We start from the raw sequence: 55,277 nt of genomic DNA on the forward strand, positions 1-55,277 counted from the left end.
GATACTCCCTAACCTTGTATGGTGAAAGAAAAGGAAACGGGGAGGTTTCGATGCATGTGATCCTGAGCGCGATTTTGTTGGCCCTTGCGATACTCGACCTGGTGCTGGGTACCAGCTTCCTCGTCGATCCCGCCAGTGCGGCGAGCGACTTCGGCCTGACGATCGCCTCGACCCACGGCGAATCGACATTGCGGGGCGACATGACCGCCTTCTTCTATGTCACCGCGCTGTCGCTGGCGTGGGGCGCATGGAAACGGCGGGGCGAGGTGTTGCTGCCGGCGCTCGGCCTGTTCGGCATCGCCTTCATCGGACGCTTCATCAATGTCGTGGCGCAGGGGCCCTATGAAGGGTGGATGGTGCCGATGGCGGTGGAAGGGTTCCACTGCATCGTGATCATCATTGCGATACGCGCGTGGGGCTCCGGGCAAGCCGCGGCTGCCTAACCGCGCCTGCAAGGTCGGCCAGGGCGCGAGGAACCAGCGCGAGACCCACGCCGTAAGCAGGGACGAACAGCCCCATCCAGTAGAAGTTCTCCTGCCGCGCGAACAGCGCTACGGCAGTGATGAAGCCTGCGAACCACAGCGCCGCGAACATGCCCAGCCGGCCACCCGCCCCGAGCCAGCCGAGCAAGGCAAGCACTCCGAGCGTCCCTGCAAACCAGCTCGGCAATGTCTGCAGTAAGGTGGTCACATGAATGCCGTATAGCGGCAGCGCGGGTCCCAACAGGCCGCTCCATCCTATCGAGACGAGATCGCCCGGCGCGCGAACCGCATCCACCATCGCAGCGTGCACGGTGAAGCCGACCAGCAAAGCAAGCAGCGCACCCGCAATTGCCAGCGCCTTGCCTCGCTCGCCCGCAAGGCAGGCAACCACACCCCAGGCCCCCAGAAACGGCAGTGCGAGTTCGCGCAGCGCGATCGCACAGGTCGCCATGAGCAAACCTGCAAGCCAGCCGGGGCCCGCCGACAGCGCAAGCGCGAGCGACAGCATCATCCCGGCAAGCAGTTCGTGGCTGAAGGCAATGTCGGGGATAAAGCCGACCATGCCAAACGCCGCAGCCAGAGCTGCTGCTGCCAATGCGGTCGAACGGCCGCTTCTACGCAATGCACCGTACCAGGCGAGGATATTGGCTGCCCATAACAGGACAGCGATGATCCGCCAGCCATCCGCGCCCCACAGGGCGGTGGTCCATGCCAGGACGGGCGTGCGCATCGTCACGAATGGTGCGGTCGGCATGCCAAAGACGCGGTGCTCAGTCGCCGCGGCGGTGTAATAGCTTTCGCCTGCGGCAACCCGGCCGTTAATTGCACGGTAGAGATCCATATCGAGACGCTCGCCGCGTTCGAGACGCTCCGCGATGTCGCTCGTATGAGCCGCATCCCGCATCTCGAGCGCAAACCCGTTCCACACGCAGGCAAGCAGGGCGATGACAGCCAGCAACAGTGCCATCCTCGGGGACAGCCCAGCAAGCGGATGTTCGGGAAGTCTCATCAGCGCCCCCGCGCCGCTCGAAGCAGGGACGCCCCTGCCATCGGAAGAAAGGCAAGACCGACAAAAATGGCTGGCGCGACCACCGCGCCCCAGTAGAAATTGTTGGTGCGTCCGGCGAGCATGAAGGCAATCCCGTACCCGAGATAAAGCAGGGTGCCGGTGGTGCCTGCCGCGGATTTCCACCCTGCCCAGCCCAGCAATGCCAGGAGTACGATCGGCCCGGCGATACCATGCGGTAGGAACCGGAGGTTCGAGCTCAGAACCACGTTGCCGAGCCATCCAGCAAGTCCGCGCAGGGCCAGCCAGCCCGGGCCTTGCGGATCGCTCGCCAGTATCTGCGGCGACAGCAGCGCCAGATGCGCGCCTATTCCCACGAGAAACAGGAGGACGAGCCCGGCCCAGGCGGCTGCCTCCGTCCAGTCGCGCCGCCATGCCGCCATCGCTGCGAGCAGCAGCACAAAGGGCAGAACATGTTCGCGAATGGCGAGCGCCAACGCGGTCACCGCCAGTGCCCAGCCCCAACGGCCCGGCCGATGCAGGCCGAACGCCAGCGCGATCAGCATCCCCGCCCATAATTCGTGCAAGACGAAAAACCATCGGTTGAGACCGAGCGTTGCGCTTGCCGCCAGCAGCGCGATGGCGACCAACCGGTGACGCTCACCACCCGGCTCATCCCCCAAGCGGTGCCACCAGGCAGCAAGAGTGGCAGCCAGCAAAACCGCCGCCAGTGCGGTCATCCACAACTCGCCCAGTATGGCATGGAGATAAGCAAGTGTTGGCAGACGGACAGTAATCCCCGGGCGAACCGGATAATCGCGTGCGCGCTGCTCTTCGACAATGAAGTCGTAATAGGATTCGCCGCCTGCGATCCGCTCGATCACGCGATCATAGAAGGCCAGATCGTCGTCACGCGTGGGCTGGATGAGGGCGGTATGCGTATCGCGCGCCACCGGCGGTACGGTGTGTCCGCGGTCGAGCGGCGTCAGCGCAGCAAGCAGCAGCAGTGCCGCGACCAGAGCGAGGAGCGCCCGAGCCGGCCAGCGACCCCAGCGAGCGAAACGGTCCCAGCGCGGCGCATCACCCGCGCCGGTGCCGGTCAGCCGATCCACCCCTGCATTGTCGCTGCCCATGCGGCGAGCCCCCCTGCCACTGCCGCGAAGGCATAGCCCAGCATACCGCGACCGCGCGCCTTGCGGCGGCGCCTTTCCCACATCAATTCGACCTTGGGCAGCGGCGGCGCTTCGGGGGCGCCGCCCTTGGGGGGAAAGCGTTCCTCCATACGGCGGACAAGTTCGGGAATCCGCAGCAGCGTTCCGGTGTCTTCGCGGATGCGATCGGCGAGCGCGGCCTCGGGACCAAGTTCATCGCGGATCCAGCTGCGCACGTAGGGCGCACTGACATCCCACATGTTGATTGCGGGATCGAGCTGCGTGGCGATGCCTTCGACCATCACCATGGTTTTCTGCAGCAGCAGCAGGTGCGGCTGCGTCTGCATGTCGAAATCGCGGGTAATCGCGAACAGCCCATCGAGCATCTGTCCGACCGACAGCTCGCTGACCGGTTTGCCACGCATCGGTTCGCCCACAGCCCGCAGCGCTGTCGCGAACTCGTCGACATCGTGATAGCTGGGCACGTATTGCGCTTCGAAATGGATTTCGGCGACGCGTTTGTAATTGCCCGTCGTCAGCCCGTAGAGGATTTCCGCCAGCCACATACGCGCGCGGCGATCGATCCGCCCCATGATGCCGAAGTCGATCGCCGCGATCGTGCCGTCGGCTTTCACGAACAGATTGCCCTGGTGCATGTCGGCGTGGAAAAAGCCCGCCGCGATCGCCTGCTTGAGGAAAGCGAGCACGAGCCGGCTGGCCAGTTCCGCCGTGTCGTGCCCTGCTGCGCGGATCGCCTCGGTGTTGCTGATCTTGATTCCGTCGATCCAGTCGACCGTCATCACGCGGCCGTTGGTCCGGTCCCAGTCGATCCCGGGGATTTCATAGCCAGCCGTGCCGACCATGTGCTGGGCCAGTTCGGAGGCACTTGCCGCCTCGCGCCGCAAGTCGAGCTCGCGATTGGTCCAGCGCTTGAAATTGGCGATGATCAGACGGGGCCGCAACCGCGCGGCCTCGCCGCCGAAGCTCTCGAGATGCGCCGCTGCCCACTCATAGGTACTGATGTCGCGGGCGAACTGTTCGCGCACGCCGGGACGCAGCACCTTGACCGCGACCTGCCGACCTTCGGTGGTAACCGCGCGGTGGACCTGCGCGATCGACGCCGCGCCGATTGGCACCGGGTCGAATTCGGCCCACAGCGCCTCGATCGGTTGCTCGAAACTGGCTTCGATGCTGGCCCGGATCTCGGCGAAATCCACCGGCGGCAGGTTGTCCTGCAGCATGAGCAGATTGCGGGCGGCCTCTTCTCCGACCAGATCGGGGCGGGTGGCGAGTGTCTGGCCCAGCTTGATCGCGGCGGGGCCGATGTCACGGAACGCTCCGGCGTAGTCGGGGGTGTCGGGTTGCCGGGTGCCGAAACGCGCAATGCGTGCCAGCCGCTTGATCGGTGCGGGCGTGTTGGGATCGCTTTCGATCCCCCGCAGCGCTCCGTGGCGCGCCAGCGTGCGCCCCCATTTGAGCAAGCGCCAGATATGCGTCGAGGGCCGTGCCACCCCTAGACCTTCCATCCCGAATGGATCGCGACGAGCCCGCCGAGGATCGGTTCGACGCGGGTGTTTTCGAAACCCGCCTCGCGGATCATGCGTTCGAAGCCGGGCATGTCGGGGAAGCGGCGGATCGATTCGACGAGATAGCGATAGCTCTCCTCGTCATTGGCAATCGCCTTGCCGATCTGCGGCACCAGCTTGTGCGAATAGAGGTCGTAGGCTTCCTTGAAACCGGGCCATTCGACAGTGCTGAATTCGAGGCAGAAGAAGCGCCCGCCATATTTCAGCACGCGATGCGCTTCCCTCAGCGCCCGGTCGATATGCGTGACATTCCTGATCCCGAACGCAATCGTGTAGGCATCGAAGATACGGCTCGAAAAGCTCAGTTCCTCGGCATTCTGGCGCGACCATACCAGCCCGTCGATCCCGCGCTCCATCGCGCGCTCGATCCCGACATCGAGCATGTCCTGGTTGATGTCCGAGACAGTTATGCTCGCGCCTTTTTCGGCCATGCGGAAAGCGATGTCGCCGGTGCCGCCCGCCATGTCGAGAATGGCTTCGCCCGCCTGCGGTTTGACGCATTTGACGAAGCGGTCCTTCCACAAGCGGTGCATGCCCACGCTCATCGCGTCGTTCATCACGTCGTATTTGGCGGCGACATTGGAAAAAACCTCGCCCACGCGGCCGGTCTTTTCCGCAGCATCGATATCTTCGTAGCCGAAGGAAACGGTTTCGCTCATGCGGGGGCCTTAGGGGGAATTGCGGCCGCGGCAAAGGCCTTGAATTAGCCCGTCATCCCAGCGAAAGCTGGGATCGCCCTCCGACAATAACCCCAGCTTTCGCCGGGGTGACGAGATTTTCAGATGCCCGAGCTTCCCGAAGTCGAAACCACCGTCCGCGGGCTTGCCAGATTTCTCGAGGGCGAGCGGATCACCAGCGTGCGGGTGAACCGGCCCGACATGCGGCGCCCCTTCCCGCCCGATCTGGTGCAGGCGCTGACCGGGGCGACCGTCTCGGGCCTGTCGCGCCGCGCGAAATACGGCATCCTCCATACCGACCGTGACCATGCGATGGTGTTCCATCTCGGCATGAGCGGGCGCTGGCGGATCGATCCCGAAGCAGCGGACAAGCACGATCATCTGGTGCTGGAGACCGAGGACCATGTCTTCGCGCTCAACGATCCGCGTCGTTTCGGCTCGGTCGACCTGCTGCTCGCCCCCGAACTCGATCTATGGCCGCCCTTTGCCGCGCTTGGCCCCGAACCGCTGGGCGCCGATTTGACGCCCGAGCATTTGCGCGAGGCGACACGCGGCCGCAAGCAGGCGATCAAGCTGCTGCTGCTCGACCAGCGGATCGTGGCGGGCCTGGGCAATATCTATGTGTGCGAAGCGCTGTGGCAGGCGGGCATTCACCCGCGCAAGGCCGGCGGCAAGGTAACCATGCCGCAGCTCAGGCGGCTCATCCCGGCAATCAAGGATGTGCTCACGCGCTCGATCGAAGACGGCGGCTCGACGCTGCGCGATTTCGCGCAGCCCGATGGCAATCTCGGCTATTTCGCTACCCGCTTCCATGTCTATGGCCGCGAAGGCGACGCCTGCCACCGCGATGACGGCGGGACCGTGCGGCGGATCGTGCAGGGCGGGCGCAGCACGTGGTTCTGCCCCCTGTGCCAGAAATAGCCGGTCAGGCGTCGACCAGCGCGTAATGCGGGGGCGGCGGCAGCCCTTCCATCTTCTCGCTGAGCAGCGGCCGGAAGCTGGGGCGGCTCTTCATCACCGAATACCAGTGCCGCGTCTGTTCGTGGCCCTTCCAGTCGATCCCGCCGAGGTAATCCGCCACCGACAATTGTGCCGCGCAGGCGAGATCGGCGAGGCCGAGCGTCGGCCCGGCAAGCCACTGGCGGGTATCCACCAACCAGTCGATATAGTCGAGATGTGCATGCGCGTTCTTCATCGCTTCACGCAGGACGCGCGAATCGGGCGGCTGGCGCAACACGAGCCGCTTCTTCATCCGTTCGTGCAGCAAGGGCCCTGAAACATCGGCATAGAGGTTCTCGTCGAACAGCGCGACGAGCCGGCGGATCTCGGCGCGTTGCAGCGCGGAACCGTTGATCATCGGGTTGCGCTCGACCGTTTCCTCGAGAAATTCGCAGATCGCCTGGCTGTCCGACAGGCTGACGCCGCGGCCCGCATCGTGCAGCACCGGCGTGCGTCCGGCCGGGTTCAGATGCCAGAATTCGTCGCGCCCTTCCCACGGGTGTTCGCGCACCAGTTCGTAGGCAATGTTCTTCTCGCCCATCAGCAGGCGCAGCTTGCGGCTAAATGGGCACAGGGGGAATTGGTAGAGCTGCCACATGGATTGATTACCTTGCCACAAGCCCGGGGCATGCGTCCACTGGGCCGCGGTACTCTACGCATAAAATTGCGCGCATTCCGGCCGCGGCGAATGCTGTGCCGGAATGCCCGGCGAAGCGATCAGAGCCCCGCGGCGTCGAGCAGCATCAGGCAGGCAGGCATGACCTCGTCCAATTGCTCGGGAGTTTCGGCCAGCGCCGTGTGTTCGCGCATCACCAGCCCCATGATCGTCCTGCGATCCGCGCCGAGTTCGTCCATCAGCCGTGCAGTCGTGCGCACGAAGAATTCCTGTCCGCGCTCGGCCATCACGGGATAGCCGGCTGCCCCGTCCTCGCCCGCGCGCTGCGCCTTGTGGACCAGCCCGAAGACGACCGAACAGCGCAGCGCGCCCGACTGTTCGAGCGTCAGATCGGGCAACGGAGCGGCCGGGGCGGCCGAGGCAACCTGCATGAAGGAAAGGGCGAGCGGTGCGAGAAGCATGGGCATGTCCTGCTTCTAGACCTGCACGGATGAACCGCAAGCTACACCGGATGTCGATCGTCGCTTGTCTCGCCACTGCGCACGGTTAAGGTGGCGAAACGAAACTCAAAGGAGAGAGATGCGATGTTTAACCACATCATGATCGGCACCAACGATATCGAGAAATCCAAGGCGTTCTATGAAAAGGTGCTCAAGGTGATCGGTGTCGAAGGGGCGATGGACAACACGCTCGACAGCGGGATCAAGCGCGTCTTCTTCATGCATGGCGGCAATGTGCTGGCGCTGTCGCAGCCGATCGACGGCGAACCCGCCACCTGCGCCAATGGCACGACCATCGGCTTCAAATGCGATTCGCCCGAACAGGTGAAGGAACTGCACGATGCCGCGATCGCCGCGGGCGGCACCAGCATCGAAGACCCGCCGGGCCTGCGCGAAAGCGCGATGGGGGCGATGCACCTGTGCTATTTCCGCGATCTCGACGGACACAAGATCTGCGGCCTGCACCGCGCCGGGTGATCGCCGCACCGGGGGATGCACGGTCGAATCTCCGTCATCCCCCGCCTGGGCGTCCGAGCGCGCGCTAATCTCAGCGTGAAAGTTCGAACACGGCAAATTCGGCGCGCGCATTGGCGCCCGTCCGGCCGATCGGGCCACGGCTGGCGAAATACCAGTCGCGTTCGATCGTCGCTGCCTTCTCGCGCGCCAGATCGCGGAAATCGCTGATGGTGACGTGGTGGATGTTCTGCGTTTCGTACCAGCTTACCGGGATGCTGCGCGTCACTGGCATGCGCCCACCGAACATCAGTGCGGCGCGCGTGCGCCAGTGCGCGAAATTCGGGAAGCTGACGAAGGCCCGCGTGCCCACCCGCAGCAATTCGTCGAGCATGCGGTCGGGCCGCACCGCGGTCTGCAGCGTCTGGCTGAGCACCGCGTAATCGAACCCCTTGTCGGGATAGTCGCGCAGGTCGCGATCGGCGTCGCCCTGTACGACCGACAGGCCCTGTGCAACGCAGCGCTCGACACTGGCGCCATCGATTTCGATCCCGCGGACGTCGCACTGCTTTTCGCGCAGCGCCAGCATCAGCGCACCGTCACCGCAGCCGATATCGAGCACGCGGCTGCCAGGCGCGACATGGTCGGCGATCACGGCGAGGTCGGCGCGCAGGGTCATCCGAGAAAACCTTCCACGACCCGGTCGAGCGCGGGGACATCAAGGAGGAAGCTGTCATGGCCATGCGGGGCCGACAGTTCGACGAAACTGACCGCAGCACCCGCCGCATTGAGCGCATGGACCACATGCCGGCTTTCGGCCGTGGGATAGAGCCAGTCGCTGTCGAAGCTCACAAGGCAGAAGCGTGCCGTGGTGCCAGCGAAAGCATCTGCCAGCCGCCCGCCATGTTCTTCTGCCAGATCGAAATAATCCATCGCTCGGGTGATATAGAGGTAGCTGTTGGCATCGAAGCGGCGGCTGAACCCGCTGCCTTGGTAGCGCAAATAGCTTTCGACCTGGAAATCGGCGTCGAACCCGAATGTCTTGGCGCCTTTCGACCCATCGGGGCGATCCTGCAGATTGCGCCCGAACTTTGCGGTCAGCGCTTCTTCCGACAGGTATGTGATATGCGCCGCCATCCGCGCGACGGCGAGCCCGTTTTCGGGTGCCTCGCCGCCGTAGTAATCGCCGCCCTGCCAGCGCGGGTCGGCCATGATCGCCTGCCGCCCCAGTTCATGAAAGCCGATGTTCTGTGCCGAATGGCGGCTGGTCGAGGCAATCACCAGCACGCGCTCGGCGCGCTCGGGCCAGTTCGCCGCCAAGCTCAGCGCCTGCATCCCGCCCATCGATCCGCCGACCACCGCATGCAGCCGCGCAATCCCCAGCGTGTCGAGCAGGCCGACATGCGCGCGCACCATGTCGCGGATCGTGATGACCGGGAAGCGCATCGCATGCGGGTTGCCATCGCCCGCGTCGCTGGCCGGCCCGGTCGAGCCCATGCAGCTGCCGATCACATTGGCGCAGATGACGTGGAAGCGGTCGGTATCGATCGGCTTGCCCGGTCCCACCATGCGCTGCCACCAGCCGGGCTTGCCGGTCACCGGATGCGGCGAGGCGACATGCTGGTCGCCGGTCAGCGCGTGACACAGCAGAATGGCGTTCGATCGGTCCGCATCGAGCGTGCCATAGGTTTCGTAGGCAATCTCGACACGCGCCAGTTCGCCGCCGCCATCGAGCGGCAGGGCATGAGGCAGGACAAGGGTTTGCGAGGCGGTGGACACAATCGGACCTTGGACGGAAACAATCAAAGCCTGCCTCTAACCACAAGCCTGCCGCTTGTCGAAGGGCCGATATTCTTCCATGCGACAAAGCCGCTATGGCAGAGAACGATACACGCGCGGGAAAACCCGTGATGAAGCCCTGGATTGCGGGCATCCACGCCTATGTTCCGGGCAAGTCCACCGGCGCGGACGGGCGCAGGCTGACCAAGCTGTCCGCCAACGAAAACCCGCTGGGTTGCAGCGCCGCAGCGCTGGCGGCGCTGGCGCGCGATCACGCCCCCGCAGAATATCCCGATCCGGACGCCATCGCATTGCGCGGGGCGCTGGGCCGCGAACACGGCATCGATCCGGCGCGGATCGTCTGCGGCACCGGATCGGACGAATTGCTCAACCTTGCCGCGCAGGGATTCGCCGGGCCGGGCGACGAAGTGCTATTCAGCCGGTACAGCTTCGCGGTCTACGATATTGCCGCACGCCGTTGCGGTGCGACACCGGTCGAAGTCGGGGATGCCGATTTCGGCGCCGATGTCGATGAGATGCTGGCTGCGGTGACCGATCGCACGCGGGTGGTCTTCCTCGCTAATCCGAACAATCCCACGGGCACGTACCTGCCTCGTAGCGAAATCGGGCGCCTGCACGCCGGCCTGCCCACCGACGTCCTGTTCGTGCTCGATCAGGCCTATGCCGAATATCTCGAACCTGAGGAGGCCGATGGCGGGTTCGCGCTTGCTGCTAATGCCGCAAACGTGCTGGTCACGCGGACCTTCTCCAAGATCTATGGCCTGGCAGGAGAGCGGATCGGCTGGGCGACGGGCGCCCCCGAGCTGATCGACGTTCTCAACCGCATCCGAGGCCCCTTCAATGTCACCGCAGGCGGACAGCGCGCTGCGATCGCCGCGGTAAACGACCACGGATTTGTTACCCGTTCGCGCGAGGCCAACCGCGAAGAGCGCAAGCGCTTTACACAGGTGATCGAAGCGCTCGGCAATCACGGGCTGCGTGCGGTCCCCAGCAAGGCGAATTTCGTGCTGGTCCTGTTCGAAGGCGCGCTGCAGGCGGAAACCGCGCTGAAGGCGATTGCCGAAGCGGGCTATGCGGTGCGTCATCTGCCGGGCCAGGGTCTGCCGCAGGCGCTGCGCATCACCATCGGCACAGCCAGCCAGATGGACGATATCGCCGGCGTGTTGCAGCGCCTGTGCGGGAACGCGGCATGACCATCCGCCGTGTCGCGATCATCGGCCTGGGACTGATCGGCGGGTCGATCGGCCTCGCAGTACGCGAAAACCTGCCCGACCTGACCACCACGGGCTGGGATGCCGATGGCGACGTCCGCGCGCAGGCGGCGGCGCGGGGCCTGGTCGATACGGTCGGGCAAACGCCGGCCGACGCCGTTCGCGATGCGGATCTCGTCATCCTGTGCGTGCCGGTGGGCGCGATGGCAGCCGCCGCGCAGGCGATTGCGGCGCATATCACGCCCGGCACCATCGTCAGCGACGTGGGCTCGTCGAAGCGCAGCGTGTGCGAAGCGCTGGGCGCAGCCCTCCCCGAGGCCATCGTCATTCCCGCACATCCGGTTGCCGGGACCGAGAACAGCGGTCCGGATGCAGGCTTTGCCACGCTGTTCCGGCAGCGCTGGTGCATCGTGACGCCGGCCGAGGATACGCCGCAGACCGCGGTCGATGCGCTGGCGGATTTCTGGGTCGGGCTCGGCGCCACGGTCGAGGTCATGGATGCGCGGCACCATGATCTCGTGCTGGCGGTGACCAGCCACATTCCGCATCTGATTGCCTATACCATCGTCGGGACCGCATCCGACCTGGAAGAGGTCACCCGCGGCGAAGTGATCAAGTATTCAGCGGGCGGGTTTCGCGATTTCACGCGTATCGCGGCCAGCAATCCGACGATGTGGCGCGATGTCTTCCTGTCGAACCGCGATGCCGTGCTCGAGGTGCTAGGACGGTTCACCGAGGATCTCAGCCTGCTCCAGCGGGCAATTCGCAACGGCGATGGGGATACGCTCTTCGAACTGTTCGACCGTACCCGCACCATCCGCCGGTCGATCATCGACGAAGGCCAGGATGATGCGCGCCCCGATTTCGGGCGCAAGGACCACTAAGCGCCGAAGCTCAGACGGCTGGATCCAGATCAGGCCGGCAGCAGCGCTGCTTCGGAAATCACCATGGCGCTGATCGCACTGGCGGAGACGGGGCGACTGATAAGATAGCCCTGAAGATGGCTGCAGCCGAGGTCTTCGAGCATCTGGCGCTGCAACGGCGTTTCCACCCCTTCGGCCACTACGGACATCGAGAGCTGCGTGGCCAATCCGACCACCGCCTGGACGATTGCCTTCGCGGCCTTGGAATGGTCGAGTTCGGACACGAACGATTTGTCGATCTTCACCTTGTTGAAGCTGAACGACTGGAAGTAGCTCAGCGAGGAATAGCCGATGCCGAAGTCGTCGATCGAGATCCCGATCGCGTGGCTCTTGAGCTCCTCCAGCTGCGAGAACGCTTCCGCCGCGTTCTGGATGACGAGGTTCTCGGTAATCTCGAACTGTAGCCGGTGGGCGGGGAAACCCGTTTCCTCGACCACGCGCAGTACGGTATCGGTCAGCATTCCCGAATAGAACTGGCGCGGCGAGAGATTGACCGCGACCTTGAGCTTCTCCGGCCAGGCCAGACCGTCGATGCAGGCGCGGCGAAGGATCTGTTCGCCCAGTTCGTCGATCAGCCCGCAGTCCTCCGCAAGCGCGATGAAAATGTCGGGCGGGATTGCGCCGCGATCGGGTTCGCTCCACCGCGCGAGCGCCTCGACGCTGGTTATCTCGCCGGTCGCAACGCAGACGATCGGCTGGTAGGCGATGTCGATCCGGCCTTCTTCGATCGCCGTGCGCATGTCGCGCTCGAGCGTGCGGCGATCGCGCTCCGCGGCATCCATCTCGTCATCGAAGAAACACGGTTCGCCCTTCGCCTCGTTCTTGGCGCGGTACATGGCGAGGTCGGAGTTCTGCCGCAGCGATTCGACGCAGCGGCCATCATCGGGATAGAGGACCACTCCGATCGAAGCCCCGAGATGCGCGGTGATGCCCCGCGTCTTGATCGGTTGCCGGAGCCCGGCGATGATCATCTCCGCGCACCGCGCCGCGCGTTCCCGCAGCCGCTCGCCGGTCATCAGGCAGACGAATTCGTCGCCGCCGATGCGGGCGATCTGGGTGTTCTCGTCGGACAGGTCGGCAAGGCGGGCGCCGACCACCTTGAGCACTTCGTCCCCGGTCACATGGCCGAACTGGTCGTTCACCGATTTGAACCGGTCGAGGTCGATGTTCAAAATGGCGAAGCGGTGCTCCGCCTCGATGAGGCGTTCGATCTGGGCGAGCATGCTGCCGCGGTTCAGCAAGCCGGTCAGCGTATCGTAATTGGCCAGCCGCCAGCGGGCGGCCTCGGTCTTGCGCATGCTGGTGATGTCTTCGGACAATCCCAGCAGATACTGGTTGGGCCGGTCGGGACCATCGATCAGCACCCGCGTCGTCCTGATATGGACGCGCGTGGCATCATCGCGTTCGAATTCGGCTTCGGTCTGGCTCGTTCCCCCCTGGGTGATCACTTTCAGATCATTGTGTTCGAAGGTCTGGCCCGCTCCCGGGAACAGTTCCGCATCCGATTTTCCCTTCATCGACTCGGCGGAACGACCAATGACCTCTTCGGCCTTGCGATTGACCAGCAGGTAGCGGCGCGTGTCGGTGTCCTTGACGAACAGCATCGACGGCAGATTGGACACCACCGCGTCGAGGAACTGCTTGTTGCGGTCGCGTTCGGCGCGCAGTTTCATCTGGTCGGTCGTATCGCGAATGACTGCGGCGAACCCGCCCATGTCCTGGCTGCCCCATGGTGCCAAGGACAGTTCCACCGGGAAAACCGTGCCGTCGGCATGACGCGCTTCGAGTTCGACGAATGTCCCTACCAGGCGCGTCGGCCCCCCTTCTGCGGCTGCTTCGAAGCGTTCCTGGTGACCATGGTGAAACTTCTTCGGGATGATGGTCATGACATTGCGCCCGATGGCCTTGGCCGCGGGCAGTCCGAACATCTTCTCGGCGGCAGTATTCCAGTAGACGATCTCGGCGCGGTGGTTGGCGGCCATGACCGCATGCGGCGTGGCCGAAACGATCTTGGCGGCGATCTCGCCGCGCAATCGGCGCCCCCTGGCCTCGAGCAACTCGGATGCCAGTGTCGCGAGATCGCGCAACCTGTCGAGTTTCTCGATGGGGAAATCGGGATGCGGCACCGTATCGAGCGCACACAGGCTGCCGACACACTCGCCCGAGTCGAGCATCAGCGGCGCGCCGGCGTAGAACCGGAGCCTGGGATGTCCGGTGACCAGCGGGTTGGCGGCGAACTCTTCGGACTCGAGCGTATCCGCGATCAGCAGCGCCTCGCCGCGAGCCACCACCTGATCGCAAAAGGCGATATCGCGCGGCGTTTCCCCGATCTCGATCCCGTGCGAGGCCTTGAACCACTGGCGATCGGCATCGACCAGGCTGATCCCGGCATTGGGTACGCCCATGATTGAGGCCGTAACCCGCGCGAGTGCGTCGAACTCGCGCTCGGCCTCGGTGTCGAGCACGCCCAGCTCGCCCAGCGCAGCCAGGCGCAGTTGTTCCGGTTTCGGATTGGGGACGGACGGCGAATCCATCCGCTCGCGATAGACAGGAGAAGGTTATCGACCCGTTTACAATAAGGCCGGATAGACGCGTATGCGCAATTTAGTGTTACAGAGACCACTCAATACCGTCATAAACGGCTGCACGGCATAGCCTTTTTCGCAAGATCGATAACGTTGCGCCGGGTGGCGTCCTCAGGGATTCAGCGTGTTGATCGCCTCGCGCACCCTGGTTTCCACCTCGGCCCGCGGCAAGCCCGGCGGGATCGGTTCGGCGAAGCGATAAGTGATCCGTCCGGGCTGCTTGTAGAGCCGGTGATAGACCGGCCCGCTGTCCACTGCGACCGGGACCACCGGCAGGCCGAGCATCTTGTACAGGCCGGCAAAGCCGGATTGCAGTTCACGCTTTTCGCCATGCGGCACCCGCGTCCCTTCGGGGAAAATCACCAGGGGGCGTCCATCCGCCGCGAGCGCCTTGGCCGAACGGATCATGGTCATCAGCGCGCGGGCCCCGGCATTGCGTTCCACCGGCACCAGCCCGAACGCCGCTGCCGCGCGCCCCCACAACGGGATGCTGAACAATTCCTGCTTGGCGAAGACGCTGGGGCAATCGAACAGTGCGGGCGTATCGATCGCCTCGAAAAAGCTTTCGTGCTTCATCGCATAGAGCACCGGTTCGGCCAGCGGCGCGCCTTCGAGCACGATCTCGCAGCCGAGCAGATGCGTGAGGCACCAGCGTTGCCACTGCGACCAGTTGCGCACCTGCCGGCGGAACGCTTCCACGCTGAACGGTAGAACCGCCAGCGATGCCGAGGTAATCAGCAGGCTCCCAAGATAGAAAGCGAAGTAGAAGGCAAGGTTACGCAACAATCGCATAGGCGGATCAGTCTGGCAGACCTTGCGAAATCGCCGCGGCGAGCAGCTTGTTGTATTCGAGGAACAGCGTCGGCAGGTTCGGATGCGAGGGCACTGCGTCCTTCAGCACATCGATCTGCGGCGGCAGCGTGCCGGCGAATTCGGAGGCCGCCCGCGCCATGTGCCAGTCGGTGGTTACCAGGCGCACGCTCGTATAATCGTGTTCCTTGAGCCACTGCGCGGCCTCGCCCGCATTGCTGCGCGTATCGACGGCGAGATAGCCGAGCTTGACGCAGCATTCCATTGTCCGGCGCGGAACGTCGAATTCGCTGGCGAATTCGGCCGGGGTCACTTCGGGATCGACGCCGGAAACGAACATCTGCTCGGCCAGCCCCTCGTCGACCACTTCCAGCCCGCGCGCGATGCGGCCCGGACCGCCGGTCAGCACGATAACGGCATCGGTGCGCTGCCCACTCACCGGCTTGGGCAGCGAGACGGCAAAGGCAAGGAAGCCGAACGCATAGACCAGCACAGCTGCAGCGAAGAGGCGGAGGATCACAGCATTTTCCTGAGCGAAGCGAGCACGGTAAACCGTGCTGTCAGCACCGCTAGAGCAACCGCCCCCACGGGGACAAGGGCCAAGACCAGCCAATCGCTGCCCTGCAGCCCCCCGCTGGATACGAGGCCCGAATCGAGCGCGGCGAACTGCGCCCCCATCAGCCACACGGCGGCCATCCCGATTACCAGACCCAGCGCGCCGCCGATCACGGCATCGGCCAGGATCGAACGTTGGAATATCCGCGCGATCTGCGCGTCGCTGCCGCCCAGCAGGTGCACGATCTCGATCGTGTCGCGATTGCCCCCCAGCGCATTGCGGGCGGCCAGCCACACGGCCGCCGCGCTGGTGAAGGCAAGCAGGCCGATCAGTCCGAACGCCATCCATCCTAGCGCCGACAGGGCATCGAGGACCGGCGCCAGCCACTGCGCCTGCGCATCGATCCGGGCAGCGGGTGCCGCATCCGCCAGCAGGCTGCGCAGCCGGTCCAGCGTGGCGGCATCGGCGCCGTCCCGCAGCCGCAGGTCGATCAGGGCGGGCAGCGGCACCGCCTGTTCCGGATCGTCAGTGCCCAGCCACGGTTCGAGCAAATCCGCAACGCTTTCGGGCGGGACGATCGCCAGCCCGGCGACCGCGGGGTCCTGGACCAGCAGGGTGGCCGCTGCATCGGCTTGCTGCGAGCGCGATTGCGGGTCGGGATCGACGATCTGCACGGTTGCGCTGCCCGCCAGTTCGCCGCGCGCCCGATCGGCGAGATTGGCGAGCGCAAGTCCCCCCCCCTGCGGCAAGCACCGTAAGGGCAACCATGATGGCGATCACCCACGGCATCGGCCCACCCAGCCGCGCCTGGGGCAAGAGATGCGCGGCGCGGCGTCCGCGAAAAGGTGACAGTCCGCGCTCAGCAGCACCGGCAAGAACGGGAGGCTTCTTCATTCCCCCGCCCCGATCCGGCGCGGGGGATAGCGTAATGCGCCAGTGGGGTCCGACAGCACCCCCTTGTCGAGACGCATGATCAGCGAATCGGGCACCTTGCTCAGCAAGTGCACGTCATGCGTTGCCACCACCACCGTGGTTCCAAGGCGGTTGAGCGCTTCGAACAGGCGGATCAGCTTGAGCGCCATTTCGGGATCGACGTTGCCGGTCGGCTCGTCCGCCACCAGCATGTCGGGCCGGCCGATGACCGCCCGCGCGATCGCCACGCGCTGCTGTTCCCCGCCCGACAGGGTTGCGGGGCGGGCATCGGCGCGATGTGCCAGGCCGACCCATTCGAGCATGTCGGCCACCGGGCCTTGCAAATCGGCCTCGCGCACGCCTGAAACGCGCAAGGGCAAGGCGACGTTGTCGAAGGCGGAAAGGTGGTCGACCAGGCGGAAGTCCTGAAAGACCACGCCCATGCGGCGGCGATAGGCGGGCAGCCGTTCGCGGGGCAGGGTGATCACATCGGTGCCGAACATGCGGATCGCCCCGCGCGAAGGCCGCTGCGCAAGATAAAGCAGCCTCAGCAAGGACGTCTTGCCCGCACCGCTTGCGCCGGTGAGGAAATAGAACCGCCCGGGAAACAGCGTGAAGGACACGTTGGACAGAATTTCGCGGTCGGTACCGTAACGCAATCCGACATTGTCGAAGCTGACGATCTCCTGCTCGGCCACGCTCATCGCGCAGCCCGGTCGATCGAGAAGAAAAAGGCGCCCATCATCGTCGGGCACAGCCTATAACCGCGCTTGCATGTGGAAAAAAGCGCCCATGGGGGTTTGCGAACAGTACAGTCGCTTGTCGGGATTCGCGCACCGGCCTAAGCCTCGGGTCACCATGATTATCGCCTGCCCAGCTTGCTCCACGCGCTATGTCGTGCCCGACAGTGCGATCGGGATCGACGGACGCACCGTCCGCTGCGCCAAATGCAAGCACAGCTGGTTCCAGGACGGGCCCGACGCGGACCGGCTGACGCCCGGCGACATGGCGCCCGTCTCGCGACCGGTACCGGCGGCTGCACCCGCTCCGCCGCCGCCCCCGCCCGCAGCGAGCGCGCCAGATACGCCGGAACAACCGGATCCGGCAGCGAAACCCGGGTTCACCTTTGCCGAAACCCCGGACCGGCCCGTGCCGGCAGATGGTCCCGATTTCGACGAAACCGCCCCGCCCTATGGCGAAGTGCAGGATGACCTGCCCCCCGCGCCTGCCGCCGAAATCGATGAAGGCCCCTCGCGGTTCGAGCACGCGCCCCCGTTCCGCCCGCGGCGCAACATCGCCAAGCTGTGGACCTGGGCAGCGGCGATCTTCGCCGCCATCGCGCTCGCCACGATTGCCGCGGTCAATTACGTCGGCCTGCCCGAATGGGTACCGGTTTCGCGCCCGCTGTTCGGTGTTGCCGAACCCGACCTGGAACTTGCCTTCCCGGTGGAGGAACAGGAACGCCGCACGCTGCCCAACGGGACCGAATTCTTCGGCGCGCGCATCATCGTCACCAATACCGCGCGCGAATCCCGCCCGATCCCGCCGATCCTGATCGTACTGCGCGACCAGCGCGAACGGCAGGTGTACAGCTGGGTGGTCCAGCCGCCGCAATCGACGCTGGCCCCGGGCGAGGAACTGACCATCAACGAAGCGGTCACCGATGCGCCGAAATCGGCGGTGTTCGCGGATATCGGCTGGGCTCCGCGCTAACCGGCGCTACCATGCGATAAAGGTGCTTGCGGCAGCGCAGCCTCGCTGCTAGTGGCGCGCTCCTACCGGCGGGGGCCGTCCTTGTGATGGGCCTCCGATGCAGACTGTGTGCGGTCGTGGCGGAACTGGTAGACGCGCAACGTTGAGGTCGTTGTGGCCGCAAGGCCGTGGAAGTTCGAGTCTTCTCGACCGCACCATTTTCAGGATTGGCGGAAAACCGACACTTCGCGGCTACCCCATTCGAGACAGTTAAGAACTTTCAACTAAGAAAAGCTCGTCAGACGTTGGTTCGAGCCCCTCATTTCGATCATCAGGGCCCACTTCTGCAAAACCTAGAGGCGGTCAAAATGGCGGTGAGGGGGCATTGACGACATAGTCGACGCGTTCCTCCTTTCGTGTCGTTAACCTGCTGCCGGTGCGTTCCAGGCTCGCGATAGCGATTCTTGATGTGACGCTTTGACCATCGCCTGCTTCTGAGGTCGGACAAACCAGCGGTCTTTCCGGACGGCGCAATGACTCCCCGAATTGGTTAGGCCGAGATCCTCACTGGTTGCAGTTTGAACTGAGGCGGTATGTAACGACGTAATCCCCGATTTCTCCATCCGCCTTTAGGCCGCCTAAAGTCAGCGTCACATGGACAGCGCCATCCCATTGGTAAATCATAGGCGTGGCCTGCGGGCCCGCAGGCAGCTCGCTGCTCCATACGACTTTCCCATCTCGCAGATCAGAAGCCCGAAGCATTCGGTCGTAGGCAGACGATTCACGGCTACGACGGCAACTCCTTCCGCCTCGACCGCAGCCATCGATCCCCAATTCACTCCGCCGGGATTGCCGGGAAAAAGGACGGTCCCTTCCAGACTCGGCGGAGTTTAGATACCTGCGTAGCGAGTGCCCTTGAGCATCTCTTCGCATTTCGTGACATGGGCATCGCTAAGAGCGAAGATCGGCGGCAGGTCTTCCCCCATTTCGTGCAAACCTATCGCTGCAAAACGCTGTGTCAGGGCAGCTGTCTCACCCGGCAGGTCGGAATGCGGAACCGGCCTTTCTTCGACCGGATGGATCGGTTCGCCTGTCTCCCGACTCAGGACGAATACGAATCCCATCTTGGTCGCCTGCGCGACGATCGGCGTCGACACTCCGTCGACTTCGATGTCGGCGACAAGCGACTGTGAGGCCAGATCATAATCCCACAAGTCATGGCGAACGATCTGGTAGGCCCAAACCAATTCACCGGTCGTCGCTTTCAGCGCAACAAGGGAATTCGCATTACGATTGTCGCCGGGGGCGATGGCCGCCGAAGAAGTCGGGCGAAGGCGAGGTGGTCGGCAAGAACACGAGATCGCGTTCCAGGTCGGCGGCCATTACGCTCCAGACATTCCCTGCGCCTGTCTGGCGATAGCTCGCGCCAGGCCAGCCATCTGCGCCATCATCGCCCGGAACTTGCGGAATCGGATTAAAGGACCAGAGCAAATCTCCGGTGAGCGCGTCGAAACCCCGGACCGTTCCATCCTCGAGGCGCGCAGAGCCGTTGTCGCCGATCGACGAGCCCACCACCACGACACCGTTGACGACGGTTGGCGGCGAAGTGACGGAATATTCCCCTTCGCGCACCCTGGCCTTAGTCTATATGGCGGGGTTTGGAGGAAGAGCTGGCTCTCTCAGCGTAATAATGTCGCACTTCGCCAATAATTTGAGTGCCCATCTTTGCTTCTATGGTGCACCAGACACGCGAATGGTGGAAACAGGCCATTCCTTCAGCAGCATCGTCGGTCAAAGATGGGGACAAGGCGGTTCGATGCAGTCCATTTGTGACCGACAGCCTCATCATCCTGCGTTTGAGACGGCAGAGCTTAGAGGCCTAGTTCGGAAAGCCCCGGGTGATCGCCCGGGCGCCTGCCGAGCGGCCAGTGCAGCTTTCTCTCCTCGGGGCCGATCGGCGTTTCGTTGATGCTGGCGTGGCGCGCGGTCATCAGGCCCATGGGGTCGAATTCCCAGTTCTCGTTGCCATAAGCCCGAAACCACTGATGGCTGTCGTCGCGATATTCGTAGGCATAGCGCACTGCGATCCGCGCACCGTCGAACGCCCACAGCTCCTTCACCAGCCGGTAAGCGTGTTCGCGTGCCCATTTGCGTGCGAGGAACGCGCGCACCTCTTCGCGTCCGACTGGAAATTCGACCCGGTTGCGCCAGCGCGTATCGGGCGAATAGGCCAGCGAAACCTTGTCGGAATCGCGGCTGTTCCAGCCGTCTTCGGCCAGCCTTACCTTCTGTGTGGCGGTTTCGAATGTGAAGGGCGGCAGCGGCGGACGCTCGGTCATCTCATGTCTCCGGCAGAGGGATGGGAGCGGCGGCAGGCCCGGCAGAACCTGCCGTCGCTCGATACTTCAGGGGTTACAGGTCTTCGACCGACACGTGCTTGATGCTGCTCCACTTCTCTTCGGCGGTACGCAGAATGTTATCCCTGTCGGCGAGATATTTCTCGAACACCGCCGCATTGACGAAGAGGTAGAGCTTGCCGTCGACGATGTCCGCGAAGTGCGGGTCGCCATCGAGCTTCCGTCCCAGCGCGACGGCATAGGCGCAGAAGCCGCCATATTGCGGCAGGCAGCGATCGGGATCGGCCTGGAACCGCTCAACCGTAATGGCCGAGGCGAAGTAATAGGCGACGCCATCGTGGACGACCGTGTGGGCAGCATCCCCTTCGGCCACTGCATTGGCGGTGCTCAGTACGACCGGATCAACGCCGTGAACGCCGAGGCCGACGCCGTCGAGCGTGTAGCCCTTGCTGACATTGTATTCGTCGTCGGCGAGCGCGGGCGCGGCTGGCGCGACGGCCAGCAGGACCGCGACGAGGATCGAATTGGGACGCAGGTTCTTGGTCATTGATGGTCTCCTTCTAGACTGTCGGTGGGACGGGGGTGACGGCAGGCGACCGCGCTGCAGGGGTCGGTGAGCGGTGCAATCGGCTGCCGCCGGGCCGGGTGCGGGCTGGGGCAGGAAGCCCGGGCCGGTTTCCGGTGAAGCGCGGCGCGCTATTCGTATGCGGCGGCGATCGCGCGCAGGGTGCTGGCGGTGTTGTCGACCTTGCTCGCAATCATGCGGAAATTGACGAGCGAGGCGGCATAGCCATCGTAATGCTCGGTGATCGCGCCAGCGGTCGCGTCGGTCACGACCATCACTTCGAAGCCCGCCTCGATCAGCGCGCGCATGTGCGATTCGGTGCACAGGTTCGACGACATGCCGCCCAGGATCACCTTGGAGATGCCCGCCTTGCGCAGTTGCAGGACGAGGTCGTTGCTGTCGGGCCCGTATACCTTGTGCGGGCTGGTCACGACGGTGCGGCCATTCTCGATGATCGGCTTGTAACGCTCCAGCCAGTCCGCGCCCGACCCTGCGAACCCTTCGAGGGTAAGCGCATGCGGGCGATCGAACATGCCGATACCGTGCATCAGCGTTTCCAGCGTGCCCTCGAACTGCCAGCGATGATCGTGTTCGAAATAATAGTGCGGCGAGATGAAGATCGGCATACCGTGGCGGTCGGCGGCAAGGAACAGATTCTCGATATTCTCGACCGTACGGTTAGCGGTGATGCTCTCGCCGACCACACCCCAGGTGACGCCGTCGGGCGAGAGAAAATCGTTCTGCGGATCGGTGATGACGAGCGCGGTCCTTCCCGGTTCGACATCGAAGCCCGGCATCGGCAGGCCATCGTCGACCGGCGGCTGGGTCGCGCTGACGGCGCGAGGCTGTGCGGTGGCCGGCACAGCGGATGCCACGGTCAGGGCTATCGTCGCTACCGAAGCGAGCGCGGCCGCGGCCAGGCGCTGTCGGGTGATCGTATCGCACGTCATCATAGGCTCCTTCTCAAGACTTGGACCCGGCAGGTCGGCGCCGATGGGGCGCTCGCCACACCGGCGGTCGGTCACCTGAATAGGTTACGAGGGCCCGAGCGTTCTTGTCCGCGGATGCCGTTTGATTGACGCCAGGTGCCAAACGCGGCGCGATGCGCTACAGGAAGGCAGGGTGTTTTAAGGGTCGCTGCGCAGAATTTCCGGGGGCACGGGTGGAAATATCGTCGCTATTCTCGGCCAAGGCGGTCGCGCAGGCCGACCCGCAGGTGGCGGATCGGGCGTTGGCGCGCTTGGGGATCACGCGTGAGGCGCTGGCCGATCCTGCCAGCACGGTCGACGTGTCGCAGCACCATGCGCTGTTCGGGGCGCTGGCCGAGCCCGAACGCCCCGATATCGGCATCCACATGCGTACATCGGCTTCGATGCGGTGCGAGGATTTCGGGACGCTGGGCCTGACTATGCGGTCCGCGCCCGACCTGCGCGGTGCGCTGACGCGGCTCGATCGCTATGTGCGGCTGTTCAACCGCTATTCGGTCTTCGCCCTGTCCGATTTCGGATCGGAATGGTGGTGGACCAATTCGCGCGGTGCGGACAGCGACGGCGCGCGCCTGTCGCACGAGGCGGGGCTGGGCACCTTCCTGACGCTGTGGCGCGACGCGAATGGAGAGGATCTGACGCCCGCGCGGGTCCAATTCATGCACCAGCCGGTCGGCTCGCTCGCCCCGCTCGAGGCGCTGTTCCGCTGTCCGGTCACCTTCGGGGCGGAAATCGACGCGATCGTGCTGCGCAGCGAGGATCTCGACCGGCCCAACCGTGTGGGCGACAGGCACATCTGGGAGTTCCTGCGGGGGCATCTGGAAGAGAGTATCGCGGGGACCGAGGAAGACCATCTCGACCGCGACGTCTTGGTCTATGTCGCCGATACCCTGAGCGAAGGCGTGCCCAGGCTCGAGGATGTGTCCCGCCATCTGGGCATCGGCAGCCGCACCTTGCAGCGTCGCCTGTCCGACCTTGGCCACAACTACCAGTCGCTGGTCGACGAGGCGCGGCGCGAAGTTGCCTTGCGGCTGGTGGCGGAAGGGCGCCAGTCGCTCGTCGAAGTAGCGTTCCTGACCGGGTTTGCCGAGCAGAGTTCGTTCACGCGCGCCTTCAGGCGCTGGTCGGGTACGACACCGCGCAAGTATCGGGAAACCTCGTCCCGCATGCCCGCGGGCGTCCTGGGGCAGGCAACGCTGGCGGGTCAGCGCCTGCGCGCCTGACCATCAGAGCTCGCTCGTCCGGCGGGAGCGCCGACGCAGGCGCAAGCCGATGATCATCGCCAGCAGCAGGATCACCGCGAGCCCCACGGCGGACCAGAACAGCGCAGTCTCCATCCCGGCGGCGAAATCGAGATTGTCGACATTGCCGGTCTTCCAGAAGACCCACTCCCCGGCCAGTTCGGTCGCAAGCGAGCCGTGACCTGTCGAGAGGATCACGATGCCGTTGCCCGTCGCGGGGTCGATCCGTGCGGCGGTGTTGATCGCCGGGCCGTTCTGCCCGTCGTGACCGATCACGAAGCTGCCGCTGGCGTTGGGCGCATAGAGCATCGCGCCGAGGCCCCAGATATCGGCGCCGAGCTGCGAGGCGTGCGAAGTGGCGATGAGGTCGAGCGTGTCGTGTGACAGCACGGGCTGCTCGCCATCCGGCCCCTGCACGGCGAGAAACCGCGCGAGATCGTCCGCGGTCGTGAACAGCGAGGTCGCGGCCAGCGCGGTGTACCAGCGGAAGGGCTCGACCGTCCCGTCGGGGCGGAAGTTCTGCGCAAGGCCCAGCTCGAGCGCGCGCTCGTGATCGAAGGTGGTGCGCTCCATACCCAGCGGGTCGAAAACTGCGCGATCCATATATTGCGCGAAAGGTTCGCCCGAAACCTCCTCGATCACCAGCTGTAGCAGCGTGTAGCCGCCACCCGAATACTGCCACTGCGAACCGGGCTCGCTTCCCAGCCCCACGGTGCCGCTCTTGCCCGGCGAGGCGTCGCGCGCGCGGGTGAGCGAGTCTTCCAGCGTCTGGCGATCCTCCTTCGCCGCGAAGCCATCATAGCCGAGGCCATCGTCGAGCCCCGCCGTATGGCTGAGCAGGCGGCGCATAGTGACGCCATCGGCATCGAATTCGCTGTCGGGCAGTTGCCAGCGCGAGAGATAGGTGGACACCGGTGCGTCGAGATCGATCCGGCCGTCCTCCACCAGCGCCATGACGCCCCATGCAGTGAGCCACTTGCCGAGCGATGCGACCTGAAACAGCGTATCGCCGTCGACCGGATCGCCCTGCGACAGAGCGAAGCTGCCGACCTCGCGGCCATCTTCGAGCATCACGAAGGCCAGATTGCCGCGATTATCCGCCATGGCACTGGCCTTCGCCGCGGCAACGAAGGCCTGCGGGTCGTCGCCTTCAACAAGTGGACTGCGCAGCCAGCCCTCGCTCAAGGTCGCGAAGACGAGCGCCGCCCACGCCACACAGGCCGCAAGCGTTCCCAAGATCAGAAGCCCATAGCGTTTCATCCCACCCTCCCTGTGGCAGCGCCGAGTTCGAGCGCGGCGAGTGCATAAAGCGTGCCGGTCACGATGCAACCGAGCGTGCGGAAATGGTTGAGGGCGGTCCAGCGGCTTACGTAATGCGCCCAGTACTCCGCGGCCTCGGCACTTGCGGGGTCGACCCGCTCGAGCCGATTGTTCATCGGCACGTTGCCCAGAATCGTCATGAAAAGCGCGCTCGGCAGGTAGACTGCCGCCGCTGCGACGATCAGCACGGCAGCCGTGCCGTCGAGGGCGAAGTACGCATAGAGCGCGAAGCCCGGCGTAATCGCGCCGAGCGCAAGGATCGCGAACACGAACTCGGTCCGCAGCACAGTGCGGTTGATCCCCTGCATCGCTGCGATCCCGCTGACCGGCTCGGCCTGCGCGAGGCCGCGCATGACGAATTCGGAGAACGCCTTGAACACCCCGCCTGTGAGCATCGCCCACAGCGCGAGGAAGACGCACAGATAGAGGCTCCAGTGATAACTCATGCCGCGATTTCCCAAGCCCCGGCGCGTGCGGCGTTTCGTGCATAGTGCGCGAAATCGCGCGGTGGGCGACCAAGCGCGCGTTCTACTCCATGGGCGAGGCTCGCGTTGCGCCTGTCGAGCACGGTCGAGAACAGATAGCCGAGCAGCCACACGATCTCTTCGGGGGCACCGGAATCGGCGAGCTGGCCGATCAATGCGTCGTGCGGCACGTCCACATAATCGATGGGTCGCCCGATCGCGTGCGCAAGGTCGCGGGCGACCTCGCGGAAGGTCATCAGGCGCGGGCCGGTGACTTCGTAGACCTCGCCAGCATGGCCTCTCTTGACTAAGGCAGCGAGCGCAACGTCCGCTACATCGTCGAGGTCAACGAAGGGTTCGGGGGTCTCGCCGCCCGGTAGCGCGATCGTGCCACTGGCGACCATGTCTGCAAAAGCGCCTTCGGAGAAGTTCTGCGCGAACCAGCTGGCGCGCACGATGGTCCATTCGAGACCGCTGTCCTGCACGATTTTCTCGCACGCCTGCGCCTCTGCCTCCCCGCGGCCCGAAAGCAGCACCAGCCGCTTCACCCCGTGCAGTTTCGCGCGCCAGACCAGCGCCGCGATCGCGTCTTTCGCCCCCGGGATTGCAAGGTCGGGCGCGTAGGAGATGTAGATGCTCGAAACGCCTGTCAGCGCATCGTCCCAGGTCTCTTCGCGCGCCCAGTCGAAGGGCGGGTTCGCCGACCGCGATCCGACGCGCACCGAAAGCCCGCGAGTGCGCAGCCGTTCCACGATGCGGCGCCCGCTATTGCCGGTCCCGCCGAGCACCAGAATGGGTTTATTGGACGTCGATACGGTCTGCATGGCTCGCTCCTTCTGTCTCGTTCGGCTGAGCGAATAGCGGCAGCAAGGGCCTGCGCTCTTGCTTCTGCGCGACAACTTCTTGGCCTGTCGCGCCAGGATGATTGGGAAGACCTCGTGTCGCGCTCAGACGGGCGCTTGCTCCTGCGCGGCAGTTGCGATCGCGGGAACCGCGAGGACCGAGTCAGCAAGCGTGGGCCCGGCCTCGGGCGACGCGCGAACCTCGGTCGCGATAAAGAGGGTGCCCAACACGAACAGCGCACACAGAAGCAAGCCGAGTAGCGTATCAAGCAGCTCAAAATTAATGAAATTCATCATCGTTTCCTGTCTTGGGTGACGGTGATGAATTTATGGGAGTTGTGCCTTTCGGCCTCGCCGCCCGGTGTCAGAGTTTTGACCCGTCATGCCAGTCTTGTCGAATGAACGGGATCACGCACGTCAACTGATGCGGGATGCTGCGCTGGTTATAGAACGATTGGCCTGACTCTATTTAGCAGGGTTTGGAGGAAGGGCGAGCTCTCTCAGGGTAATAATGTCGTAATTTGCCAATAATTCGAGTGCCCATCTTTGTCCTCTACGGGGCACCAACAGTCCCGAAAGATTTCTCTCAGACCTGTTCGATCCTGCTGAGGGGCCACCAGGGCCCTTCGGGGCGTTCGGCCTTGTGCCGGCCGAGGTCGCGAAGCCGCGCCATGAAGGCGGGCTTGAACATTTCGTCGTCCTTGAAATTCTCGCCCACGTCGCTGGGGAAAGTGTCGTAGCGGTCGGCGCTGGTCAGCATGATCCGTCCGTAGGGATTGTTCAGGCGCAGGCCCGCAATAGCCCCGATCTCGCTTTCATTGACCAGCAGATCGTACCCGCGCTGGCCGTTCTTGAGCGGACCAGAGCTTGTGTTGAAAGCGGCATCGCGTTTGCGCACGGTGGGGCCGTTGCGCACGACATAGACCGTGGGCGCAGTATCTTCGTAATCCTGCGCGATCGCAGCCTGCGTCGCACCGCCGGCGATCTTGGCCAGTGCATGGCCCTTCATCTGTTCGCGCACTTCCCGGTCGACCGCCGCCATCGCGCGGTCGAAGAAGACCGAACGGCGCACCCCGCCATCGTAAAGCGCCAGCGCTTCGCCATCGCTTCCCGCGACGCGCAGTTGCTGGTGGAACACCGGCATGGCGGAGGAGGCCATGGTCGCCGCCGCCAGCGCTTCCGCTGCCGCCGCGGCCGTGGGGGCGGCTTTCACCAATTCCTTGATATCGGCATAGCGGAACACCCCGCGCTCGGCTTCGACGAAGCCGGCGAAAGCCTCGATGCTGGATTGCCCGATCGCCTCGATCAGCCGTTCGTCGCCGCCCGGCATGAGCGCTTCGATGATGCGCTGGCGCAGCCGCCGCGTGCCTGCCGCCGAACCGAACAGCGGAACGCCGATCAGCCCGGTGCGCCTAACCACATCGCTTTCCCGCTCCGGCGCGTAACCCCAGACGAGCCGGTCGAGCGCGAAGCTGCGCATATCCGGGGTCTGCTTCGGATCGAGCGCGACCATCAGCATCAGCGCCTGTAACGAGCCGGTGGAAATGCCGGTGATGACGCCCACGCCACCAAGGGCGAGTTCGTTGCCGCTGTTGCGACTGAGCGTGTCGAATAGCCCCGCACCGAAGGCGCCCCACTGGCCGCCGCCCGACAGCAGCAGCACGTCGCAATCGGGGCGGCCGGCTTCATTGTGGCATTGCACCGCGTCGCGGATCGAACAGGACATGCGGTCGTCGAGCCTGCACACCGCGGCATCGGGGACGTCCGCCTGCACGTCGCGGATCAGGGGGCCGACATCGCCATCGGCAACGTGGGTGTAAAACCCGTCGATCTGGAACGTCAGCGGCCCACGCCGAAACATCGTGAACGCGAAAAAGGCGAGCGCCGCAACGCCCAGCACCCCGGCGGCCACACCCCACAGGAAATTGTCCATCGATTCGTCCTCCCCCCAGCTGACAGGGCAGGACAATGCGCGCGAACCGCAGCGAATTCAATCAGCCGTGCGCGCCGAACTCGTTCGCGATGGCAGTCGAAATTCGCAGGCACAGTTCGTAGGCCTGTTCGATCGGATCGATGTGATCGCGCCGGATCGCGGCATAACCTTCGCCCTCGCCGCGTGGATATTCGCCCGGCTCGTTGAGCGCGAAATCGTCCTTGCGCGGGAAGCTGGTCGGAAAGGCGCGGCGCAGTTGGGCAAGCGCATCGTCGATGCGCAGGGTGAAAACCATTTCCAGCACATCGGTGCGGCTGATGTCGTTGGCGCGGCTGAATGCCGGAACCGAGATCGCCTTGAGGAACATGTGCTGCAACAGCGCCAGGCGCACGGCCTGGAGCACGCCGATTGCCCGGCGCACGCTTTCGCGTTCGGGATGCGGATCGTCGTCGGGCACCAGGTCGAACAATCGGTGCAGCTTCAACGCGTCGACGCGCAGGCGCGATGCCAGCCGGCGAAACACGCCATTGCGATCGTCCTTGATAAGATATTCGGCCAAGGCCTCGCAGGCCGCGCCCAGATGCTGTTCGGTCCCGCGATAGGGGCGGCTGGCCCAATAGGCGGAGTTGAACAGTTCGCCGAAGGCCGCAACCGTCTTGATGCTGGCCAGTGCATTCGACGCGCGCACCAGCCGCATGATCTGCCGGCCGCGCGGGCTTTCGGACAGGAGCGTACCGATCTCCTCGATATTGCTTTCCGCCGCGCTGCCGACCCCGGCGATGATGTTCACCGGATAGCCAAGCTGCTGCAGGATGGCGTTGTGCGGGATCGCCCGGATCTGCCGCAGGCTCATCTCGCGATCGGCAGACAGATCGCTTTGCCGGCGCGACTTGCGGCTGCCGGTCTGGTTGAGCAAGCCGAGGCCGAAGGCGGTGATCGCGCGGCTGTAGGTCCGGCTTTCCAGGTGATCGCGCTGGTGATCCTTGATCGCGCGATAGAAATCGAGACTGAGGTCGGTCCGCCGGTAGAAGGGATCGGTGGGGACATCGGCGTCGGTATGCGCCGGGCTGTTCGCGGCGATCTGCGTCAGCGTCGCCAGCGCGATATCGGGGGTGGCGAACAGCAGGTAGCCGTCGCCGCCCTGAAAGCTCGCTTCGGGTTCGAGCGTGATCCCCGCGCGGGCGAAGCGGCGCTGCGTCCAGGCGCTGAGGGCCCATTCGATGCGGTCTTCGAAGCCGGAAGGGTGCGCGCCGCGCCCCATCCCTTCGCCATGCGTGTTGAAAATCAGCGCGGCGACATCGCCGAGACCGTTGGCATCCATTGCCTCGGCCAGCCGGCCCTGCAGCCGCTCGATCGCGAGGCTGGCAGGGATTTGGCCGACGAAGCGCCCGGCGTCGGAGAACCCGGTCTGGATCGCAATCCGGCCGCGGGTCTTGGCATAGGCGCGGTAGTCGGGCTCGGCCAGCAGCAGGTCGAGGAACCGCCCGCCGTGTTCAAGCGCGGTCTCGGTCTCGAACAGCGGGGAGACATCGACCTTGTCGGCAATCCCGAACAGCTTGGCGAAATAGAGCGCGGCGAGCACGGTCGAGGGCTGTTCGCATTCGGCCACCAGCATGCGGATCGGCGCATCGGCATCCACATGCTTGAGGATCTGAGTCATCACCAGGAACTGCCGCACCGCGGTCGAGCTTTCGACTGCGAGGCTGGCGAAATTGGCGCTTTGCGGTTCGACCCCGGCCAGCAGTTCGCGCAAGGCGGCGATTGCGCCGCGGCTCGACAAGTCGATATCCGCCGCATCACCCAGCCTGGTGCGGATCGCATTGTGGAGCTGCTTGGCATTCACACGGAAGTGAATCCAGCTCATCCCCAGCCCGTCGGCGCGCATCGCGGAAACGAGCGTGCGCAGCGCAACCGCCCGTTCGGCCGCACAATCGCGCGCTTCGGTTTCCAGCCGGTCGATCAGCGGTTCGAGCGAAAGCAGCTTGTCGGCATGGTCTGCGGTCAGCCGGTTGGCCGCTGCCGAAAGATCGGCGGGATCGGACAGATCGCCGGCAAATTCGTCGGCACTGGCGGCAGCATGTTCAGCGGCTCCGCGCAAACTGGCGATAAGCGGATGCGCTTCGTCGATCGCCGCGAGCGAGGCGGCATAGCGTTCGAGCCGCTGCGCTTTTTCCGACAGACGAAATGCAATCGAGGTGTACCACTTGATGTCGGTCCGCCCGTCCATGTCATAGCCGACCCAGCTGGCGAAACGGAACGGAAGGGGTTGCAATTCGCACCAGCGCCCGGGAAATTCGGCCTGCGCCCGGTCGAGCACCGCACTCACCATCCGGTCACGCGCGTCCTGCGCATGGGCGAGCGCGGCCATCGCGCATTGGTGTTCGTAACGCAGCGTGATTTCCGGCGCCTCACCTGCGGCCTCGGGCCGAGCGTCACCTCCGTTTGCGACTGCCTGCGCGACCGCTTCGCTTTGCTGCGGGGACAGCAGGAAAGTCGGATGCGCGGTGAAAACCACATGCATGTGCGGCTGTTCCCAGAACGCGCGATAGCTATCGAACGCCGCGCCGCTCGACGCGAGCGATGCGAGACGCTCGCCCGCGTCGGCCGGTGCCAGCAGGTTGCGCAGCCGATTGGCCCGCGCATCGAGCGATTGCGCTTCCAGCTCGTCGACCAGACCGCCCAGGTCCGCGATCCCCAAATCGCCGCTTTCGAGCTTGCGCGAAATATCCAGGGACAACTGGAACACCGGATTGAACAGCGGCGTCTCGCGCGTCTGCCGGTGCAGGACGCGCAGGCGTTCGCTCAGGCTTGCCAGTGTCGGTTCGATATTCGTTTCGGCCATCATCTTTCCCTATGCCCCGCCTAGGCGGTGTTTGCGCGGTAAACGCGGCGGGCTGTCAAGCGCACCGCCGCGCCCCGCACGATGAATACGGATGCGGGCGCCACGAGTGCCCGATTGCAACTCCCCTCTGGACTTGCCGCTTGCCACACGCCACCGCTCAGGCACAAATTAACCGCAAGCGGCAAGCTCCCGTAGGGGAGAAGCTGCGACAAGCGATCGGCCGGCGACGCAGAGGGGATATATGAGCGACTGGACCATCGGCATCATCGGCGGGTCGGGGCTTTATGCCATCGATGCGCTGGAGGATCCGCAATGGATTGCGGTACAGTCGCCCTGGGGCGATCCCTCCGACGAGATCCTGTGCGGCACCATCGGGCACGTTCGCGTGCGGTTCCTGCCGCGCCATGGACGCGGTCATCGCATCGCCCCCTCGACGCTCGATTCACGCGCCAATATCGATGCGCTCAAGCGCGCTGGCTGCACCGATATCCTCGCGGTCAGCGCGGTCGGTTCGCTGTCGGAAGAGCTGGCACCCGGCAGGTTCGTCACCGTCGACCAGTTCATCGACAACACCAAGGGTCGCCCATCGAGCTTTTTCGGGGACGGGTTCGTTGCGCATGTCTCCATGGCCGATCCGGTGTGCGACCGCCTGTCGAGGCACGCTGCGAAAGCCGTCGCCGCAGCAGGGGGCGAATGCACCGAGGGCGCGACCTATCTCGCCATGGAGGGGCCGCAGTTTTCCACCCGCGCCGAAAGCCGGCTCTATCGCCATTGGGGCGCCGAAGTGATCGGCATGACCGGAATGCCCGAGGCCCGGCTGGCCCGCGAAGCGGAGCTGCCCTATGCTCTGCTGGCGATGGTGACCGATTACGATTGCTGGCGTGACGAGACCGAAGCGGTCGATGTCGGTCAGGTCCTCGACCGGATGCAGGACAATGCCCGGCTGGCGCGCGAAACGATCGAAGCGTTCTGCAAGGCCCTGCCGCGAAAACGCACGCCATCGCCCATCGACCATGCGCTGGACAATGCCGTGGTGACCGCGCCCGAGGCCCGCGACAAGGCGCTGATGACCCGGCTTGATGCCGTCGCCGGCCGCGTGATCCGCCAGCAATGAACGAAGCCTACGACCTCCTTGTTATCGGCGGCGGGATCAACGGCGCAGGCACTGCCCGCGATGCCGCGGGCCGCGGCCTGCGGGTCCTCCTGGTCGAGAAGAACGATCTGGCCTCGCATACCTCCTCGGCCAGCACCAAGCTGGTCCATGGCGGGCTGCGCTATCTTGAGAATTACGAATTTCGCCTCGTTGCCGAAAGCCTCCGCGAACGCGAAGTGCTGCTGCGCAACGCCCCGCACATCATCTGGCCGCTGCGCTTCGTCATGCCGCATGAACCGAGCATGCGGCCCAAGTGGATGCTATGGCTGGGCCTCGCGCTATACGACCGCATCGGCGGACGAATGAGCCTGCCCAAGAGCAAGCGCGTCAAGCTGCGCGTGGCCCCGCACCGCACGATCCTGCAGGACCGGCTGACCAGCGGTTTCGAATATTCGGACTGCTGGGTCGAAGACGCGCGGTTGGTCGTGCTGACCGCACGCGACGCCGAGGAACGCGGCGCAGAGATATGCGTGCGTACCGAATGCACCGCGCTGGAGCGAAGCGCGGATGGCTGGAGCGCGACGCTGCGGAGTGCTGCTGGCGAACGATCCGTGACGGCGCGCGCGGTGATCAATGCAGCGGGTCCGTTCGTCGACGGGGTGGCCAAGATCGCACTGGGGGCCGGCACACCGGCGCATCTGCGGCTGGTCAAGGGCAGCCACATCATCGTGTCGCGGCGGTTTTCGGGCGAGCATGCCTATATCTTCCAGCAACCCGACGGGCGCATCATTTTCGCGATCCCCTATGAGCGCGACTACACGCTGATCGGCACGACCGACCTGCTATATGAGGGCGATCTCGACGCCGTGACGATCGCCCCCGAGGAGACCCGCTATCTGTGCGAAGCGGCCTCGCGCTATTTCACCAGCGCGGTGACGGAAGAGGAAATCGTGTCCTCCTATGCTGGCGTGCGCCCGCTGTACGAAGACGATGCCGCAAGCAATTCGACCGTGACCCGCGACTACGTGTTCGAACTCGACACGCAGGACGGCGCGCCCATCCTGTCGGTCTATGGCGGCAAGATCACCACCTACCGCAAGCTGGCCGAACATGCGCTGGAAAAGCTGGGCGAGGTGATGCCGCTGCCGGGGCGCGACTGGACCGCCCATGCGCCGCTTCCGGGCGGCGACATGCCCGATGCCGATTTCGCCGGTTTCCTGTGGGAGGCGGGTGAACGCTATGCCTGGATACCGCCCGAAATGCTGCTGCGGCTGGCGCGCGCCTATGGCACGCGGATCGACCGTGTGCTGGGCGGGGCAACTGCGCTGGCCGATCTCGGCCGGCACTTCGGCGGTACGCTGTACGAGGCTGAGCTGCGCTACCTCGTCGATCACGAATATGCGCGCACCGCGCAGGATGTGCTGTGGCGGCGCAGCAAGCTGGGTCTGCACCTGCCTGACGAAGCACAGCAGGCGGTCGCCGACTGGTTTGCCGCGCGCGACTGACACGACGCTACGGAACCAGCGCGCTCCGCAAAGCTTGAAAGGGATACACCGCAGGTCCAATGGGCCTGCTTTATCCCTCCTTCTGTCCGGAGTCGTATGGCCCTGCACGATCCTGCCCGCCTGTCCCCCATTTCCCGCCAAGCGCTCCGCGAGGCCTACCGCGCGGAAGAGAACGCCTGCGTCGCCGAGCGCATGGCACAAGCCAGCGGGGCGAGCGCCAAGCACGAAGAAGCCGCCGAGATCGCCACCCGGCTGATCGAGGAGGCGCGCAAGCGCAAGGCCAGCGGGATCGATGCCTTCCTGCATCAGTATGGCCTCGCCACCGAGGAAGGCGTGGCGCTGATGTGTCTCGCCGAAGCGCTGCTGCGGGTGCCCGATGCGGCGACAGCCGACGCGCTGATCCGCGACAAGATCGGCGATATCGACTGGGCCGAACACATGGGCGAAAGCTCATCCACCTTCGTCAACGCCGCGACCTTCTCGCTGATGCTGACGGGCGAAGTGCTCGAACGTCCCGAGGAAGCGCAGAAGGGCATGGGCAAGACGCTCAAGCGCGCGGTCAACCGACTGGGCGAACCCGTGATCCGCACCGCGACGCTGCAGGCCATGCGCATCCTCGGCGGACAGTTCGTCTATGGCCGCACGATCAATGAATCGCTCAAGCGCGCGGCCCCCGAACGCGCGCGCGGGCTGACGCACAGCTTCGACATGCTTGGCGAAGCCGCGATGAGCTTCGCCGATGCCGAACGCTACCGGGTGAATTACCACGAAGCGATCGAACGCCTGGTGCGCGAATCGACCGGCGACGTGCGGACCGCCCCGGGCATCTCGGTGAAGCTGTCCGCGCTGCATCCGAAATACACTTTCCTGCATGCCGATCTGGCGATCGCCGACCTGTTGCCGATCGTGCGCGATCTCGCGACCGCTGCGCGCGATGCGAATATCCATTTCACCATCGATGCCGAAGAAGCCGACCGGCTCGAGCTGTCGATGGATCTGATCGAGGCCCTCGCGCGCGACGACAGCCTGTTCACACGGCCCGACGGCAGCCGCTGGGAAGGGTTCGGGCTGGCCATCCAGGCCTATCAGAAACGCGGCGTGCCGATGGTCGAATGGACCGCGCGGCTGGCCCGCAAATACGACCGCAAGTTCTTCGTCCGGCTGGTCAAGGGCGCCTATTGGGATACCGAGATCAAGCTCAGCCATGTTGGCGGGTTCAAGGATTTCCCCGTCTTCACCCGCAAGCTGGCCACCGACGTGAGCTATCTCGCCTGCGCGGAGAAGATGCTGGCCGCAGACGATGCCATCTATCCCGCCTTTGCCACGCATAACGCCTACACCATCGGCGCGATCAAGGCGCTGGCGGGCGGCAAGCCACTCGAATTCCAGCGCCTTCATGGCATGGGCGAGGACATCTACGGCGCGCTCGCGCAGATGGAAGGCAACGACCGCACCAATGTGCGGATCTATGCCCCCACCGGCACGCACAAGGACTTGCTGGCCTATCTGGTCCGGCGGCTGCTCGAAAACGGCGCGAATAGTTCTTTCGTCAACCGCATGGCGGATGCCGAAGTGCCCGCTTCCGATCTGGCGACCGATCCGGTGGCCGACATGGCGCAGCTCGATCCCTATCGCAATCCAACCATTCCGCTGCCGGAAGACATCTTCCCGGGCCGCAAGAATTCAGCCGGGATCGACCTGTCCGATCCGCTGGTGCTCGAACCGCTGCAGGAACGCCTCGCCGCGCTCGAGAGCCGGCACTGGACGGCGGAGCCGACCTTCATGTCGGGTGCCGATGCCGAAATCGCCCCGATCAACAAGCCGCACGACCTGTCGGCCGAAGTCGGCACGCGGCGCGACACACTCGATTTCGAAGTCGAGGAAGCGATTACGCGCGCCGAAGCGATCCAGCCGGGCTGGGACCGGCTCGGCGGCGAGAAACGCGCGGTGCTGCTCGAAGCGGCGGCCGATCTGTTCGAGGAACATACCGACGAATTCCTCAGCCTGTGCCAGCGCGAGGCGGGCAAGACGCTGATGGACGCAGTGCTCGAGCTGCGCGAAGCGGTCGATTTCCTGCGCTTCTACGCCAATGAGGCGCGGCGCCAGTTTACCGGCCCGATCCCGCTGCCCGGGCCAACGGGCGAAGAAAACCGGCTCAGCCTGCATGGCCGCGGCGTGTTCGCCTGCATCAGCCCGTGGAATTTCCCGCTGGCGATCTTCATTGGCACGCCCGTCGCTGCGCTCGCCGCGGGCAATACGGTCGTCGCCAAGCCGGCCGAGCAGACGCCGCTGATCGCGGCGCTGGCGGTGCGCCTGTGCCACCAGGCGGGCATCCCCGAAGAGGCTTTTCAGCTGCTGCCGGGTGCGGGCGAAGTGGGCGAGATGATCACTTCCGATCCGCGCATTGCGGGCGTCGCCTTTACCGGATCGACGCAGACTGCGCAGGCGATCAACCGCGGCCTCGCCGCGCGCGAAGGTCCGATCGCCACGCTGATCGCCGAAACCGGCGGACAGAACGCGATGATCGTCGATTCGACCGCGCTGCCCGAGCAGGTGACCCGCGACGTCGTCGCCAGCGCGTTCCAGAGTGCGGGCCAGCGCTGCTCGGCGCTGCGCGTGCTCTATATTCAGGACGACGTTTACGACGAGATGCTGAAGATGATCCGCGGCGGCTTCGAGGCGCTGACGATCGGCAATCCAGAGCACCTGGCCACCGATGTCGGCCCGGTGATCGACATGGACGCCAAATCCTCGCTCGAACGGCATGTCGCCCGGCGCAAGAAGGGCGGTTTCCCCGTATGGCGCCGCCGCCTTCATCGCGGTGCCAATGCCGGGTGCTTCGTTGCGCCGACGATCGTGGAAATGGATTCGATCCTCGACCTCAAACGCGAGAACTTCGGCCCCATCCTCCATGTCGTGCGTTACCGCGCTGCCGATCTCGGCCGCGTGGTCGAGGATATCAACGCGACCGGCTACGGGCTGACCATGGGGCTTCACAGCCGCAATGACGACACGCGCGCCTTTGTCGAGGCGCGCGCCAAGGTCGGCAATTTCTATGTCAACCGCAACCAGATCGGTGCCGTAGTCGAAAGCCAGCCGTTCGGCGGCGAAGGCCTGTCGGGCACCGGCCCCAAGGCGGGCGGGCCGCACTACGTCGCGCGGTTCGCGACCGAACGCGTGGTGTGCATCGACACGACCGCCGCCGGGGGCAACGCAACGCTGCTGGCGAGCTAAAGGGCGGATAAGATTCCCGGGCCGCTTGCCCCAGTGGCGCGGCTCGGGAATCGTCCTCCCATGGCGATTCTTTCCGACAAGTGGATCCGCGACAAGGCGCAGAACGAGGGCATGATCGAGCCCTTCGTCGAGGCGCAGCGCCGCGAAGGGGTGATCAGCTACGGGCTGTCGAGCTATGGCTACGACGCGCGCGTCGCGCCCGAGTTCAAGATCTTCACCAATGTGAACAGCGCGGTGGTCGATCCGAAGAACTTCGACGGCGACAGCCTGGTCGACCGCGAAACCGACATCTGCGTGATCCCGCCCAACAGCTTCGCGCTGGCACGGACGGTCGAATATTTCCGCGTGCCCGAAGACGTGCTGGTGATCTGCCTCGGCAAGAGTACTTATGCGCGCTGCGGGATCATCGTGAACGTCACCCCGCTCGAACCCGGGTGGGAAGGCCATGTGACGCTGGAATTTTCCAACACCACCCCCCTGCCCGCGAAAATCTACGCCAATGAAGGCGCGTGCCAGTTCCTGTTCCTGCAGGGCAACGAGCGCTGCGAGACCACCTACCGCGACCGCGCGGGGAAATATATGGGTCAGCGCGGCGTGACGCTGCCGCGGCTGTGACCGCGATCGGATGAGCGTTTCGCGCTTTCCCTTCTGGCGCGTCGCGCCGGGCGAGCGCGGGGGCGAATACGTCCTGCCGGTCATGCCGCCTGCCACGGTGGGGCCCGAAGGCGCACCGCATGTGATGGGCGGGGTCGCGCTGGCGGCGGCGGTCGACGCGCTCGAACTTGCGAGCGGACAGACGCTGCTATGGTCGAACATCCAGTTCCTCGCCCCGACCACGCATGCGGAGGAGCTGGTCGTTTCCTGCGAACAGTGCGGCGGCGGCCAGTCGGTGGGGCAATGGCAGGCGGAAATTCGCAGCAACGGCCGGCTGACCCACCGCGTCAGCGCGGCGCTGGGTGCGCGCGAGCCGAGCGAGCAGCGCATCTTCGCCGCAATGCCCGGCGTCCCGTCCCCCGCTGAATGCGAAAGCGGCGATCGTAGCTGGGGCGTGCCCGGTACGCTGGGCGACCAGCTCGAGACCCGCGTGGCGCTGCAGGACGATGCGCGCGGCATCCAGGCGCTGTGGTCGCGTTCGCAGGCGGGCTTTCCGGCGGATTCGGGCTGGCTGGCGATCGTCTCGGACTTCTTCCTCGGCGCGCATCCTGCTTCGCGCGGCGGTTCGAGCCTCGACGATACCTATCGCTATATCCAGTCGGCGGATGATGGCTGGGTCCTGACTGTGACCGAGTTTGCCGCCTTCGATCGCGGCGTGGTGCACGGCAGCGCCCGGCACTTCGCCGAAGACGGGCGCTTGCTGGCCATTTCGAGCCAGTCGGGCGTTCTCCCACGCATCCCCCGGACGCCGTAACGTCTTTGACTCTCCTGTCAGCCGCGCGCATTCAGGTGGCAAAGGAGAGACACATGGCCGACACCGAATTCGACATCATCGTCTATGGCGCCACCGGATATACCGGGCGCCTCGTCGCCGAGCATTTCGTGCGTGAATATGGCGCAGCGGCGGATGGGCCGAAATGGGCCATGGCCGGGCGCAGCATGGACAAGCTCGAAGCGGTCCGCGACGAAATCGGCGCACCGGCGAGCACGCCGCTGGTCGTGGCCGACGCTGACGATCCCGCCAGCCTCGACACCATGTGCGCGCGGACCAAGGTCGTTCTCAGCACGGTCGGGCCCTACCAGCTCTATGGCGACGCACTGGTCGCTGCCTGCGTAAAGAGCGGGACCGACTACGCCGACCTGTGCGGCGAGCCGGGCTGGATGCGCGAACAGATCGACCTGCATCACGAGGCAGCCAAGCAGAGCGGGTCGCGGATCTGTTTCTCGAGCGGGTTCGATTCGATACCCTTTGATCTCGGCGTGCTCATGCTGCAGCAGGAGGCGGTGAAGCGCCACGGTTCGCCCGCTCCGCGCGTCAAGGGCCGCGTCCGCGCGATGCAGGGGACCTTTTCGGGCGGCACCGCGGCCAGCCTCACCGCAACGATGAAGAACGCGGCCAAGAACCCCGGGATCATCAAGGTACTCAACGATCCCTTCGGCCTGACGCCGGGTTTCACCGGCCCCGATCAACCTTCGGGCATGATGCCGCATTACGAGGACGAACTGGGCAAATGGGCCGCGCCGTTCATTATGGCGACGATCAACACCAAGAACGTCCACCGCACCAATTTCCTGCGCGGCCATCCCTATGGCGAAGACTTCCGCTATGACGAGATGATGCTGACCAGCCCCGGCGAGGCCGGCAAGGCTGCGGCCGACGCGGTCGTCTCGATGCTCAAGAACCCGTTCGGTGCCAAGCCCCCCAAGCCGGGCGAGGGCCCGACCAAGGAGGAGCGGGAGAACGGCTTCTACGATGTCCTGTTCGTGGGCGAATGGGAAAACGGCGAGCGGCTGCACTATGCCGTGAAGGGCAAGTACGACCCGGGATACGGTTCGACCAGCCGGATGCTGGCGGAAACCGGCATGGGCCTGCTCGAAAGCGATGCCGAAGGCGGGGTCGGTACTCCGGGCTCGTTCCTCGGCGAAGCGCTGGTCACGCGGCTGCAGGAACGTGCCGAACTGACCTTCGCCGTCGAACAGTAGGCACGGCAGAACCGATACTGTGACCGCCAAGGCTGGCCATGGCGGTCACCGAAAACCCGGGTGCGCGGACCGGTTCAGAAACTGGCGCGCAGGCTGGCGCTGAAATTGCGCCCGGCCAGCGGGACGAAATCCTTGGTGAAGCTGGTGTGGCGGCGGCCCGAGACGTCGAAAATGTTGTCCGCCTTGAGCAACAGGGTGACCGAATTGGTCCCCCGCAACGGGCGCCACGCGATCGATGCGTTGACGAAGGTGTAGCCGTCGGTCGCGGTTTCGAACGGTGCGATGTCGTTCTGTTCGTCATACCATTCGACCTCGCCGCGCACGTCGAAGTCACCCGTCGACGCCTTGAGCGCGGCGGCCAGGTGCAACGGCGGAATCCGCGGGACGAAGGTATCGTCGTCGAGCTTGGCGTGGACGTATTCGCCCAGCAGTTCGGTCCCCAGCGTGAAGTTGTCCGTCTCGAGCAGATCGAAGGCCACTTCGCCCTCGATCCCGGAATAGGTCGCATCCTGCTGCAGGAAGACGAAGACCGGCAGGTCGTCCTCTTCGGCGCCCGTCTGCGACAGGTAGATGAAGTCGTCGAACCAGGTGCGGTACGCCGCGAGGCTGAACGTCGCGCCGGCGAGGCTCCCGCGGGCGAACAGTTCGGCGCCCCAGGCCTTTTCCTGCTTCAGGTTGGGATCGCCGATCTCGAATGCCTGCGTCGCGATATGCGGCCCGTTCGAGAACAGTTCCTCGGCGGCGGGCGCGCGCGCCACCCGTGACAGGTTGATACCGGTACGGATGGCAGGCGTCGCTTCGTAGGACAGCCCCACCGCGCCCGAGAAGGTGTCGAAATCGCGCGTAATGCCGAGCGTATTGGCTTCGGTATGCGTGTTTTCGTAGCGCAGCGAGCCCTCGAGCTGCAGCGGTCCGGTGCCATATTCCTGCAAGGCGAACACGGCGAACTGGTCCGTCCGGTTCGGCGCGACGAAGGCCTCGGCCCCGATCGCTTCGAAATCGCGGAAATAATACTGCATGCCGATCGAACCGCGCCACGGGCCGCTGTCGTTCTGGATCAGCTCAGCGCGGGCCTCGATCCCCTGCACATCGAACACCGTACCGATTTCGTCGCCCTCGAATTCGGTATGCGTATAGTCGGAATAGCCGGCGCGCAGGCGCAGCCGTTCGAACAGGCCTTCGCCGAGATAGATGTCGCCGCGCAGATCCGCGCGGTACTGGCGCAGGCCGATGCTTACGGCTTCTTCGCCCTCTTCCTCTTCGGCGCCGTGGTCTTCATCATGCTCCTCGCCTTCTTCCTCGCCGTGATGGTGGCCCGCACCGGGGCGACCCGGCACGCCGTATTGGGTATCGTAAACCCCGAAGGAGAACCCAAGGCTGCTGTCGTTCCTGAAGAACGCGAGCCCGGCGTTCGCAGTCCATGTCTCGGTGCCGGTGTTGGGAACGAAACCGCGCTGGTCGGCGGCTTCGCGCAATTCTTCGGCTTCTTCGAGATTGCCTTCCTCGGTCTCTTCGGCAGCATCGGCCAGCAGGTCGGCGCGCAGCGCAGGCGCGACGGTATAACCGGGGACTTCTAGATCGTCGGTCTCGCGCCACGAACCATCGGCATGGAAGACGAAGCCGCTATTGCCCAGCCGCATATCGACCGATCCGCCGATTTCACGCTGGTCGGCGGCGGTGTCGCCGCCAGCAAGGAAGTCGAAATGCACGCTTTCGCTCGGCAGCCGCAGCGGGATCCGCTTGTCGATGACGTTGACCGCGCCGCCGATCGCCTGGCTGCCGAACAGCAGGACTGCGGGGCCGCGCAGCACCTCGATCCGTTCGGCGGTCAGCGGATCGATCGAGACCGCGTGATCGTCCGAGGTGTTCGAGGCATCGATCGCTCCGATTCCGTCGATCAGCACCTTGACCCGTTCACCGGAGAAACCCCGCAGGATAGGGCGCGATGCCCCGGGCGCGAACCCGCTTGCCGATACGCCCGGCTGGCTGTCGAGCACGTCGCCGATCTGGCCCGCGAGATTGCGCTGCAATTCCTCGCCCTCGACCACGTCGGTCCCGGCGAGCAGATCGAGATCGCGTATCCCCTGCGCGCTGACGACGATCTGGCCCTGATAGTTGATCCGCCGATCGTGCAGATCGTCGGTCAAAGGGGGATTTTCGGCGTCCTGTGCGGGAACTGCCGGTTCGGCGGACTGGGCGTAGCCCTGACTGCCCACGGCCAATGCCGCGAGCGAGATGGTGGAGCCGACGAGACGAAGCGAGCTAGCAATACGATACAACATATCGTGGCTGTTAGCGGGCTCAGCCTGTGGCGCAACCTCTTTTTGGCCCGACCGCCTTGCCGCTCGACGAATTGGCCCGGCAAAGCGACCAACGACCGCACGCGCCGCAGGGCGCGCAGGCCTTTCATCGGCCAACAGATATCCGGATTATCGAGGAAAATGGAGCGGGCGAGGCGATTCGAACGCCCGACCCCAACCTTGGCAAGGTTGTGCTCTACCCCTGAGCTACGCCCGCTCACTGGCGCTACCGGAACTGGGTGGTCCCGGTGGGGAGGCGGCCAACTAGCAGCGGCCTTTGAGTCTCGCAAGCCGAAAATTGCAGATTTTTTGCGACCCTTGCGAGCGTGCCGGCGCTCCTTCACATTGCCGCGCGAATGCCCACATGGGGCATACCGGAATTTTCAGATGAAAGGTGGACTTACGTGGCGAGCATGGGGCTGAGCATTGACGAACAGAAAGCGGTCGAGCGCTTCAAGACCGACGTCGTCGAACCGTCGATGTCGAAGCTCGTCATCCTCGATTTCCACGCCGAGTGGTGCGGCCCCTGCAAGGCGCTGGCACCGATGCTCGAAAAGGTCGCGGCCGAATATGCCGACAAGGGCGTGGTGCTGAAGAAGGTCGATGTCGACGCGGAAAAGTTCATCGCCGCGCAGTTCCAGGTGCAGTCGATCCCGACGGTCTATGCGATGTTCCAGGGCCAGCCGGTGGCCGATCTTACCAATGCGCGCAGCGAATCGCAGCTCAAGCAGACGCTCGACCAGATCCTCGCCCAGCTGCCGGTCGACGGCGGCGGCGATAATGGCGCGGCAGGCGGCCAACAGCAGCAGCAGGACGTCTCGCAATTCGTCACCATGGCCGAACAGGTCCTGGCCGAAGGCGACGCCGAACGCGCAGCAGGTGTTTTCGGACAGGTGGTGCAGATGGCGCCCGACAATGCCGCGGCGCATGCCGGGCTGGTCCGCGCGCTCGTGCAGGCAGGCCATGCCGAACAGGCGCAGGCGGCGCTGAGCGCGGCCGAAGCCAATCCGGCGGTGGCTGCCGATCCACAGATCGAACAGGCGAAAACCGCGCTCGAACTGGCTGGCAACAAGGTCGATGACAGGCAACTCGCCGCGCTCAGGCAGCAGGCCGAAGGCGGCGATATGCAGGCGCGCTACGATTACGCTGAGGCGGCCTTCGCTGCGGGCGATCGCGATGCCGCAGCCGACGAACTGCTGGCGATGGTCGAAACCGACCGCGAATGGAACGAGGGCGCAGCGCGCGCCAAATTGCTGCAGATGTTCGAAGCTGTCGGTCTCGAGGATCCGTGGGTGGTAGCGACCCGGCGGCGCCTCTCGCGCCTGTTGTTCGGATAGGGCGGCCGTTGAGCCAGCGTCTTTCCATCTTCCCGCTTGCGGGGGCGATCCTCTTCCCGGGGTTGCAACTGCCCTTGCATGTGTTCGAGCCGCGCTACCGCGAGCTGATCGGCAGTGCCTTGGCCAAGGACCGGCTGATCGGGATCATCCAGCCCCAGAAGCCGAGCGATCGCGCACCGCTCTATACGGTCGGCTGCGTCGGCCGGATCGGCGATGTCGAGGCTTTGGAAGACGGACGCTACAACATCGTGCTCGACGGCGAATCGCGGTTTCGCGTGCTCCGCGAACTCGAGGTGGCGACCGCCTTCAGGCAGGTCGAAGCCGAAATGATCGAGGATCCGCCCGGACAGACGCTGTCGACGGTCGAACGCGCCGGCTTCGAATTCGAAGCGCGGCGGTTCGCCGACATGCAGGGCTATTCGGTCGACTGGGATTCGGTCGATCAGCTCGATGACGAAACGCTGATCAACGGCGTTGCGCAGATCGCGCCCTTCGACTCGGCTTCCAAGCAGGCGCTGCTCGAAGCGCCCGACCTGCGCAAGCGTTGCGACCTGATGATCCAGCTGATGCAGTTCTTCGCCTTGCGCGACGACGGCGACGAGATCGTCACGCTGCAATAGCGCGCGGCGCGGGCCAGGCCGCCCTAGCCGAAGAAGCTGCCGCGCAGCCCATCGATGACATATTGCGCCGCCAGCGCGGCCAGCAGCACGCCGAGAACGCGCGTGATCGCGGCTTCGACCTTGTCGCCGAACAGCCGCATGATCGGCCCTGCGGCGATCAGCGCGGCCATGGTGATCAGGATGACCGCCACCAGCGCGCCAAGCACGATGAGGTTCTGCTCGATCCCCTGCGCCTCGTTCATCAGCAGCATGATCGCTGCGATCGCCCCGGGCCCGGCCAGCATGGGAATGGCCATGGGAAAGACCGACACGTCTTCGACCTCGGGCGTCGCGGCCACCTTCTCGGCCCGTTCCTCGCGCCGCTGGGTGCGCTTTTCGAAAACCATCTCGAAGGCGATCCAGAACAGCATCAGGCCGCCGGCGATGCGGAAGCTGTCGAGTTCGATATGCAACGCCCCGAGCAAGTCCTCGCCGAACAGCGCGAAGACCAGCAGGATGACCAGCGCGATCCCCGATGCGCGGATCGCCATGTTGCGGCGCTGGGCTGCCGAGGCACCCTTGGTCAATCCGGCATAGATCGGCGCGCAGCCCGGCGGGTCGATGACGACGAACAGGGTGATGAATGCGGACAGGAACAGGGCGGTCATGCTACTCCTCCACCGGCGCCGCGACGCTGCCCGCCACGGCATCGACCATGCGGCCATCGCGGTGCAGCATCAGTTTCCAGTGACGCGACAGATCGGGTGCGACCACGAAGGTCAGGAACAGGCTGCTGTCGCCGCTGACCTGGTCGAAATAGGTGCCGCCATCGACCGGTCGCGACTGCGTGGCCTGTTCGCGCAGCTCCGCCGCCAGACCGCGTGCCGGGCATTCGGCGACATCGGTGCCGACGAATTCCGGCGCCCTGCGCGGGGTATCTTGCGCTATGCGCTGATGCAGTGTCCAGCGGTAGTCGCCATTCGCGCGGCGTTGCCATACCGTGGTGAACTCGCCCTGCGCGCCATCCGGATGCTGCCAGGCCCCGCGGGTGACCGCCAGCGACCCGTCGCAGCTCGACCAGATGTGATGCGGCTGCCATTGCAGCGCCGCTGCGGGATCGGCGCGGCCTTGCAGCCAGTCGCGTGCTGCCACCGGCTCGGGCACGAATAGCACCGCGTCGCCGGCGGAGAAATCACGGAAGGCGGACCATTGCCCGTCTTCCTGCGCCGCGCGTGCAAGTTCCAGTTCGGCGGCCACCACCTTGGAAGGATTGGCAGCGGGCGTCAGCAGCCGCGCATAGCGATCGCGCGAACCGGGCCCGGCGGTGCAGGCGGTAAGCGCCAGCGCCAGCAGGGCGATGGCGAGCCTCACAGCGCGCCTTCGGGCAGGTCGAGCGCTTCGTTGCGATAGGCGGCGACCAGCGTGTTGCGCAGCAGCACCGCGATAGTCATCGGCCCGACCCCGCCGGGCACCGGGGTAATCGCGGCGGCAACGCCCTGCGCACCCGCATAGTCGACATCGCCGACCAGTCGGCCCTTGTCCGTGCCGGGTTCTGCCGGCAGGCGGTTGATCCCGACATCGATCACCGTCGCTTGCGGCTTGAGCCATTCCGCCTTGACCATTTCGGCGCGGCCCACTGCGGCCACGACGATGTCGGCGCGCCTGACCACTACGGGCAGGTCCTTGGTGCGGCTATGCGCGATGGTCACCGTGGCATTGGCGTCGAGCAGCAGCTGCGCCATCGGCTTGCCGACGATGTTCGACCGGCCGATCACCACCGCCTCGAGCCCCGAGAGATCGCCCAGCCGGTCGGTCAGCAGCATCATGCAGCCGAGCGGCGTGCAGGGGACGAAACCGCTCTGGCCGACCGCCAGTCGCCCGGCGTTGGTGACGTGGAAGCCATCGACGTCCTTGTCGGGACTGATAGCGGCGATCACCGCCTGTTCGTCGAGGTGGCCGGGCAATGGCAGCTGGACGAGGATGCCGTCGACCGCCGGATCGGCGTTGAGGCGTTCGACCAGCGCGAGCAGTTCGGCTTCGCCAGCATCCGCCGGCAGGCGATGCTCGAAGCTCTCCATGTTCGCAGCCACGGTCGCCTTGTGCTTGCTGCGCACGTAGACCTGGCTGGCCGGGTCCTCGCCCACCAGCACCACCGCGAGCCCCGCCTTGCGCCCCGCCGCCTGTTCGAACTGCGCCGCCTGCCGGCCGACGCGCTCGCGCAGCTTGGCGGCGAACGCCTTCCCGTCGATGACCTGCGCGGCCATCAGCCGTAGATCACATTGCCGAGGACGATCAGGACGATGTTGAGCAGGATGATCAGCACCAGCGGCGAGAAATCGATCGCGCCCGTATTGGGCAGCAGGTTGCGGATCGGCCCCAGCACAGGTTCGAGCAGGCGGTTGATCGCCATGTAGAAGCCCGCGAGGAAATCGTTCGACCGGTTGACCACGTTGAAGGCGAACAACAGGCCGATGATGAACTGGATGATGATGAGCATCACCAGCACGTTGGTGAGCATGGAGATGATCTGGTAGATCGTGCTGAGCGCCTGCATGTGGTGGTGCGTTCCCTTGAAGCTGTCCTGTTGCGCGTCCTACAAGCGCGCCGCGCCGCGCGCCACCCCCGACCGACCGATTACCGCCCCTTGGCGACCAGCGTGCCCGCGCCGCGCGCGGTGAAGAACTCGAGCAGCATCGCATGCGGGACGCGCCCGTCGAGCACCACCGCCGCCTCGCAGCCCGATTCCACTGCCTGGACGCAGGTTTCGAGCTTGGGGATCATCCCGCCCGAGATCGTCCCGTCGTCGCGCAGCCGGCGGATGTCGGCGGGCGTGAGGTCGGTCAGCAGGCCGCCCTGCTTGTCGAGCACGCCCGCGACATCGGTCAGCAGCAGCAGCCGCGCCGCGCCCAGCGCCGCCGCCAGCGCGCCCGCCATGGTGTCGGCGTTGATGTTGTAGGTATGCCCGTCCTCGCCCACGCCGATCGGCGCGACCACGGGGATCATGCCCGCACCGGTCGCGGTCTCGATGATCGTGGTGTCGACCTTCGAGGGTTCGCCGACGAAGCCCAGGTCGAGCACTTTCTCGATATTGCTGTCGGGGTCCTTGTGCGTGCGCTGCAGCTTGGTCGCGGTGACGAGCCCGCCATCCTTGCCCGAGATGCCGATCGCCTTGCCCCCGGCGCGCGCGATCGAGCCGACGATCGCCTTGTTGATCGCGCCCGACAGCACCATTTCGGCGACCTCGGCGGTCTGCTTGTCGGTCACGCGCAGGCCGTCGACGAAGGTGGTCTCGACGCCGAGCTTCTCCAGCATCGCGCCGATCTGCGGGCCGCCGCCATGGACCACCACCGGGTTGATCCCCACCGCGCGCAGCAGCACCACGTCTTCGGCGAATTCGCGCGCCGCGCGCTCGTCGCCCATGGCATTGCCGCCGTACTTCACGACGAAGCTGCGCCCGGCATAGCGCTGGAAGTAGGGCAGCGCCTCGATCAGCGTTTCGGCCTTGGCGTGGATATCGGGTCTGGTGGTCATCGGCGGCGAAATAGCCGCGCTGCGCGCCCGAGGCAAAGGTTTGTGCGTCCGCGCCCGCAGCGCCGCCTGCATGAACGCCGGCTAAACCTGCGATAAACCGCCGATGAACCGGCTCGTTTCGCCAATCGGAGCGCACGGATGGGCGCATTTGCGGGGGCCGGCGGCGCGGCTGCGGCGTATCCCCAGTCCCGATAACGAGAATGGGATACGCATCATGACCAAGTTCACTGCCCTTGCCGCCGCCCTCATCGCCGCCACCGGCGCCACCGCCGCCAGCGCGCAGGTCACCGGTCCCGTGACCGGCCCTGTGACTGGTCCCGTCACCGGCTCCGTCACTGGCACGGTCGATACGGCTGCCGAAGCGCGCGTCGATACCGGCCCCATAACCGATCCGGCGATCGATAACACCACCACCGCCGCCGACCGCACGCTGATGACCGCCGAGGAACGCGCACAGGCGGTCGAGGACCGGCTCGACGACCCTGTCGCGGTCGATGGCGACCTCGAGACCGATACCGATGCGGAGCTCGCCACGCCCGGCGCGGATGCGGAGGTCGACGCCGACACCGACACCGAGCTCGACACGCAGCCCGACCTGTAAGCCACAGGCCGACCGGCCGCGCGGGGCACCCCCTCCCTGCCCCGCGCGGCCGCCCCGGGGGCGGCAGGCGATCCTGCCGCCCCCTTGCGTTTCCGCACCGCGGCCCGGCACGCCCTGGCGTGTTGGACTCTTGTAGGCTTCCCCCTCGGCCAGTCTGATGACATGGACCGCATGGACCACGGTCCAAACGCAAAAACCGCGCGTAGCCGTAGATGGTCCCGTTCGGGCTGGTTGGGGCGAAGGAGAGGGGCGACAGGCATGGCCCCGCGATAGCCGCTGCGCCCCCGCGTAGGAAAGCGCGCGCAGCGGGCGGCCGCGCGGCAACGCTTCCCTTTCGCCGCGTGCGGGGTAGGGTCGCGCGATGACCCGCACACAGATCCTGTCCGCCCTGATTGCCGCCGCTCCGCTAGCAGGATGCGCCATGCCCGCACCGCAAAGCGCATCGCCATCCGCCGCCACCGCGCAGGAGGCGTTCTGGCAGGCGCTGTCGAGCCATTGCGGCAAGGCCTATGCGGGCGGCCTCGCCAGCACGGACGCGCGCGATGCGGACTGGGCGGGCAAGCGCATGGTGGCGCATTGGGCCGCGTGCGACGAAGCCCGCGTGGCGATCGCCTTCCATGTCGCAGACCCGGAAGCCTCCGCCGGTTGGAACCGCAGCCGGACCTGGATCGTGACGCGCGAGGGTGAAGGGGCCGCGACGCGCTTCACGCTCAAGCACGACCATCGCCATGCCGATGGCGAGGCCGATGCGGTGACCTTCTATGGCGGGACCAGCGCGGCTGCGGGCAGCGCGGGGGCGCAGGACTTCCCGGTCGACGGCGAAAGCGTCGCGTTGTTCACGCGCGAAGGGCTGGGCGCCTCGCTGACCAATGTCTGGCGGGTGGAGGTCGACCCGGCGGCGCAGACGGATGCGCGCTTCGCCTACCAGCTCACGCGGCGCAATGATCCGACGCGGCTGTTCCGCGTGGAATTCGACGCGAGCACGCCGATCGCCGCGCCGCCCGCCGCCTGGGGCTGGTAGGACGCAGACCCCTTCGCCGCGCGCAGCGATGCCCCGCCCCGCTCCGGCGGGCGGGGCCGCCGCCCGTTATTCGGCCGGGACTTCCGCGTCCTCTTCGGGGACATTGGTCATCGGCGTGTCGGGCGTATCGACCTCGACCGCATCGGGCTGCTGCTCGGCCACGATCAGCTCGCCGCCGCCCTCGTCGGTGGCATCGACTTCATAGGCGGTGTCCTCGGACTCGGCGCAAGCAGCAAGCGCCAGCGCGGCGGCCAGCGGAAGGGCGAAATTTGCAAGACGGGTGGTCATCGGCAGGTCTCCTGTAAGCGGAAGGTTGCTCGGGCGCGATGCTTGCACTCCCGCCGCTGCGAAGCAAGGCCCGCGCGGCGGCGCATGCATGCAGGCTGCACGATTGCACCCGCGGGGCGCGGGGCTATCCTTGCGCGTCATGGGCAGGAAAACGCGCTTCAAACCGAAACGGCGACGGCGCGCAGTCAGGCGCACGGTCCGGCCCGCGCGCTTCAAGCCGCGGCAGCCGACATGGCGCGAGGCATGGGTCTCAATGCGCCCGCTGCTGCTGCTGATCGCGCTGGCGACGCTGGCCTATGTCTTCGCGCTGCCCGGCGTCCTTCCCGCCCCCGGCTGGCTGTCGAGCGAGCCGCAGGTGATCGAGGGGCGCTTCACCCGCTGCGGGCGCGGCCGCGGCTATTACTGCGTGGTCGATGGCGACACGTTCAAGCTGGGCGAGCGCAGCGTGCGCGTGGTCGGGATCGACACGGCGGAGATGGATGCCGGATGCCCGGCGGAGGCGGTGCAGGCCGAGGCCTCGACCCGCGCGCTGCAAGGCTGGCTCAACCGCGGCCCCTTCCGCATGACGCACCGGCTGGACGAACCCACCGACCGCTATGGCCGCGGCTTGCGAACCGTCTACCGCCTGCGCCCCGACGGCAGTGAGGACCGGCTGGCGGATTTCATGCGCCGCGAAGGCGGCGCGCGGGGCTATTGGGGTGGGGGAAGAGGGGGGTGGTGCTAGACGCTATGTCCTCAGTCGAAGAGCGGCCCCAACGTCCCTGTTGCACGTCGGTCAATTGCATCACCGCGCCTCACTTCCTCCCAGATCCGATGTGTTTCGATAACGGCTTCGCTCATGACGTCCCAAGAGAGGGGCTCGAAGGTAGGCTCAAGACAAACCAGATCACGTGAACGGTTATTACGATAATTCCAGATCTCGATGTGTGCATTCTTAAAGTCGGGGTATGGCTCGCGATAACGATGATGAAGCGCAGAGAAAACAAACTCGCGACCCGCTGGCGAAAGTCCCTTCCGACGCATATCGAGAAACACAAATGAGGCCCTGTCTCGATAGCGAACCAACATTCTGAGGCCAAAAAAGTAATCAGTTCCGCCGAAGAAACGGAGAGGCTGCGCGTCGATAGCCAATGCAGAGATATCGTACATGCGAGCATAATCATGCGTCGCTTGAAGAATCTCGCGGTTCATTTTTATCAGCTTCTCATTACGCTTGCATTCCTGGCGCAGACGCCGATCCACTTCTTCCCATCGGGATCCCTGTAAGCCTGATGCAAAAAGAGGGTACTGTTGATTAATAGCGTCAGGGAAGACTTTCCTAAACGGCTCGTAAGATCCGGGTATAAGCTTCGGCCTTTCGTGTGCCTCCAAGTTACTGCGCTTCGCTTCGCGCGACAGGAGGGCCCAGTTGGCCAAATCAGTCTCGGGTAGGCGGTTGCTCATACATCACCTCGTCTGAAGTCCGCGAATCGCGAACTGGCATCAATCGTCCGTTCCTCTTTTGTACAATGAGTTCATTGGGAATTCTGGCACCATAGTGTCGTTTTCCCCCGATTCGCGTGACCGCATCCCACGGCCCCCCGCGAGCATGAGACAACCCCACCAGCCTATGAGCTGGCAATTCAATAAGCCCCAATCCCTTAGCGGTTAGGAATCTCCGATCCTCTTGAGAGGACACGCGAGGAAGCTCTTTGGCTTCGCCCGTCAGTATATCGAAACCTTCCGCTGGGGCCGTTACCGGCTCAGAACCGTACTTCTTGAAAGATTCCCACAATTGGGGATGTACCGGTCCGTGCTGCCAAGCCTCAAAATGACCTAAACACAATGGAACATCGTGATTGTGCAGATACTTCTCATGAAGAAAATAAACTGCCTTCTGGATTGTTAGGTGAGTGATCAACAACCCATATTCGTTGGCTAAGTGAAATAATTCATTCGCGATAGTACGCGGATCATAAGGGGGGGCGCTCGCCATATCACTCCGCCGCTTGCGCTCCCGCCTCATCACCGAACAGTCCCGGGCCGTCGTCCTGCGCGGCGCCTTCCTCGTTCGCGGCCTTGGCCTTGTTGCGGCTGTCGAAGCTCGACCAGACGGTGTTCCAGTCGCCGGTGGTGGCGCCCTTGGAATATTCGGTGGCGCGCTGTTCGAAGAAGTTGGCGTGCTCCACGCCGTTGAGCAGCGGGGCGAGCCAGGGCAGCGGGTGATCGTCGATCATGTAAATCGGCTGGAGACCCAGCTGGCCCAGCCGCCAGTCGGCGATGTAGCGGATGTACTTCTTGATTTCCTTGGGCGTCATGCCCGCGACCGGGCCCATTTCGAAGGCGAGGTCGATGAAATTGTCTTCCAGCCGCACCGACTTCTGGCAGATGTCGATGATGTCTTCCTTGACCGCCTTGGTCAGGCAATCACGCTCGCGCACGAATTCGTGGAACATGCGGATGATGCCTTCGCAGTGGAGCGATTCGTCGCGCACCGACCAGCTGACGATCTGGCCCATGCCCTTCATCTTGTTGAAACGCGGGAAGTTCATCAGCATGGCGAAGCTGGCGAATAGCTGCATGCCTTCGGTGAAGCCGCCGAACATCGCCAGCGTGCGCGCGATATCCTCGTCATTGTCGACGCCGAACTGCTGCATGTAATTGTGCTTGTCGGCCATTTCCTCATATTCGAGGAAGGCGGAATATTCGCTTTCGGGCATGCCGATCGTGTCGAGCAGGTGCGAATAGGCGGCGATGTGCACCGTCTCCATGTTGGAGAAGGCGGTCAGCATCATCTTGACCTCGGTCGGCTTGAACACGCGCGCGTATTTGTCGTGGTAGCAATCCTGCACCTCGACATCGGCCTGGGTGAAGAAGCGGAAGATCTGCGTGAGCAAATTGCGCTCGTGCTCGGACAGCTTCTGCGCCCAGTCGCGGCAGTCCTCGCCGAGCGGCACTTCCTCGGGCATCCAGTGGATCTGCTGCTGGCGTTTCCAGAAGTCGTAGGCCCAGGGGTACTCGAAGGGCTTGTAGGTCTTGCGGGCTTCGAGCAACGACATCTGGTGGTTCTCCGGTTTTCAGCGTGAACGTCCCATATAGTGAATCAGACCCGGGATTCGAAGGCAAGCGGGAATGATTCGGCGGGGATAAAACGGTTTCTGCGGGGTTTGTGCGGCCCGCCGCGTCGCGCTTGCGGCGAATGGCGGAACGCCGGGGCCTGGGCAGCCGTTGGTCGGGTGAAGGAGACACACCATGGGTGAATACGCCCCCGACGACCAACGCGACGTCCACAGCAACGAAAGCGCCGAATGGCGCGAGGCCGAAGCGCCGCAGGACGGCTCGGCCAAGCCCGCAGACAAGCCTCAGGCGGATGCCGAGCAGGGCGAAGCGCGGATGGGCTATGGCAATGCGCGCGATGCCGATGGCGCGATGGAGCAGGACACGGCGCGCAGCGACAGCGCGGAAGCGTCCGATACCGCCACCGCCGCGGATGGCGATGATGCGCGGCCCGACATGCGCGCGCGCGCCGATGCGGCCCGGCCGTTAGGCGGCGCCTGACCGCAGGCACACACATTCGGGGATTTGCGACATCGTTCGGTTTCCCCTTTTGCGGGCGATGTCCGCAAGCCCCAGGCGCCCCGCCTCTCCCCCAGAGGCGGGGCGTCATTGTTTGTGTGTGGCCAGCATTTCCCGGAGGCCACGGCCCTGCCGTGCATGAGCTTCGACGAAGCGCGGACCGATCCCGCAGGCCGCCCGTTGGTATGGTGTAAGCAAACGAAAACAAAGGGAAATTTATGTTCGAGAAGATTCGCATCAAGGAACACATGGAAGTCGCCGATTGCAAGGGACAGCATGTCGGGACCGTCGACGAAGTCGAGGGCGACGCGATCAAGCTGACCAAGTCGGACAGCGCCGATTCGATGCACCACTTCCTCGCCCTCGACGATGTCGAGAAGATCGACGACAACCGCATCTACCTGAAGGAAACCGCACGGATTCCCGAAGGCCTGGGCAACAAGGCAGTCGCCTGACACGCCCGCCTCCGACGACCCTTGCAAGGGTCGCAGAAAACCCCGCCCCGGATGTCCGGCGGCGGGGTTTCTCTTGTCCTGTGTGCAGGTGAAGCGCAGGGGGAGCCATCCCCGCGGCTTGCCGGCATCACGGGCCTACTGGCAGGCGAGGCATTCCTCGTAATCGGTCTGCTCGGCGCCCGCGGCCAGTTCGAACTTCGCGGCATCGGCGGTGTTGTCCGCTTCCACACCGCCAGCGAAACCGGCGCGCTGCACGCTCTTCGAGCGGAGGTAGTAGAGCGACTTGATGCCCTTTTCCCACGCCTGGAAGTGCAGCATCATCAGGTCCCACTTGTCGACATCGGCCGGGATGAACAGGTTCAGCGACTGCGCCTGGTCGATGAAGGGGGCCCGGTCGCCGGCGAATTCGAGCAGCCAGCGCTGGTCGATTTCGAAGCTGGTCTTGAAGGTCGCCTTTTCCTCGGGCGTCAGGAAGTCGAGGTGCTGGACGCTGCCGCCCCGCTCGAGGATCGAATTCCAGACATTGGTCGAGTTCTTGCTCTTCCGGTCGAGGATCTTCTCGAGATAGGGGTTCTTGACGATGAACGAGCCCGACAGCGTCTTGTGCGTGTAGATATTGGCCGGGATCGGTTCGATGCAGGCGCTGGTCCCGCCGCAGATGATGCTGATCGACGCGGTCGGCGCGATCGCCATCTTGCAGCTGAAGCGTTCCATCGCGCCGGTTTCGGCAGCGTCGGGGCACGGCCCGCGTTCCTGCGCCAGCACCAGCGAGGCTTCTTCCGCCTTGGCGCTGATATGCTTGAACATCTTGAGGTTCCACACCTTGGCCATCGGGCTTTCGAAGCCGATGCTCTTGGCCTGGAGGAAGGAGTGGAAGCCCATCACGCCGAGGCCCACGCTGCGTTCGCGCATGGCCGAATATTTCGCGCGCGCCATCTGGTCGGGCGCCCGGTCGATATAGTCCTGCAGGACGTTGTCGAGGAAACGCATGATGTCCTCGATGAACTGCTTGTCGCCGCTCCATTCGTCCCATTTCTCGAGATTGAGCGAGGACAGGCAGCACACTGCAGTGCGATCGTTGCCGAGATGGTCGATGCCGGTGGGCAGCGTGATTTCGGCGCACAGGTTCGAGGTCGAGACCTTGAGCCCCAGTTCGCGGTGATGCTTGGGCATCATGCGGTTCACCGTGTCGGAGAACACGATGTAGGGTTCGCCCGTGGCGAGCCGGGTTTCGACCAGCTTCTGGAACAGGCCGCGCGCGTCGATGGTCTTGCGCACCGATCCGTCGCGCGGGGACACGAGGTCGAATTCCTCGCCCGCGCGCACCGCTTCCATGAAGGCATCGGTGACCAGCACGCCGTGGTGCAGGTTCAGCGCCTTGCGGTTGAAGTCGCCGCTCGGCTTGCGGATCTCGAGGAACTCCTCGATCTCGGGGTGCGAAACGTCGATATAGCAGGCCGCCGAACCGCGGCGCAGCGAGCCTTGCGAAATTGCGAGCGTGAGCGAATCCATCACCCGCACGAAGGGGATGATGCCGCTGGTCTTGCCATTGAGGCCGACCGGTTCGCCGATCCCGCGGACATTGCCCCAATAGGTGCCGATGCCGCCGCCCTTCGAGGCGAGCCAGACGTTCTCGTTCCAGGTGTTGACGATGCCGTCGAGGCTGTCCGACACGCTGTTGAGATAGCAGGAAATCGGCAGCCCGCGCGTGGTGCCGCCGTTCGACAGCACGGGCGTGGCGGGCATGAACCAGAGGTTCGAGATATAGTCGTAAAGCCGCTGCGCATGTTCGGCATCGTCGGCGAAATAATCGGCCACACGCGCAAACAGGTCCTGGTAGCCTTCACCCGGGAGCAGGTAACGATCGGTCAGCGTTTCCTTGCCGAATTCGGTCAGCAGCGCATCGCGGCTCTCGTCGGTCTTCACGTCGAACCGGCGATCGAGCACCTTCTTGCTGTCATGTTCGGCCGCTTCCGAGGTCGCGCTGGCGACCGCGCCGGCCAGCGCCTGGCCAGCGGCGTCCTGCACCAGATCTTCGCTGCCCTTGTCCGTCCTGTCCATGGCGACCGCTTTCTCATCCGTGGTGGGTTCGGTGGCGGTGTCGTCCTGTGTTTCGATATCCAGTGCCATCGCCGTGTCGTCCCCGCTTTTGAAATCCATCGTCAGCCCCGCCATTGTGGTGCGCCACCGGTCTGCCGATGCAGCCCGGATGTTCCGCTTGTGTTCGAGTCGGCAAGACGTGCGTCCCACCTAGCAAAATTGCGTCGGTCGAGGGCGGAAACTTATCCCGTATTTCCCCACAACCCCGGCCTGGGCGGCGACCCACCCGATATGGGGAGCCTTGCCGCCGAAAGCTAGGTCTTGTGGGTTAACCCCGCAGACCAACCACTAGATACTGAATCAGTGAGTCCCTGCGCGCAAGGGGGCTCGCGGCGAATTGGCGCGCTGCGGGGCCGCCCGGACAGGGTGCGTTAGACAAGTGCAACGCTGCGACGCGTGGACCAAGCTGGACTTGCCGCGGACGCAAGGGGCAAAATGAATCCGGGAAAAAAATTTTGCGGGCAAAAATCATCGTTCCGGCTTGAGAATCATTCGAATCCCGCCGCGCAATT

The 55,277-nt window shown here is 64.9% G+C and carries 55 protein-coding genes, 2 tRNA genes and 1 pseudogene; 21 read left to right on the forward strand and 37 right to left on the reverse strand.

The window, feature by feature from the left end:
- Positions 1-50: 50 nt before the first annotated feature.
- Positions 51-443: a hypothetical protein gene (locus GRI55_RS02320; protein ID WP_063506850.1), complete on the forward strand. Its 393-nt coding sequence runs from the start codon at positions 51-53 to the stop codon at positions 441-443.
- Here GRI55_RS02320 and GRI55_RS02325 read toward each other — a convergent pair.
- The 4 genes from GRI55_RS02325 to GRI55_RS02340 are packed head-to-tail and all read right to left on the reverse strand — an operon-like array spanning position 397 to position 4,884.
- The gene (locus tag GRI55_RS02325; RefSeq protein WP_160766066.1) at positions 397-1,491 is read right to left on the reverse strand and encodes a hypothetical protein; all 1,095 of its coding nucleotides are present in this window, start codon (positions 1,489-1,491) and stop codon (positions 397-399) included. The two genes, GRI55_RS02320 and GRI55_RS02325, sit on opposite strands and share 47 nt — an antisense overlap.
- Entirely contained in the window at positions 1,491-2,621 is a 1,131-nt protein-coding gene (locus tag GRI55_RS02330) for a hypothetical protein (protein WP_237452376.1), read from the reverse strand. The genes GRI55_RS02325 and GRI55_RS02330 overlap by 1 nt, the downstream gene beginning before the upstream one ends.
- Positions 2,588-4,150: a 2-polyprenylphenol 6-hydroxylase gene (gene ubiB, locus GRI55_RS02335; protein ID WP_307019817.1), complete on the reverse strand. Its 1,563-nt coding sequence runs from the start codon at positions 4,148-4,150 to the stop codon at positions 2,588-2,590. Before ubiB ends, GRI55_RS02330 begins: the two co-directional genes overlap by 34 nt.
- 2 nt (positions 4,151-4,152) lie before the next feature.
- Positions 4,153-4,884, reverse strand: coding sequence for a class I SAM-dependent methyltransferase (locus tag GRI55_RS02340; RefSeq protein ID WP_160766068.1), 732 nt, complete (start codon positions 4,882-4,884; stop codon positions 4,153-4,155).
- A 123-nt stretch (positions 4,885-5,007) separates the two neighbouring features.
- On the opposite strand from GRI55_RS02340, the gene mutM reads away from it, so the two are divergent.
- On the forward strand, positions 5,008-5,823 hold the full coding sequence (gene mutM / locus GRI55_RS02345) for a bifunctional DNA-formamidopyrimidine glycosylase/DNA-(apurinic or apyrimidinic site) lyase (protein ID WP_160766069.1): 816 nt from the start codon (positions 5,008-5,010) through the stop codon (positions 5,821-5,823).
- Between the two features lie 4 nt (positions 5,824-5,827).
- Here the strand turns inward: mutM and GRI55_RS02350 are convergent, their stop codons facing one another.
- Positions 5,828-6,499, reverse strand: coding sequence for a glutathione S-transferase family protein (locus tag GRI55_RS02350; protein WP_063507133.1), 672 nt, complete (start codon positions 6,497-6,499; stop codon positions 5,828-5,830).
- A 119-nt stretch (positions 6,500-6,618) separates the two neighbouring features.
- Positions 6,619-6,978, reverse strand: a complete 360-nt coding sequence (locus GRI55_RS02355) for a hypothetical protein (RefSeq protein WP_160766070.1) — start codon at positions 6,976-6,978, stop codon at positions 6,619-6,621.
- Between the two features lie 123 nt (positions 6,979-7,101).
- Between GRI55_RS02355 and GRI55_RS02360 the strand changes: the two genes are divergently transcribed.
- On the forward strand, positions 7,102-7,494 hold the full coding sequence (locus tag GRI55_RS02360; protein WP_160766071.1) for a VOC family protein: 393 nt from the start codon (positions 7,102-7,104) through the stop codon (positions 7,492-7,494).
- Between the two features lie 70 nt (positions 7,495-7,564).
- On the opposite strand, the gene metW is transcribed toward GRI55_RS02360, so the two are convergent.
- Together metW and metX are read right to left on the reverse strand one after the other, a co-directional pair.
- Positions 7,565-8,149: a methionine biosynthesis protein MetW gene (metW, locus tag GRI55_RS02365; protein ID WP_063507131.1), complete on the reverse strand. Its 585-nt coding sequence runs from the start codon at positions 8,147-8,149 to the stop codon at positions 7,565-7,567.
- A complete protein-coding gene (metX, locus tag GRI55_RS02370; RefSeq protein ID WP_050599483.1) occupies positions 8,146-9,249 on the reverse strand; it encodes a homoserine O-acetyltransferase MetX in 1,104 nt (367 codons plus the stop codon). Before metX ends, metW begins: the two co-directional genes overlap by 4 nt.
- 95 nt (positions 9,250-9,344) lie before the next feature.
- On the opposite strand from metX, the gene hisC reads away from it, so the two are divergent.
- A complete protein-coding gene (gene hisC / locus GRI55_RS02375; protein ID WP_160766072.1) occupies positions 9,345-10,463 on the forward strand; it encodes a histidinol-phosphate transaminase in 1,119 nt (372 codons plus the stop codon).
- Complete coding sequence (locus tag GRI55_RS02380; protein WP_160766073.1) at positions 10,460-11,365, forward strand: prephenate/arogenate dehydrogenase family protein; 906 nt, start codon at positions 10,460-10,462, stop codon at positions 11,363-11,365. Before hisC ends, GRI55_RS02380 begins: the two co-directional genes overlap by 4 nt.
- Positions 11,366-11,394: 29 nt before the next feature.
- On the opposite strand, the gene GRI55_RS02385 is transcribed toward GRI55_RS02380, so the two are convergent.
- The 5 genes from GRI55_RS02385 to ftsE form a co-directional block, all read right to left on the reverse strand.
- Positions 11,395-13,938: a bifunctional diguanylate cyclase/phosphodiesterase gene (locus tag GRI55_RS02385; protein ID WP_160766074.1), complete on the reverse strand. Its 2,544-nt coding sequence runs from the start codon at positions 13,936-13,938 to the stop codon at positions 11,395-11,397.
- Between the two features lie 162 nt (positions 13,939-14,100).
- Complete coding sequence (locus tag GRI55_RS02390) at positions 14,101-14,781, reverse strand: lysophospholipid acyltransferase family protein (protein ID WP_063507127.1); 681 nt, start codon at positions 14,779-14,781, stop codon at positions 14,101-14,103.
- A 7-nt stretch (positions 14,782-14,788) separates the two neighbouring features.
- Positions 14,789-15,319: a YdcF family protein gene (locus tag GRI55_RS02395; protein WP_050599487.1), complete on the reverse strand. Its 531-nt coding sequence runs from the start codon at positions 15,317-15,319 to the stop codon at positions 14,789-14,791.
- Entirely contained in the window at positions 15,316-16,104 is a 789-nt protein-coding gene (locus tag GRI55_RS02400; RefSeq protein ID WP_331251262.1) for a cell division protein FtsX, read from the reverse strand. Before GRI55_RS02400 ends, GRI55_RS02395 begins: the two co-directional genes overlap by 4 nt.
- Before the next feature lie 141 nt (positions 16,105-16,245).
- The gene (gene ftsE / locus GRI55_RS02405; protein WP_050599520.1) at positions 16,246-16,971 is read right to left on the reverse strand and encodes a cell division ATP-binding protein FtsE; all 726 of its coding nucleotides are present in this window, start codon (positions 16,969-16,971) and stop codon (positions 16,246-16,248) included.
- Positions 16,972-17,125: 154 nt separating this feature from the next.
- Here ftsE and GRI55_RS02410 point away from each other — a divergent pair, with 154 nt between their 5' ends.
- The gene (locus GRI55_RS02410) at positions 17,126-17,980 is read left to right on the forward strand and encodes an MJ0042-type zinc finger domain-containing protein (protein WP_160766075.1); all 855 of its coding nucleotides are present in this window, start codon (positions 17,126-17,128) and stop codon (positions 17,978-17,980) included.
- Between the two features lie 110 nt (positions 17,981-18,090).
- A tRNA-Leu gene (locus GRI55_RS02415) sits at positions 18,091-18,177 on the forward strand.
- 346 nt (positions 18,178-18,523) lie between these two features.
- Here GRI55_RS02415 and GRI55_RS15395 read toward each other — a convergent pair.
- From GRI55_RS15395 to GRI55_RS02440, 6 genes and pseudogenes are all read right to left on the reverse strand, one after another.
- A complete protein-coding gene (locus GRI55_RS15395) occupies positions 18,524-18,721 on the reverse strand; it encodes a hypothetical protein (RefSeq protein ID WP_442476034.1) in 198 nt (65 codons plus the stop codon).
- Positions 18,640-19,206 (reverse strand): annotated as a pseudogene (locus GRI55_RS15400) (hypothetical protein). The gene GRI55_RS15395 and the pseudogene GRI55_RS15400 overlap by 82 nt, the downstream one beginning before the upstream one ends.
- 40 nt (positions 19,207-19,246) lie before the next feature.
- Positions 19,247-19,591, reverse strand: a complete 345-nt coding sequence (locus tag GRI55_RS02425) for a PQQ-binding-like beta-propeller repeat protein (protein WP_050600148.1) — start codon at positions 19,589-19,591, stop codon at positions 19,247-19,249.
- Between the two features lie 239 nt (positions 19,592-19,830).
- Positions 19,831-20,298 carry a nuclear transport factor 2 family protein gene (locus tag GRI55_RS02430; RefSeq protein ID WP_160766077.1) on the reverse strand — a complete coding sequence of 156 codons (468 nt, stop codon included), beginning with the start codon at positions 20,296-20,298 and terminating at the stop codon, positions 19,831-19,833.
- Positions 20,299-20,371: 73 nt separating this feature from the next.
- Positions 20,372-20,863, reverse strand: coding sequence for a YHS domain-containing (seleno)protein (locus GRI55_RS02435; RefSeq protein WP_160766078.1), 492 nt, complete (start codon positions 20,861-20,863; stop codon positions 20,372-20,374).
- A 149-nt stretch (positions 20,864-21,012) separates the two neighbouring features.
- Positions 21,013-21,831, reverse strand: a complete 819-nt coding sequence (locus GRI55_RS02440) for an isochorismatase family protein (RefSeq protein WP_160766452.1) — start codon at positions 21,829-21,831, stop codon at positions 21,013-21,015.
- Positions 21,832-22,043: 212 nt separating this feature from the next.
- Here GRI55_RS02440 and GRI55_RS02445 point away from each other — a divergent pair, with 212 nt between their 5' ends.
- On the forward strand, positions 22,044-23,090 hold the full coding sequence (locus tag GRI55_RS02445; RefSeq protein WP_160766079.1) for an AraC family transcriptional regulator: 1,047 nt from the start codon (positions 22,044-22,046) through the stop codon (positions 23,088-23,090).
- A 3-nt stretch (positions 23,091-23,093) separates the two neighbouring features.
- Here the strand turns inward: GRI55_RS02445 and GRI55_RS02450 are convergent, their stop codons facing one another.
- From GRI55_RS02450 to GRI55_RS02475, 6 genes are all read right to left on the reverse strand, one after another.
- Complete coding sequence (locus GRI55_RS02450) at positions 23,094-24,368, reverse strand: serine hydrolase domain-containing protein (protein ID WP_160766080.1); 1,275 nt, start codon at positions 24,366-24,368, stop codon at positions 23,094-23,096.
- Positions 24,365-24,874: an anthrone oxygenase family protein gene (locus GRI55_RS02455; protein ID WP_202392321.1), complete on the reverse strand. Its 510-nt coding sequence runs from the start codon at positions 24,872-24,874 to the stop codon at positions 24,365-24,367. The genes GRI55_RS02450 and GRI55_RS02455 overlap by 4 nt, the downstream gene beginning before the upstream one ends.
- On the reverse strand, positions 24,871-25,716 hold the full coding sequence (locus tag GRI55_RS02460; RefSeq protein WP_160766081.1) for an NAD(P)H-binding protein: 846 nt from the start codon (positions 25,714-25,716) through the stop codon (positions 24,871-24,873). Before GRI55_RS02460 ends, GRI55_RS02455 begins: the two co-directional genes overlap by 4 nt.
- 123 nt (positions 25,717-25,839) lie before the next feature.
- Positions 25,840-26,028 carry a hypothetical protein gene (locus GRI55_RS02465; RefSeq protein ID WP_237452378.1) on the reverse strand — a complete coding sequence of 63 codons (189 nt, stop codon included), beginning with the start codon at positions 26,026-26,028 and terminating at the stop codon, positions 25,840-25,842.
- Positions 26,029-26,320: 292 nt separating this feature from the next.
- Positions 26,321-27,667, reverse strand: a complete 1,347-nt coding sequence (locus tag GRI55_RS02470) for a patatin-like phospholipase family protein (protein ID WP_160766083.1) — start codon at positions 27,665-27,667, stop codon at positions 26,321-26,323.
- Positions 27,668-27,728: 61 nt separating this feature from the next.
- Complete coding sequence (locus tag GRI55_RS02475) at positions 27,729-30,509, reverse strand: phosphoenolpyruvate carboxylase (protein WP_160766084.1); 2,781 nt, start codon at positions 30,507-30,509, stop codon at positions 27,729-27,731.
- 241 nt (positions 30,510-30,750) lie between these two features.
- Between GRI55_RS02475 and mtnP the strand changes: the two genes are divergently transcribed.
- The 6 genes from mtnP to GRI55_RS02505 all read left to right on the forward strand — a co-directional run bounded on the left by mtnP (position 30,751) and on the right by GRI55_RS02505 (position 38,978).
- Complete coding sequence (gene mtnP, locus GRI55_RS02480) at positions 30,751-31,623, forward strand: S-methyl-5'-thioadenosine phosphorylase (protein WP_063510601.1); 873 nt, start codon at positions 30,751-30,753, stop codon at positions 31,621-31,623.
- Positions 31,620-33,107 carry a glycerol-3-phosphate dehydrogenase gene (gene glpD, locus GRI55_RS02485; RefSeq protein ID WP_160766085.1) on the forward strand — a complete coding sequence of 496 codons (1,488 nt, stop codon included), beginning with the start codon at positions 31,620-31,622 and terminating at the stop codon, positions 33,105-33,107. Before mtnP ends, glpD begins: the two co-directional genes overlap by 4 nt.
- 96 nt (positions 33,108-33,203) lie before the next feature.
- Positions 33,204-36,341 carry a bifunctional proline dehydrogenase/L-glutamate gamma-semialdehyde dehydrogenase PutA gene (gene putA, locus GRI55_RS02490; protein ID WP_160766086.1) on the forward strand — a complete coding sequence of 1,046 codons (3,138 nt, stop codon included), beginning with the start codon at positions 33,204-33,206 and terminating at the stop codon, positions 36,339-36,341.
- A 60-nt stretch (positions 36,342-36,401) separates the two neighbouring features.
- The gene (gene dcd / locus GRI55_RS02495) at positions 36,402-36,956 is read left to right on the forward strand and encodes a dCTP deaminase (RefSeq protein WP_160766087.1); all 555 of its coding nucleotides are present in this window, start codon (positions 36,402-36,404) and stop codon (positions 36,954-36,956) included.
- Positions 36,957-36,966: 10 nt separating this feature from the next.
- Complete coding sequence (locus tag GRI55_RS02500) at positions 36,967-37,749, forward strand: acyl-CoA thioesterase domain-containing protein (RefSeq protein ID WP_160766088.1); 783 nt, start codon at positions 36,967-36,969, stop codon at positions 37,747-37,749.
- Positions 37,750-37,802: 53 nt separating this feature from the next.
- Positions 37,803-38,978 carry a saccharopine dehydrogenase family protein gene (locus GRI55_RS02505; RefSeq protein ID WP_160766089.1) on the forward strand — a complete coding sequence of 392 codons (1,176 nt, stop codon included), beginning with the start codon at positions 37,803-37,805 and terminating at the stop codon, positions 38,976-38,978.
- 74 nt (positions 38,979-39,052) lie between these two features.
- Here GRI55_RS02505 and GRI55_RS02510 read toward each other — a convergent pair whose 3' ends face one another.
- Complete coding sequence (locus tag GRI55_RS02510; RefSeq protein WP_160766090.1) at positions 39,053-41,260, reverse strand: TonB-dependent receptor; 2,208 nt, start codon at positions 41,258-41,260, stop codon at positions 39,053-39,055.
- Between the two features lie 160 nt (positions 41,261-41,420).
- A tRNA-Gly gene (locus tag GRI55_RS02515) sits at positions 41,421-41,495 on the reverse strand.
- Positions 41,496-41,691: 196 nt separating this feature from the next.
- Between GRI55_RS02515 and GRI55_RS02520 the strand changes: the two genes are divergently transcribed.
- The gene (locus tag GRI55_RS02520) at positions 41,692-42,615 is read left to right on the forward strand and encodes a tetratricopeptide repeat protein (RefSeq protein WP_160766091.1); all 924 of its coding nucleotides are present in this window, start codon (positions 41,692-41,694) and stop codon (positions 42,613-42,615) included.
- Between the two features lie 8 nt (positions 42,616-42,623).
- The gene (locus tag GRI55_RS02525) at positions 42,624-43,235 is read left to right on the forward strand and encodes an LON peptidase substrate-binding domain-containing protein (RefSeq protein ID WP_050601699.1); all 612 of its coding nucleotides are present in this window, start codon (positions 42,624-42,626) and stop codon (positions 43,233-43,235) included.
- A gap of 23 nt (positions 43,236-43,258) precedes the next feature.
- On the opposite strand, the gene GRI55_RS02530 is transcribed toward GRI55_RS02525, so the two are convergent.
- The 5 genes from GRI55_RS02530 to argB all read right to left on the reverse strand — a co-directional run bounded on the left by GRI55_RS02530 (position 43,259) and on the right by argB (position 46,745).
- A complete protein-coding gene (locus tag GRI55_RS02530; protein ID WP_050601698.1) occupies positions 43,259-43,882 on the reverse strand; it encodes a MarC family protein in 624 nt (207 codons plus the stop codon).
- 1 nt (position 43,883) lies between these two features.
- On the reverse strand, positions 43,884-44,585 hold the full coding sequence (locus tag GRI55_RS02535) for a Cif family virulence factor (RefSeq protein ID WP_160766093.1): 702 nt from the start codon (positions 44,583-44,585) through the stop codon (positions 43,884-43,886).
- Positions 44,582-45,478, reverse strand: a complete 897-nt coding sequence (gene folD / locus GRI55_RS02540; RefSeq protein ID WP_160766094.1) for a bifunctional methylenetetrahydrofolate dehydrogenase/methenyltetrahydrofolate cyclohydrolase FolD — start codon at positions 45,476-45,478, stop codon at positions 44,582-44,584. Before folD ends, GRI55_RS02535 begins: the two co-directional genes overlap by 4 nt.
- The gene (locus GRI55_RS02545) at positions 45,478-45,768 is read right to left on the reverse strand and encodes a YggT family protein (protein WP_050601695.1); all 291 of its coding nucleotides are present in this window, start codon (positions 45,766-45,768) and stop codon (positions 45,478-45,480) included. The genes folD and GRI55_RS02545 overlap by 1 nt, the downstream gene beginning before the upstream one ends.
- A gap of 80 nt (positions 45,769-45,848) precedes the next feature.
- Positions 45,849-46,745, reverse strand: a complete 897-nt coding sequence (gene argB, locus GRI55_RS02550) for an acetylglutamate kinase (protein ID WP_063506338.1) — start codon at positions 46,743-46,745, stop codon at positions 45,849-45,851.
- Positions 46,746-46,959: 214 nt separating this feature from the next.
- On the opposite strand from argB, the gene GRI55_RS02555 reads away from it, so the two are divergent.
- Together GRI55_RS02555 and GRI55_RS02560 are read left to right on the forward strand one after the other, a co-directional pair.
- The gene (locus GRI55_RS02555; protein WP_160766095.1) at positions 46,960-47,346 is read left to right on the forward strand and encodes a hypothetical protein; all 387 of its coding nucleotides are present in this window, start codon (positions 46,960-46,962) and stop codon (positions 47,344-47,346) included.
- 361 nt (positions 47,347-47,707) lie between these two features.
- Positions 47,708-48,367, forward strand: coding sequence for a hypothetical protein (locus GRI55_RS02560; RefSeq protein ID WP_237452379.1), 660 nt, complete (start codon positions 47,708-47,710; stop codon positions 48,365-48,367).
- Between the two features lie 66 nt (positions 48,368-48,433).
- On the opposite strand, the gene GRI55_RS02565 is transcribed toward GRI55_RS02560, so the two are convergent.
- Positions 48,434-48,655 carry a hypothetical protein gene (locus tag GRI55_RS02565; protein ID WP_160766096.1) on the reverse strand — a complete coding sequence of 74 codons (222 nt, stop codon included), beginning with the start codon at positions 48,653-48,655 and terminating at the stop codon, positions 48,434-48,436.
- A gap of 253 nt (positions 48,656-48,908) precedes the next feature.
- On the opposite strand from GRI55_RS02565, the gene GRI55_RS02570 reads away from it, so the two are divergent.
- A complete protein-coding gene (locus tag GRI55_RS02570; protein ID WP_160766097.1) occupies positions 48,909-49,379 on the forward strand; it encodes a thermonuclease family protein in 471 nt (156 codons plus the stop codon).
- Positions 49,380-49,390: 11 nt separating this feature from the next.
- Here GRI55_RS02570 and socB read toward each other — a convergent pair whose 3' ends face one another.
- From socB to GRI55_RS02585, 3 genes are read right to left on the reverse strand one after another with little or no spacing between them, the layout of a single operon-like run.
- The gene (socB, locus tag GRI55_RS02575; RefSeq protein ID WP_160766098.1) at positions 49,391-50,098 is read right to left on the reverse strand and encodes a type VI toxin-antitoxin system SocB family DNA replication inhibitor toxin; all 708 of its coding nucleotides are present in this window, start codon (positions 50,096-50,098) and stop codon (positions 49,391-49,393) included.
- Entirely contained in the window at positions 50,073-50,660 is a 588-nt protein-coding gene (gene socA / locus GRI55_RS15295) for a type VI toxin-antitoxin system SocA family antitoxin (protein WP_370873262.1), read from the reverse strand. Before socA ends, socB begins: the two co-directional genes overlap by 26 nt.
- Positions 50,632-51,693, reverse strand: a complete 1,062-nt coding sequence (locus GRI55_RS02585; protein WP_050601689.1) for a ribonucleotide-diphosphate reductase subunit beta — start codon at positions 51,691-51,693, stop codon at positions 50,632-50,634. The genes socA and GRI55_RS02585 overlap by 29 nt, the downstream gene beginning before the upstream one ends.
- A gap of 193 nt (positions 51,694-51,886) precedes the next feature.
- Here GRI55_RS02585 and GRI55_RS02590 point away from each other — a divergent pair, with 193 nt between their 5' ends.
- Together GRI55_RS02590 and GRI55_RS02595 are read left to right on the forward strand one after the other, a co-directional pair.
- Entirely contained in the window at positions 51,887-52,192 is a 306-nt protein-coding gene (locus GRI55_RS02590; protein ID WP_160766100.1) for a hypothetical protein, read from the forward strand.
- Between the two features lie 236 nt (positions 52,193-52,428).
- The gene (locus GRI55_RS02595; protein WP_063505988.1) at positions 52,429-52,665 is read left to right on the forward strand and encodes a DUF2171 domain-containing protein; all 237 of its coding nucleotides are present in this window, start codon (positions 52,429-52,431) and stop codon (positions 52,663-52,665) included.
- 135 nt (positions 52,666-52,800) lie between these two features.
- Here GRI55_RS02595 and GRI55_RS02600 read toward each other — a convergent pair whose 3' ends face one another.
- The gene (locus GRI55_RS02600) at positions 52,801-54,825 is read right to left on the reverse strand and encodes a ribonucleoside-diphosphate reductase subunit alpha (RefSeq protein WP_063511313.1); all 2,025 of its coding nucleotides are present in this window, start codon (positions 54,823-54,825) and stop codon (positions 52,801-52,803) included.
- Positions 54,826-55,277 lie beyond the last annotated feature (452 nt).

Origin of the sequence: Qipengyuania citrea, assembly GCF_009828015.1 — a bacterium.
GTDB lineage: Bacteria > Pseudomonadota > Alphaproteobacteria > Sphingomonadales > Sphingomonadaceae > Qipengyuania > Qipengyuania citrea.

Bases quoted from the DNA above. Each gene is read 5' to 3' on its own strand.
- GRI55_RS02330 (WP_237452376.1), bottom strand. From the start codon at position 2,621: ATGGGCAGCGACAATGCAGGGGTGGATCGGCTGACCGGCACCGGCGCG.
- GRI55_RS02410 (WP_160766075.1), top strand. From the start codon at position 17,126: ATGATTATCGCCTGCCCAGCTTGCTCCACGCGCTATGTCGTGCCCGAC.
- GRI55_RS02320 (WP_063506850.1), top strand. From the start codon at position 51: ATGCATGTGATCCTGAGCGCGATTTTGTTGGCCCTTGCGATACTCGAC.
- GRI55_RS02510 (WP_160766090.1), bottom strand. From the start codon at position 41,260: ATGTTGTATCGTATTGCTAGCTCGCTTCGTCTCGTCGGCTCCACCATC.
- GRI55_RS02475 (WP_160766084.1), bottom strand. From the start codon at position 30,509: ATGGCCGAAACGAATATCGAACCGACACTGGCAAGCCTGAGCGAACGC.
- ftsE (WP_050599520.1), bottom strand. From the start codon at position 16,971: ATGAGCGTGGCCGAGCAGGAGATCGTCAGCTTCGACAATGTCGGATTG.
- hisC (WP_160766072.1), top strand. From the start codon at position 9,345: ATGGCAGAGAACGATACACGCGCGGGAAAACCCGTGATGAAGCCCTGG.
- GRI55_RS02600 (WP_063511313.1), bottom strand. From the start codon at position 54,825: ATGGATTTCAAAAGCGGGGACGACACGGCGATGGCACTGGATATCGAA.
- GRI55_RS02520 (WP_160766091.1), top strand. From the start codon at position 41,692: ATGGGGCTGAGCATTGACGAACAGAAAGCGGTCGAGCGCTTCAAGACC.
- mutM (WP_160766069.1), top strand. From the start codon at position 5,008: ATGCCCGAGCTTCCCGAAGTCGAAACCACCGTCCGCGGGCTTGCCAGA.
- GRI55_RS02545 (WP_050601695.1), bottom strand. From the start codon at position 45,768: ATGCAGGCGCTCAGCACGATCTACCAGATCATCTCCATGCTCACCAAC.
- GRI55_RS02505 (WP_160766089.1), top strand. From the start codon at position 37,803: ATGGCCGACACCGAATTCGACATCATCGTCTATGGCGCCACCGGATAT.
- GRI55_RS02355 (WP_160766070.1), bottom strand. From the start codon at position 6,978: ATGCTTCTCGCACCGCTCGCCCTTTCCTTCATGCAGGTTGCCTCGGCC.
- GRI55_RS02390 (WP_063507127.1), bottom strand. From the start codon at position 14,781: ATGCGATTGTTGCGTAACCTTGCCTTCTACTTCGCTTTCTATCTTGGG.
- socA (WP_370873262.1), bottom strand. From the start codon at position 50,660: ATGAGGCGGGAGCGCAAGCGGCGGAGTGATATGGCGAGCGCCCCCCCT.
- GRI55_RS02350 (WP_063507133.1), bottom strand. From the start codon at position 6,499: ATGTGGCAGCTCTACCAATTCCCCCTGTGCCCATTTAGCCGCAAGCTG.
- GRI55_RS02460 (WP_160766081.1), bottom strand. From the start codon at position 25,716: ATGCAGACCGTATCGACGTCCAATAAACCCATTCTGGTGCTCGGCGGG.
- GRI55_RS02470 (WP_160766083.1), bottom strand. From the start codon at position 27,667: ATGGACAATTTCCTGTGGGGTGTGGCCGCCGGGGTGCTGGGCGTTGCG.
- GRI55_RS02360 (WP_160766071.1), top strand. From the start codon at position 7,102: ATGTTTAACCACATCATGATCGGCACCAACGATATCGAGAAATCCAAG.
- GRI55_RS02325 (WP_160766066.1), bottom strand. From the start codon at position 1,491: ATGAGACTTCCCGAACATCCGCTTGCTGGGCTGTCCCCGAGGATGGCA.
- GRI55_RS02435 (WP_160766078.1), bottom strand. From the start codon at position 20,863: ATGACCAAGAACCTGCGTCCCAATTCGATCCTCGTCGCGGTCCTGCTG.
- GRI55_RS02555 (WP_160766095.1), top strand. From the start codon at position 46,960: ATGACCAAGTTCACTGCCCTTGCCGCCGCCCTCATCGCCGCCACCGGC.
- GRI55_RS02500 (WP_160766088.1), top strand. From the start codon at position 36,967: ATGAGCGTTTCGCGCTTTCCCTTCTGGCGCGTCGCGCCGGGCGAGCGC.
- GRI55_RS02430 (WP_160766077.1), bottom strand. From the start codon at position 20,298: ATGACCGAGCGTCCGCCGCTGCCGCCCTTCACATTCGAAACCGCCACA.
- GRI55_RS02570 (WP_160766097.1), top strand. From the start codon at position 48,909: ATGCGCCCGCTGCTGCTGCTGATCGCGCTGGCGACGCTGGCCTATGTC.
- GRI55_RS02340 (WP_160766068.1), bottom strand. From the start codon at position 4,884: ATGAGCGAAACCGTTTCCTTCGGCTACGAAGATATCGATGCTGCGGAA.
- GRI55_RS02595 (WP_063505988.1), top strand. From the start codon at position 52,429: ATGTTCGAGAAGATTCGCATCAAGGAACACATGGAAGTCGCCGATTGC.
- metW (WP_063507131.1), bottom strand. From the start codon at position 8,149: ATGACCCTGCGCGCCGACCTCGCCGTGATCGCCGACCATGTCGCGCCT.
- GRI55_RS02440 (WP_160766452.1), bottom strand. From the start codon at position 21,831: ATGACGTGCGATACGATCACCCGACAGCGCCTGGCCGCGGCCGCGCTC.
- GRI55_RS02385 (WP_160766074.1), bottom strand. From the start codon at position 13,938: ATGGATTCGCCGTCCGTCCCCAATCCGAAACCGGAACAACTGCGCCTG.
- GRI55_RS02560 (WP_237452379.1), top strand. From the start codon at position 47,708: ATGACCCGCACACAGATCCTGTCCGCCCTGATTGCCGCCGCTCCGCTA.
- mtnP (WP_063510601.1), top strand. From the start codon at position 30,751: ATGAGCGACTGGACCATCGGCATCATCGGCGGGTCGGGGCTTTATGCC.
- GRI55_RS02465 (WP_237452378.1), bottom strand. From the start codon at position 26,028: ATGAATTTCATTAATTTTGAGCTGCTTGATACGCTACTCGGCTTGCTT.
- folD (WP_160766094.1), bottom strand. From the start codon at position 45,478: ATGGCCGCGCAGGTCATCGACGGGAAGGCGTTCGCCGCCAAGCTGCGC.
- GRI55_RS02590 (WP_160766100.1), top strand. From the start codon at position 51,887: ATGGGTGAATACGCCCCCGACGACCAACGCGACGTCCACAGCAACGAA.
- GRI55_RS02450 (WP_160766080.1), bottom strand. From the start codon at position 24,368: ATGAAACGCTATGGGCTTCTGATCTTGGGAACGCTTGCGGCCTGTGTG.
- dcd (WP_160766087.1), top strand. From the start codon at position 36,402: ATGGCGATTCTTTCCGACAAGTGGATCCGCGACAAGGCGCAGAACGAG.
- GRI55_RS02530 (WP_050601698.1), bottom strand. From the start codon at position 43,882: ATGACCGCCCTGTTCCTGTCCGCATTCATCACCCTGTTCGTCGTCATC.
- argB (WP_063506338.1), bottom strand. From the start codon at position 46,745: ATGACCACCAGACCCGATATCCACGCCAAGGCCGAAACGCTGATCGAG.
- GRI55_RS02585 (WP_050601689.1), bottom strand. From the start codon at position 51,693: ATGTCGTTGCTCGAAGCCCGCAAGACCTACAAGCCCTTCGAGTACCCC.
- glpD (WP_160766085.1), top strand. From the start codon at position 31,620: ATGAACGAAGCCTACGACCTCCTTGTTATCGGCGGCGGGATCAACGGC.
- GRI55_RS02565 (WP_160766096.1), bottom strand. From the start codon at position 48,655: ATGACCACCCGTCTTGCAAATTTCGCCCTTCCGCTGGCCGCCGCGCTG.
- GRI55_RS15395 (WP_442476034.1), bottom strand. From the start codon at position 18,721: ATGCTTCGGGCTTCTGATCTGCGAGATGGGAAAGTCGTATGGAGCAGC.
- putA (WP_160766086.1), top strand. From the start codon at position 33,204: ATGGCCCTGCACGATCCTGCCCGCCTGTCCCCCATTTCCCGCCAAGCG.
- GRI55_RS02380 (WP_160766073.1), top strand. From the start codon at position 10,460: ATGACCATCCGCCGTGTCGCGATCATCGGCCTGGGACTGATCGGCGGG.
- GRI55_RS02455 (WP_202392321.1), bottom strand. From the start codon at position 24,874: ATGAGTTATCACTGGAGCCTCTATCTGTGCGTCTTCCTCGCGCTGTGG.
- socB (WP_160766098.1), bottom strand. From the start codon at position 50,098: ATGAGCAACCGCCTACCCGAGACTGATTTGGCCAACTGGGCCCTCCTG.